The 56,977-nt window shown below is 62.3% G+C and carries 45 protein-coding genes, 1 tRNA gene and 11 pseudogenes (1 of these 57 cut by a window edge); 33 read left to right on the top strand and 24 right to left on the bottom strand.

Annotation, left to right across the window (positions count from 1 at the left end; all coding sequences use genetic code 11):
• From BZ163_RS20940 to BZ163_RS20915, 5 genes and pseudogenes are all read left to right on the top strand, one after another.
• A pseudogene (locus BZ163_RS20940) lies at positions 1-870 on the top strand (OB-fold domain-containing protein); it begins 79 nt to the left of the window's first position.
• A 392-nt stretch (positions 871-1,262) separates the two neighbouring features.
• Positions 1,263-2,247 (top strand): annotated as a pseudogene (locus BZ163_RS20930) (WD40/YVTN/BNR-like repeat-containing protein).
• A 14-nt stretch (positions 2,248-2,261) separates the two neighbouring features.
• Entirely contained in the window at positions 2,262-4,685 is a 2,424-nt protein-coding gene (locus tag BZ163_RS20925) for an RND family transporter (RefSeq protein WP_128872425.1), read from the top strand.
• Positions 4,686-4,839: 154 nt separating this feature from the next.
• The gene (locus BZ163_RS20920) at positions 4,840-6,075 is read left to right on the top strand and encodes a helix-turn-helix transcriptional regulator (protein ID WP_128872424.1); all 1,236 of its coding nucleotides are present in this window, start codon (positions 4,840-4,842) and stop codon (positions 6,073-6,075) included.
• A gap of 181 nt (positions 6,076-6,256) precedes the next feature.
• Positions 6,257-7,024, top strand: a complete 768-nt coding sequence (locus tag BZ163_RS20915) for an SDR family oxidoreductase (protein WP_128872423.1) — start codon at positions 6,257-6,259, stop codon at positions 7,022-7,024.
• 107 nt (positions 7,025-7,131) lie between these two features.
• Here the strand turns inward: BZ163_RS20915 and BZ163_RS35850 are convergent, their stop codons facing one another.
• The 5 genes from BZ163_RS35850 to BZ163_RS20895 all read right to left on the bottom strand — a co-directional run bounded on the left by BZ163_RS35850 (position 7,132) and on the right by BZ163_RS20895 (position 10,778).
• Positions 7,132-7,293 (bottom strand): hypothetical protein, encoded by a 162-nt coding sequence (locus BZ163_RS35850; protein WP_256579081.1) that lies wholly within the window; start codon positions 7,291-7,293, stop codon positions 7,132-7,134.
• Positions 7,294-7,314: 21 nt separating this feature from the next.
• Entirely contained in the window at positions 7,315-8,160 is an 846-nt protein-coding gene (gene dmpG, locus BZ163_RS20910) for a 4-hydroxy-2-oxovalerate aldolase (protein WP_256579080.1), read from the bottom strand.
• Between the two features lie 10 nt (positions 8,161-8,170).
• A complete protein-coding gene (locus BZ163_RS20905) occupies positions 8,171-9,097 on the bottom strand; it encodes an acetaldehyde dehydrogenase (acetylating) (protein WP_128872422.1) in 927 nt (308 codons plus the stop codon).
• Between the two features lie 42 nt (positions 9,098-9,139).
• Entirely contained in the window at positions 9,140-9,931 is a 792-nt protein-coding gene (locus BZ163_RS20900; protein WP_128872421.1) for a fumarylacetoacetate hydrolase family protein, read from the bottom strand.
• Between the two features lie 73 nt (positions 9,932-10,004).
• Complete coding sequence (locus BZ163_RS20895; protein ID WP_128872420.1) at positions 10,005-10,778, bottom strand: glucose 1-dehydrogenase; 774 nt, start codon at positions 10,776-10,778, stop codon at positions 10,005-10,007.
• A gap of 306 nt (positions 10,779-11,084) precedes the next feature.
• Between BZ163_RS20895 and BZ163_RS20890 the strand changes: the two are divergent.
• The 5 genes and pseudogenes from BZ163_RS20890 (at position 11,085) to BZ163_RS20870 (ending at position 18,058) form a co-directional block, all read left to right on the top strand.
• Positions 11,085-12,270 (top strand): annotated as a pseudogene (locus tag BZ163_RS20890) (acyl-CoA dehydrogenase family protein).
• Positions 12,271-12,349: 79 nt separating this feature from the next.
• Positions 12,350-13,373: pseudogene (locus tag BZ163_RS20885) on the top strand (2Fe-2S iron-sulfur cluster-binding protein).
• A gap of 20 nt (positions 13,374-13,393) precedes the next feature.
• Complete coding sequence (locus tag BZ163_RS20880) at positions 13,394-15,010, top strand: FadD3 family acyl-CoA ligase (protein ID WP_128872419.1); 1,617 nt, start codon at positions 13,394-13,396, stop codon at positions 15,008-15,010.
• Positions 15,011-15,105: 95 nt separating this feature from the next.
• Positions 15,106-16,752 carry a DUF1302 domain-containing protein gene (locus tag BZ163_RS20875; RefSeq protein WP_128872418.1) on the top strand — a complete coding sequence of 549 codons (1,647 nt, stop codon included), beginning with the start codon at positions 15,106-15,108 and terminating at the stop codon, positions 16,750-16,752.
• Between the two features lie 73 nt (positions 16,753-16,825).
• The gene (locus tag BZ163_RS20870; RefSeq protein WP_128872417.1) at positions 16,826-18,058 is read left to right on the top strand and encodes an NADH:flavin oxidoreductase; all 1,233 of its coding nucleotides are present in this window, start codon (positions 16,826-16,828) and stop codon (positions 18,056-18,058) included.
• Between the two features lie 143 nt (positions 18,059-18,201).
• Here BZ163_RS20870 and BZ163_RS20865 read toward each other — a convergent pair whose 3' ends face one another.
• Positions 18,202-19,038, bottom strand: coding sequence for an alpha/beta fold hydrolase (locus tag BZ163_RS20865; RefSeq protein WP_128872416.1), 837 nt, complete (start codon positions 19,036-19,038; stop codon positions 18,202-18,204).
• Positions 19,039-19,312: 274 nt separating this feature from the next.
• On the opposite strand from BZ163_RS20865, the gene BZ163_RS20860 reads away from it, so the two are divergent.
• From BZ163_RS20860 to BZ163_RS20850, 3 genes are read left to right on the top strand one after another with little or no spacing between them, the layout of a single operon-like run.
• Positions 19,313-20,047 carry an SDR family NAD(P)-dependent oxidoreductase gene (locus tag BZ163_RS20860; RefSeq protein ID WP_128872415.1) on the top strand — a complete coding sequence of 245 codons (735 nt, stop codon included), beginning with the start codon at positions 19,313-19,315 and terminating at the stop codon, positions 20,045-20,047.
• A 14-nt stretch (positions 20,048-20,061) separates the two neighbouring features.
• The gene (locus BZ163_RS20855; protein WP_128872414.1) at positions 20,062-20,835 is read left to right on the top strand and encodes an SDR family NAD(P)-dependent oxidoreductase; all 774 of its coding nucleotides are present in this window, start codon (positions 20,062-20,064) and stop codon (positions 20,833-20,835) included.
• On the top strand, positions 20,835-21,470 hold the full coding sequence (locus tag BZ163_RS20850) for a nuclear transport factor 2 family protein (RefSeq protein ID WP_128872413.1): 636 nt from the start codon (positions 20,835-20,837) through the stop codon (positions 21,468-21,470). Before BZ163_RS20855 ends, BZ163_RS20850 begins: the two co-directional genes overlap by 1 nt.
• Before the next feature lie 235 nt (positions 21,471-21,705).
• Here the strand turns inward: BZ163_RS20850 and BZ163_RS20845 are convergent.
• A pseudogene (locus BZ163_RS20845) lies at positions 21,706-22,898 on the bottom strand (acyl-CoA dehydrogenase family protein).
• Complete coding sequence (locus tag BZ163_RS20840; protein WP_256579077.1) at positions 22,895-23,671, bottom strand: acyl-CoA dehydrogenase family protein; 777 nt, start codon at positions 23,669-23,671, stop codon at positions 22,895-22,897. The pseudogene BZ163_RS20845 and the gene BZ163_RS20840 overlap by 4 nt, the downstream one beginning before the upstream one ends.
• 600 nt (positions 23,672-24,271) lie before the next feature.
• Here BZ163_RS20840 and BZ163_RS20835 point away from each other — a divergent pair.
• The 16 genes and pseudogenes from BZ163_RS20835 (at position 24,272) to BZ163_RS20760 (ending at position 40,613) form a co-directional block, all read left to right on the top strand.
• Positions 24,272-25,160 (top strand): annotated as a pseudogene (locus BZ163_RS20835) (VOC family protein).
• Positions 25,161-25,172: 12 nt separating this feature from the next.
• Positions 25,173-26,048: a CoA transferase subunit A gene (locus tag BZ163_RS20830; protein ID WP_128872448.1), complete on the top strand. Its 876-nt coding sequence runs from the start codon at positions 25,173-25,175 to the stop codon at positions 26,046-26,048.
• Positions 26,049-26,060: 12 nt separating this feature from the next.
• Positions 26,061-26,858 (top strand): CoA-transferase subunit beta, encoded by a 798-nt coding sequence (locus tag BZ163_RS20825; protein WP_128872412.1) that lies wholly within the window; start codon positions 26,061-26,063, stop codon positions 26,856-26,858.
• Between the two features lie 16 nt (positions 26,859-26,874).
• A pseudogene (locus BZ163_RS20820) lies at positions 26,875-27,782 on the top strand (enoyl-CoA hydratase).
• Positions 27,779-28,890 (top strand): annotated as a pseudogene (locus BZ163_RS20815) (NAD(P)H-dependent flavin oxidoreductase). The pseudogenes BZ163_RS20820 and BZ163_RS20815 overlap by 4 nt, the downstream one beginning before the upstream one ends.
• Complete coding sequence (locus BZ163_RS20810; RefSeq protein ID WP_128872411.1) at positions 28,887-29,639, top strand: enoyl-CoA hydratase family protein; 753 nt, start codon at positions 28,887-28,889, stop codon at positions 29,637-29,639. The pseudogene BZ163_RS20815 and the gene BZ163_RS20810 overlap by 4 nt, the downstream one beginning before the upstream one ends.
• A 9-nt stretch (positions 29,640-29,648) precedes the next feature.
• Entirely contained in the window at positions 29,649-30,812 is a 1,164-nt protein-coding gene (locus tag BZ163_RS20805; protein WP_128872410.1) for an acyl-CoA dehydrogenase family protein, read from the top strand.
• Positions 30,813-30,822: 10 nt separating this feature from the next.
• A complete protein-coding gene (locus BZ163_RS20800; protein ID WP_128872409.1) occupies positions 30,823-31,881 on the top strand; it encodes an acyl-CoA dehydrogenase family protein in 1,059 nt (352 codons plus the stop codon).
• A 3-nt stretch (positions 31,882-31,884) separates the two neighbouring features.
• Positions 31,885-33,035: pseudogene (locus BZ163_RS20795) on the top strand (acetyl-CoA C-acetyltransferase).
• A 62-nt stretch (positions 33,036-33,097) separates the two neighbouring features.
• On the top strand, positions 33,098-33,976 hold the full coding sequence (locus BZ163_RS20790) for an SDR family oxidoreductase (RefSeq protein ID WP_128872408.1): 879 nt from the start codon (positions 33,098-33,100) through the stop codon (positions 33,974-33,976).
• A gap of 108 nt (positions 33,977-34,084) precedes the next feature.
• Complete coding sequence (locus tag BZ163_RS20785; protein WP_128872407.1) at positions 34,085-34,870, top strand: SDR family oxidoreductase; 786 nt, start codon at positions 34,085-34,087, stop codon at positions 34,868-34,870.
• A 10-nt stretch (positions 34,871-34,880) separates the two neighbouring features.
• Positions 34,881-35,351, top strand: a complete 471-nt coding sequence (locus BZ163_RS20780) for a MaoC family dehydratase (protein ID WP_128872406.1) — start codon at positions 34,881-34,883, stop codon at positions 35,349-35,351.
• A 7-nt stretch (positions 35,352-35,358) separates the two neighbouring features.
• The gene (locus tag BZ163_RS20775) at positions 35,359-36,567 is read left to right on the top strand and encodes an acetyl-CoA C-acyltransferase (RefSeq protein WP_128872405.1); all 1,209 of its coding nucleotides are present in this window, start codon (positions 35,359-35,361) and stop codon (positions 36,565-36,567) included.
• Between the two features lie 90 nt (positions 36,568-36,657).
• Positions 36,658-37,865, top strand: a pseudogene (locus BZ163_RS20770) (LuxR C-terminal-related transcriptional regulator).
• A 112-nt stretch (positions 37,866-37,977) separates the two neighbouring features.
• Positions 37,978-39,390 (top strand): DUF1329 domain-containing protein, encoded by a 1,413-nt coding sequence (locus tag BZ163_RS20765; protein WP_128872404.1) that lies wholly within the window; start codon positions 37,978-37,980, stop codon positions 39,388-39,390.
• A 182-nt stretch (positions 39,391-39,572) separates the two neighbouring features.
• Positions 39,573-40,613 carry a Rieske 2Fe-2S domain-containing protein gene (locus BZ163_RS20760; RefSeq protein ID WP_128872403.1) on the top strand — a complete coding sequence of 347 codons (1,041 nt, stop codon included), beginning with the start codon at positions 39,573-39,575 and terminating at the stop codon, positions 40,611-40,613.
• Between the two features lie 379 nt (positions 40,614-40,992).
• Here the strand turns inward: BZ163_RS20760 and BZ163_RS20755 are convergent, their stop codons facing one another.
• The 12 genes from BZ163_RS20755 to BZ163_RS20700 all read right to left on the bottom strand — a co-directional run bounded on the left by BZ163_RS20755 (position 40,993) and on the right by BZ163_RS20700 (position 51,855).
• Positions 40,993-41,859: an SDR family NAD(P)-dependent oxidoreductase gene (locus tag BZ163_RS20755; protein ID WP_128872402.1), complete on the bottom strand. Its 867-nt coding sequence runs from the start codon at positions 41,857-41,859 to the stop codon at positions 40,993-40,995.
• A 38-nt stretch (positions 41,860-41,897) separates the two neighbouring features.
• Positions 41,898-42,431, bottom strand: coding sequence for a nuclear transport factor 2 family protein (locus tag BZ163_RS20750; protein ID WP_128872401.1), 534 nt, complete (start codon positions 42,429-42,431; stop codon positions 41,898-41,900).
• Between the two features lie 248 nt (positions 42,432-42,679).
• Entirely contained in the window at positions 42,680-42,949 is a 270-nt protein-coding gene (locus BZ163_RS20745; RefSeq protein ID WP_256579076.1) for a nuclear transport factor 2 family protein, read from the bottom strand.
• Between the two features lie 87 nt (positions 42,950-43,036).
• The gene (locus BZ163_RS20740) at positions 43,037-43,828 is read right to left on the bottom strand and encodes an SDR family oxidoreductase (protein WP_128872400.1); all 792 of its coding nucleotides are present in this window, start codon (positions 43,826-43,828) and stop codon (positions 43,037-43,039) included.
• 40 nt (positions 43,829-43,868) lie between these two features.
• Positions 43,869-44,336, bottom strand: a complete 468-nt coding sequence (locus BZ163_RS20735) for an SRPBCC domain-containing protein (RefSeq protein ID WP_128872399.1) — start codon at positions 44,334-44,336, stop codon at positions 43,869-43,871.
• Between the two features lie 18 nt (positions 44,337-44,354).
• Positions 44,355-44,810 (bottom strand): nuclear transport factor 2 family protein, encoded by a 456-nt coding sequence (locus BZ163_RS20730; protein WP_128872398.1) that lies wholly within the window; start codon positions 44,808-44,810, stop codon positions 44,355-44,357.
• A gap of 22 nt (positions 44,811-44,832) precedes the next feature.
• On the bottom strand, positions 44,833-45,549 hold the full coding sequence (locus tag BZ163_RS20725; protein ID WP_128872397.1) for an EthD domain-containing protein: 717 nt from the start codon (positions 45,547-45,549) through the stop codon (positions 44,833-44,835).
• Positions 45,550-45,567: 18 nt separating this feature from the next.
• Positions 45,568-46,755 (bottom strand): sulfotransferase, encoded by a 1,188-nt coding sequence (locus BZ163_RS20720; RefSeq protein WP_128872396.1) that lies wholly within the window; start codon positions 46,753-46,755, stop codon positions 45,568-45,570.
• Positions 46,752-47,864, bottom strand: coding sequence for a DUF1214 domain-containing protein (locus BZ163_RS20715; protein ID WP_128872395.1), 1,113 nt, complete (start codon positions 47,862-47,864; stop codon positions 46,752-46,754). Before BZ163_RS20715 ends, BZ163_RS20720 begins: the two co-directional genes overlap by 4 nt.
• Before the next feature lie 165 nt (positions 47,865-48,029).
• Positions 48,030-49,943 carry a sulfate adenylyltransferase subunit CysN gene (gene cysN, locus BZ163_RS20710; protein WP_128872394.1) on the bottom strand — a complete coding sequence of 638 codons (1,914 nt, stop codon included), beginning with the start codon at positions 49,941-49,943 and terminating at the stop codon, positions 48,030-48,032.
• The gene (gene cysD / locus BZ163_RS20705; protein ID WP_128872393.1) at positions 49,943-50,842 is read right to left on the bottom strand and encodes a sulfate adenylyltransferase subunit CysD; all 900 of its coding nucleotides are present in this window, start codon (positions 50,840-50,842) and stop codon (positions 49,943-49,945) included. The genes cysN and cysD overlap by 1 nt, the downstream gene beginning before the upstream one ends.
• Positions 50,843-50,982: 140 nt before the next feature.
• Complete coding sequence (locus BZ163_RS20700; protein WP_128872392.1) at positions 50,983-51,855, bottom strand: winged helix-turn-helix domain-containing protein; 873 nt, start codon at positions 51,853-51,855, stop codon at positions 50,983-50,985.
• Positions 51,856-51,980: 125 nt separating this feature from the next.
• Here BZ163_RS20700 and cysQ point away from each other — a divergent pair, with 125 nt between their 5' ends.
• Positions 51,981-52,748, top strand: coding sequence for a 3'(2'),5'-bisphosphate nucleotidase CysQ (gene cysQ / locus BZ163_RS20695; RefSeq protein ID WP_128872391.1), 768 nt, complete (start codon positions 51,981-51,983; stop codon positions 52,746-52,748).
• A 69-nt stretch (positions 52,749-52,817) separates the two neighbouring features.
• Here the strand turns inward: cysQ and BZ163_RS20690 are convergent, their stop codons facing one another.
• Positions 52,818-53,261, bottom strand: a complete 444-nt coding sequence (locus tag BZ163_RS20690) for a hypothetical protein (protein ID WP_128872390.1) — start codon at positions 53,259-53,261, stop codon at positions 52,818-52,820.
• 366 nt (positions 53,262-53,627) lie between these two features.
• Here BZ163_RS20690 and BZ163_RS20685 point away from each other — a divergent pair, with 366 nt between their 5' ends.
• The gene (locus tag BZ163_RS20685; RefSeq protein WP_128872389.1) at positions 53,628-54,014 is read left to right on the top strand and encodes a hypothetical protein; all 387 of its coding nucleotides are present in this window, start codon (positions 53,628-53,630) and stop codon (positions 54,012-54,014) included.
• 144 nt (positions 54,015-54,158) lie between these two features.
• Here BZ163_RS20685 and BZ163_RS20680 read toward each other — a convergent pair.
• A tRNA-Ser gene (locus BZ163_RS20680) sits at positions 54,159-54,246 on the bottom strand.
• Positions 54,247-54,369: 123 nt separating this feature from the next.
• On the opposite strand from BZ163_RS20680, the gene BZ163_RS20675 reads away from it, so the two are divergent.
• Positions 54,370-55,041 (top strand): Bax inhibitor-1/YccA family protein, encoded by a 672-nt coding sequence (locus tag BZ163_RS20675; protein WP_064677351.1) that lies wholly within the window; start codon positions 54,370-54,372, stop codon positions 55,039-55,041.
• A gap of 330 nt (positions 55,042-55,371) precedes the next feature.
• On the opposite strand, the gene BZ163_RS20670 is transcribed toward BZ163_RS20675, so the two are convergent.
• Complete coding sequence (locus tag BZ163_RS20670) at positions 55,372-55,809, bottom strand: Lrp/AsnC family transcriptional regulator (RefSeq protein ID WP_128872388.1); 438 nt, start codon at positions 55,807-55,809, stop codon at positions 55,372-55,374.
• A 136-nt stretch (positions 55,810-55,945) separates the two neighbouring features.
• On the opposite strand from BZ163_RS20670, the gene BZ163_RS20665 reads away from it, so the two are divergent.
• A complete protein-coding gene (locus BZ163_RS20665; protein ID WP_128872387.1) occupies positions 55,946-56,839 on the top strand; it encodes a DMT family transporter in 894 nt (297 codons plus the stop codon).
• Positions 56,840-56,846: 7 nt separating this feature from the next.
• On the opposite strand, the pseudogene BZ163_RS35840 reads toward BZ163_RS20665, so the two are convergent.
• A pseudogene (locus BZ163_RS35840) lies at positions 56,847-56,977 on the bottom strand (FUSC family protein); the annotation flags it as partial.

The following is a 56,977-nucleotide window of genomic DNA, read 5'->3' as shown; positions in this document are numbered from 1 at the left end:
GATCCAGCAATGCAACGCCTGCGCGCATTGGAACTTCTACCCGCGCCGGCATTGCACGGCCTGCCTGGAGCATGACCTGGCCTGGCGCGAAGTCGACGGCACCGCGACGCTGTACAGCTACACCGTGACGCGCATTGCCACCTTGCCCGACTTCATGGATGAAATGCCGCAGAAACTGGCGGTGGTCGAGTTGGCCCAAGGCGTGCGCATCAATACCAACCTGGTGGGCCTCGATGAAGCCGAAATCCGCATCGGCATGCCATTGCGGCCGGTGTTCGCCGAAGTCGACGCCAAGGGTAACCGCCTGCTGCGTTTTACCGGGGTGGACAAGGATGCGGCGAGCCTTGAATCGCTGCCCGCGCTGGACAGCGAACCGGCGCCTGTTGCGTCACAGCAACCGCCCACCCGGCAGATCGACCTCAACGACGGGCCGGCCTTGCAGGCCCTGGTCAGCGAGCAGTTCAGCGACTGGAGCAATGTGGTGCTGGTCGATCAGGCATTGATCGACGCCTTTGCCCAGTTGTCGGGCGATGATTACTGGATTCATACCGATCCGGAGCGGGCGCGCCTGCAAAGCCCGTTCGGCGGCACCATCGCCATGGCGCGCAGGTCCAGGTGCTGCAGTCGCGGATGAAACTGGCGCTGGGCTTCGAGGTCAGCGGCTACACCACCCAGATCAACTACGGCTCCGATCGCTTGCGCTTCCCGGCGCCAGTGCCGGCCGGTTCGCGGATCCATTCGCGGGCCCGGGTGAAAAAAGTCGAGGTGTCGGCCCGTGGCACCCAGATGACCCTGGAACTCAATATCCATGTCGTGGGCCAGGACCGGCCGTCGGTGATCAACGAACTGGTGATCCTCTACATCGCCTGATCGCCCCACCCCTGTTCGCGGGCAAGCCTCGCTCCTACAGGCGAAGAACGATGACGCGGTGTACCTGACACACCGCGGCGTCTGGTTCGCCTGTAGGAGCCAGGCTTGCCGGCGAAGAACGATAACGCGGTGTGTCAGATAAACCGCAGTGCCTGGTTCGCGGGCAAGCCTCGCTCCTACAAATCTCCGCTTCGCACACACATCCCCGCCCCACGCCATTTGCGCCATTGCATAAGCCATTTGGACGATGTGTCACCCCACGCCTTGCGTCGACTATCCCCTCAGAGGCAAGCCATCTCGATTGCCTCGCATGCCCTGGCGCCTGACAAGAACAAGAGGATCGGCCCTATGACTTGCCCCATGCACACGTGCCTTAGACAGGAGCATTACTCATGCGCTCTGTGATCGGCTACGCGGTTTGCCTGGTGGTCGCCTTGACCATCGGCTACACCTTCTCCCCAAAATCCCCACCGCAAGCGGAACTGTTGACCACACGCCCCGACCGGGTGCAGATCAACGGCCTGCTCAATCTGGGCTCGCGCGTGGTCGCCGTGGGCGAGCGCGGCAGCATTCTGCTCAGTGACGATCAGGGCGTCAGCTGGCAACCAGCCAGCGTCGCCACGCAGCGCAATGCCACCCTGACTGCCGTCGTGGCACTGGACGCCAAGCGTTTGCTCGCCGTCGGGCATGACAGCTGGATCCTGCGTTCGATGAACGCCGGCAGCAGTTGGCAGGAAATACGCTACGACGCCGATCTGGGCGAACCGCTGCTCGGCATCTGGACCGGCGGTGGCGACAACGTCATGGCGTTCGGCAGCTTCGGCAAGTTCTATCAATCCGTCGATGCCGGGCAGACCTGGACGCCGCAGTCCCTGGACATCGACAGCGCGCACCTCAACAGCATGGCCGGTGGCGACGATGGCCGGCGCATGCTGGTGGGGGAGCAGGGCCTGATATTGCGCACGGCCGACGCCGGCCAGCACTGGCAGACCTTGCCGGCGTTCTACAGCGGCTCGCTGTCGGCATCGTGCGCCTGAGCGCGGATAACTGGGTGACCTACGGGATGCGCGGGCATGTGTTCGTCAGCCACGACTTCGGCGACAGCTGGACACAGGTCAACGTGGGTAACCAACTGCCGTTGTACGGCCATGTGCTGCTGCCCGATCACTCGGGGCTGGTGATCGTCGCGCTGGCAGCTCGGTGGTGCGCCTGGATGCACAAGGCGCGCTGGTGGGTGTCGAGCGCCTGGCAGGGCTCGGTACGTTGACCTCGGCGACGATGGTCGGCTCGCGGCTGCTGGTGGGTGGCGAGCGCGGAGTATTGCAGGGTTCAGGTGGCAGCGTTGCTGCCCTAGTGGCCAAACAGGCCACCCGGTAAATGAGAGGCAGGCAATGAATCAAGGTAAACACTGGGTGACGCGTTGCGTTGAAACGAGCGCCGACCATCTGATGGCCTGGCGCAAGGGGCTGCTGTTGCTGTTCGTACTGGTGACGCTGGGCCTGGGCTACAGCGCCACCCACACGCAGCTGGATCCGGGGTTCAACAAACAGATCCCGGTGACGCATCCCTACATGGTCAACTTTCTCAAATTCAGCCGCTACTTCACCGGCGCCAACCGCCTCCTGGTCAGCGTGCGCTGGAAAGGCGAGGGCGACATCTATAACGCCCAGTACCTGGAGACCCTGCGCAAAGTCACCGACGATGTGTTTTTCATTTCCGGGGTCAGTCGCCCCAGCGTGACGTCGCTGTTTACCGCCAATGTGCGCTACATCGAAATTACCGAGGAAGGTTTTTTTGGCGACGTGGTGGTGCCTCCGCGCTTTAGCGGTACCCTCGAGGACCTGGCGCAGGTACGCAGCAACACGGCGGCCTCCGGACAGGTAGGCCGGCTGGTGGCCAATGACTTGAAGTCGGCCATGGTCCGCGCCGACTTGCAGGACACCGACCCCAAGACCGGCCAGCCGGTGTCCTATGTCGACATCGCCAAGCGCCTGGAAGAAATCCGCGCCAAGTACAACAGTCCCGATATCGAGATCAACATTGTCGGCTTCGCCAAACTGGTGGGCGATGTGGTCGAAGGGCTGAACACGGTAATCGGCTTTTTTGTCGTGGCCTTCGTGATCACCGGGTTGCTGCTGTGGCTGTATTCCCGTTCTCTGCGCTTGACCGTGGTGGCGTTGGTGGTGGCGTTGCTGCCGGTGGTCTGGCTGCTGGGCCTGTTGCCGTTGCTGGGGCTGGGCATTGATCCGATGTCGATCCTGGTGCCGTTCCTGATCTTCTCCATCGGCGTGTCCCATGCGGTGCAGATGACCAACGCCTGGAAGCAGGATGTGCTGGCCGGCAGCACTTCCAGGGACGCGGCGCGTTCGGCGTTCTGCAAGATTTTCATTCCCGGTTCCCTGGCCTTGTTGATGAACGCCCTGGGATTTGCGGTGATCATGCTGATCGACATTCCCATCGTCCACGAACTGGGGGTGACGGCCTGCATCGGCGTGATGCTGATGATCATCACCAACAAACTGATGCTGCCCATCATCATTTCCTACCTGCGCCTGGAGCCGGCGCTATTGCGCCGGGCGCAATCGCGTCCTGCGGGCAGGCACCGCCTGTGGTGGCGCCTGTCGGCGCTGGCCGAACCGGGCCCGGCCCTCGGGGTGTTCGCCATCAGTCTGTTGCTGCTGGCGGGCGGGGCCTACAAGGCTCGCGACCTGGCGGTGGGCGATATCGGTGCGGGCGCGCCGGAGCTGCGGGCCGATTCTCGCTATAACCTGGACAACGGCAAGATCATCAGCAGCTATTCCATCGGCCTCGATGTGATGTCGGTGTTCGTCCAGGTCAAGGGCGTCGAAGAAGGCTGCCTGTCGCCCACCGTGATGCGTGCGGTGGAAGCCTTCGATTTCCGCATGCGCACGGTCTCGGGCGTGCAGTCGATCCAGAGCGTGGCGGACATGGGCAAGCGGGTGATCGCCGGCAATAACGAAGGCAATCCGCGCTGGGCGGCGATTCCAGGATCGCCCCGTGGCCTGAGCCAGGGCGCGCGGGCCTATGTGCCCGATGACGGGCTGGTCACCGACGGCTGCCAGCAGATGCAGATCCTGGTGTTCCTTGCCGACCACGAAGGCAGCACGGTCAGTCATACCATCAGTGAAGCCAAGCGGATCATTGCCGAGATCAGCTCGCCGCAAGTCGAATTCCTGCTGGCCGGTGGCAACGTCGGGGTAATGGCGGCTTCCAACGAGGCGGTCAAGCGCGCCGAAATCATCATGCTCGGGGCGCTGTTCGGTTCAGTCGCGCTGTTTTGCTGGATGACCTTCCTGTCGATCCGCGCGGTGCTGTGCATTCTGGTGCCGCTGGCAATTGTCGCGATCCTGTGCAACGCCTTGATGACCATGCTCGGGATCGGCCTGAAGGTCGCCACCTTGCCGGTGATGGCGTTGGGGGTGGGCGTGGGCGTCGACTACGGCATTTATCTGTACGAGCGCATCCAGCATGAAATGCTGCGCGGAGCCAACCTGCGCGAGGCGTTCTACGAGGCCATGTGCCAACGCGGCACGGCGGCGGTATTCACGGCCGTGACCATGTCCATTGGCGTCTGCACCTGGGCCTTCGCGCCGCTGAAGTTCCAGGCGGACATGGGTGTGTTGCTGTCGTTCATGTTCCTGGTCAACGTGCTGGGGGCGATTTTCCTCTTGCCGGCACTGGCGGCCTGGTTCAATCGCGGGCGACCGTTGGTCAGCGAACGGGCACGCCAGCACCCGGCACCAAAAGGCACGTATCAGCTGAAAAAAAGCCCGGCTGCGCGTGATTCTCAATAGCGAAAAAATAAACCTGCCGGAGCTATTGTGGAGTAGGCAGGCGACAGGGAAACTGACGCGCGGGGCCCCTGTTTTCGGGGCCCCCGCAGGCCACTAGCCAAAATATAAAAATAACAAGGGAAGGGCACCGTCCTTACCCGAGCGAGGAAAGACTATGCAAGATGGTGTCCTGACCCCGGAAGTCCTGGCGAGCCTTGGCCTGGATCTCACGCGCTACAACGAGTTGGTGGGCGAGATCTACGACGGCGCCCTCGATCCGAAACTGATGGCCAACGCCCTCAGAAGCTTTCGCAAACTCTACGAGGCCAACTACGTCACGCTGATCCTGCGGGTGCCGGACCAACCCGATACGGGCGTGATGATCCTCGTGGGCGATCTGGAAGGTGCCGGTGACGTCTGCTATATGACTTACCCGCAGACCAATACGCCGTTCGCCAACCAGCCACTGGACAAGGTGTTCACCGTCGATGACATCATGAGCTCCACGGAATGGGAACACAGCGCCTACTTCAAGGCGTTCTGCGGTCCCAACGATGTGTATCACGTGATGTGTGCGGACATCTCCACCCCGGACGGCGGCAAACTGCGCTTTCGCGCCACCCGCCCGAAACACGCCCCCAACTTCTGCGCCAACGAGCGGGCGCTGTGCGCCAGTTTCCTGCCACACCTGCGTCGCGCCTCGCAATTGCATAACCTGCTGGACCGCAGCGAATCGCTGAGCGGATTGTACTCCCAGGCCATCAGCCGGTTATCGGTGGCGACCCTGGTGCTCGACGAGAGCGGCAGCGTCTTGCAGATCAACCCGGTGGCCGAGGAAATTCTTGCCCGTTCCGATGGCCTGAAACTGGTGGGCGGGCGCCTGGAGGCGACCTATCCAAGTGACAACCGTGAACTGCAACGCCTGATTCGCGCTGCGTTCTGCCCGGATGCCCCGAAAAGTGCCGAGGCCATGTCGGTGACGCGGCCTTCAGGTCTGGTCAACCTCGGTGTGGTGGTCGAATCCATTCCGTCCCTGGACTGGGCCGAGGAGAAGGGCCAGCCGACGGCGTTGGTGTACATCCGCGATGCGTCGAGCAAATCCCTGGCCAGCGAAGTGGTGACCAAGCAGCTGTTCAACCTCACCAAGGCCGAAACCGCCCTGGCGATGGAACTGGCCAACGGCCTGTCCCTGGAAGAAGCGGCCGAGGCCCTCAATATCCGGCGTAACACCGCGCGGGCGCACTTGCGTTCGATCTTCTCCAAGACCGGGGTGCGACGCCAGACCGAGCTGGTGCGCATCATGCTCAACAGCGTGGTGGCCTTGGGTAAACCCAAGCTGGTGTTGAAAATGGGTGAGAAAATCAAGATCCCGCCGCTGAAACTGGCCGTGCCTCTCTATCGCCAGGCCTGAACCCGTTTTGCTGTAGGAGCGAGCTTGCTCGCGATGGACTGAAGAGCGCCGCGTTTAACCAGCAAACACGCGTCATCGTTAACGACCATCGCGAGCAAGCTCGCTCCTACTTAGTCCGCACAGACGATGCCGTCGCGTGATAGCCCTGTCGATACTGGGGGACCTATCACGGAGAACAACTATGCCTATTACAGCCATTACCGGGAGTGCCTCGGGAATTGGGGCCGCCGTATCCGCCGCCATGCGCGCCGCCGGGCACCAGGTCATCGGTATCGATCGCAGCAACGCCGAAGTGATCGCGGACCTGTCCACCCCACAGGGTCGTGACGCGGCCATCGCGCAAGTGCTTGAACTCAGCGGCGGGGTGCTCGACGGGCTGATCTGCTGCGCCGGGGTCGGTGTCACGGCACCGACCTGCAGCCTGATCCTGGCGGTCAACTACTTCGGCGTCAGCCAGTTGCTCGACGGCCTGCAAGGGGCGTTGGCCCGGAGCCAGCAACCGGCTGCGCTGGTGATCGGCTCCGTGGCGGCGACGCATTCGGGGCCCGCCGGCCAGCCGATGATTGACGCGATGCTCGCAGGCGATGAGGCCCAGGCGATGGCATTGGCCAACACCCTCGGCCAACCTCACGTCGCCTATGCCGCCTCCAAGTACGCCATCAGTCACCATGCCCGTAACCTCGCTGTGAGCTGGGGCAAGCAGGGCATGCGCTTGAACGTGGTGGCGCCGGGCGCGGTAGAAACCCCGTTGCACCAGGCTTCGCTGGAAGATGCACGGTTTGGCCAGGCGACCCGTGATTTCGTCGCGCCCCTGGGCCGCTCAGGGCGCCCGGACGAGCTCGCCGCAGTGGTGGCCTTCCTGCAATCGCCACAAGCGTCGTTTGTCCATGGCAGCGTGGTGTTCGTCGATGGCGGTATGGACGCCATGGTCCGCGCCTCGCGCTTCTAACCGCGGTACTGAAGAGGCGTGGGGGATTCCACGTTGCAGTGCAACTCTGCAACATGGAATCCCCCGCAAGGGTAGTGCTTGATCCCTGATAGCGGGCCTGTGCTGGCTTACGCCTGCCGCCGCTGGCGGGCGAGAGTCATGGCGGTGTCTTCGATCATGTCTTCCTGGCCGCCGACCATGCCGCGACGGCCCATTTCCACGAGGATTTCCCGGGCCGACACGCCATATTTTTTTCTCGGCGCGCTTGGCGAACAACAGGAACGAGCCATAGACCCCGGCGTAGCCCATGGTCAAGGCATCGCGGTCGCTGCGGATCGGGAAGTCCATGATCGGCACCACCAGGTCCTCGGCCACGTCCTGGATGCCGAACACGCTGACGCCCGTCTCGATGCCCATGCGGTCGCACACCGCGACCAGTACTTCCATCGGCGTGTTGCCGGCACCCGCGCCGAGGCCCGCGCAGGCGCGTCGATACGGTTGGCCCCGGCGGCAATCGCGGCGATGGAGTTGGACACGCCCATCGACAGATTGTGGTGGCCATGAAAGCCGATTTCGGTTTCAGGCTTCAGGGCCGCGCGCATCGCCGCCACGCGGGCGCTCACGTCGTGCGGCAGCAGGTAACCCGCCGAGTCGGTCAGGTAGATGCAGTTGGCGCCGTAGCTTTCCATCAGCAAGCCTTGCTTGACCAGGCCTTCGGGGCTGTTCATGTGGGCCATCATCAGGAAACCGACGGTATCCATGCCCAGACCGCGGGCGTGGGAGATGTGCTGTTCGCTGACATCGGCCTCGGTGCAATGGGTGGCCACGCGAATGGTGCTGACCCCCAGTTCATGGGCCATCGTCAGGTGGTCGACGGTGCCGATGCCGGGCAGCAGCAGGGCCGAGACCTTGGCCTTTTTCATCAGCGGGATCACCGCCGACAGGTACTCCTCGTCGGTGTGGGCCGGGAAGCCATAGTTCACCGAGCTGCCGCCCAGGCCATCGCCGTGAGTGACTTCGATCAGCGGCACGCCGGCCGCGTCGAGGCCGCAGGCGATGTCTTTCATCTGCTGCAGGCTGATCTGGTGGCGTTTGGGGTGCATGCCATCGCGCAGGCACATGTCGTGAACGGTAATGCTTTTGCCGCGAAGATCCATGGTCGGCTCCTTATGCGTGGGCGGTTTGGGCGGTGGCGGTCAGCACGAGTTCGCCTTTGAGGATTTCCTCTGCGAACATCTCGGCGGTGCGTGCCGCGGCGGCGGTCATGATGTCGAGGTTGCCGGCGTACTTGGGCAGGTAGTCGCCCAGGCCTTCGACTTCCATGAAGATCGACACCCGATTGCCGTCGAACACCGGGCCGTTGACCAGCCTGTAGCCGGGCACGTAGCGTTGCACTTGCTTGATCATGGCCTCGATGGCGGCGGTGATCGCCGGCTGGTCGGGTTCGGTGGCGGTCAGGCAATGCACGGTGTCGCGCATCATCAGCGGTGGCTCGGCAGGGTTGATGATGATGATCGCCTTGCCTTTCTTCGCGCCGCCGACCTTTTCCACTGCGCTGGCGGTGGTGCGCGTGAACTCGTCGATGTTCTTCCGGGTGCCGGGGCCGACCGATTTGGAGGCGGCGGTGGCAATGATTTCGGCGTATTCCACCGGTTGCACACTGGACACCGCCGCCACCAGCGGAATGGTGGCCTGGCCACCGCAGGTGACCATGTTGACGTTCATCACGCCCAGTCCCAGTTGGGCCTTGAGGTTGACGGGCGGCACGCAATACGGGCCGATGGCCGCCGGGGTCAGGTCAATCATCAACACGCCCAGGGCATTGAGCTTGCGCGAGTTCTGCGCGTGCACGTAGGCCGAGGTGGCGTCGAAGGCGATCTGGATCTGGTCTTCGAGGACATGGGGCAGCAGGCCGTCGACGCCATCGGCGGTGGTTTTCAGGCCCAGCTCGCGAGCCCGTGCAAGCCCTTCGGAGGTGGCGTCGATGCCCACCATCCACACCGGTTCGAGTACCTCGCTGCGCATCAGTTTGTACAGCAGGTCGGTGCCGATGTTGCCCGGCCCGATCAGCGCGCATTTGATCTTTTTGCTCATGGTCTTTGGCTCCAGGAGGGAAAGGGGGTTATCAAGGGGTGATCAAGGGACGAAGCGCAGACTGGCTTCACCGAGACCGGTCATTGACAGGCTGATACGGTCACCGGCCACCACCGGGACCAGCGGCGCCAGGGCACCGGACAGAATGATTTCGCCCCGGCGGAACGGAATGCCCAGCTCGCCCAGGGTATTGGCCAGCCAGGCCACGGCCGCACAAGGGTGGCCTTGCACCGCCGAGCCCAGGCCCGAGCCTGCCGGCTGGCCGTTTTTCAGCAGTTGCATGTGCTCTGCGGCGAGGTCCAGCGAGCGCGGGTCGATGCGCTGAGTACCGAGGGCGAATACGCCACAGGATGCGTTATCGGCCACGGTGTCCTGGATGCGGATCTGCCAGTCGTCGATCCGCGAATCGACGATCTCGAAGCATGGCGCCACCGATTGGGTGGCGGCCAGCACGTCCTCGGCGCTGATGCCCGGGCCTTGCAAGTCTTCGCCGAGGATAAAGGCGATTTCGCCTTCGGCCCGGGGCTGGATCAAGTTGTAGCGGGCCAGGCTGACATCGCTGCCATCCTCGACCTGCATGGCATTGGTGAGGAAGCCGAAGTCCGGTTGGTGAACATCGAGCATTTCCTGAACGGCACGGCTGGTGACCCCGATTTTTTTGCCGATCACCCGCTCGCCAAGCTCTTCGCGGCGTAGCAGGAATTGCAGGGAAATCCGGTACGCCTGCTCCAGCGTGATGTGCGGGTAGCGTCGGGTCAGGGGCGCCAGTGTCTGGCGGCTGCGCAGGGCGTTGAACAGTTCGTCACCGAGCGCGTTGATCAAATGGGCGTCCATGGGAGGGCTCCAGATGGCAGGGAAGAAAAAAAGCCCGCCCCGACATCAACAGGGACGGACCCAAAGGAGTGGTTCAGCCGGGCCAGACCGACGAGTCGGCGCCGCCATCGACATCAATGATCTTGCCGGTCACCCAGGCCGAAGCGGGGCTGGCCAGGTACAGCGCGGCGGCGGCGATGTCTTGCGGGGTGCCCAGGCATTTGAGCGGGGTGTTGGCTTCCATGACTTCGCGCATGGCGGCGGGCATCACGCCATTCAGCGCTTCGGTCAGGGTGGGGCCGGGGGCGACGGCGTTGACCCGGATCTGCGGCGCGAAGTCCTGGGCCAGCAAGCGGGTCAGATGGCTGAGGGCGGCCTTGGCCGTGCCGTAGGCGCTGAAATGGCGCTGGGCATAGCGCGCCGCCACCGAACTGATATTAATGATGTTGCCGCCACCGGCTTCGCGCATCAGCGGCACGCACAGCTGGCAGAAGGCGTAGCTGGTGGCGACGTTGAAGTTCAGCACCTCGGCGAACTGCTCAGGGGTCATGGCCAGCGGATCGTTGGGCCCGCCGCCGCCGACGTTGTTCACCAGATGGGTGATACGGCCCATTTGCTCAACGCTGTGGCGCACCAGTGCTTGGCGTTGCTCGGCATCGTTGACGTCGCAGGCGAACGCCAGGGCGCGTCGGCCTAGACCGCGAATTTCTTCGGCCACGGCCTCTACTTCATCCAGCGAACGTGCCGAGCACACGACATCGGCGCCGGCTTCGGCATACGCCAGGGCAATCGCCCGACCAATGCCGCGGCCGCTACCGGTGACGATGGCGACGCTGCCGTGCATCTGGAAACGCTGCAAAATACTCATGGGCCCTTGCTCCGTGGGGTCGATTGTTGATGGATTTAATATCGCCGCAACGGCCGCCGCCAGCATCGTCTCAACGGACTAGCGCCGCGGGGGGCCGCGTTCTTCGCCTGTAGGAGCCAGGCTTGCCGGCGAACCAGACGCTGCGGTGTATCTATCAAACCGCGTTATCGTTCTTCGCCGGCAAGCCTGGCTCCTACGGGAACCGGGCACCCCCCTAGTCCGCTTTGACGATGAATGATTGCTCGCTCGATCCGATGATCCATCACAACTCGCGCAGTGGCGCAGTGAGATCGGGAGAATTGAGTGATGCACAGCATGCGAGAAAAGACCCAGGACGAACGTGATCTGCTGGAACGTGCACGCAGCCTGGTGCCGGCACTCAAGGCGCGCACGGCGCAGGCCGACAAGGATCAGAAGGTACCGGTGGAGACCATCGCCGAGTTGCAATCCGCCGGCTTGCTGCGGGCCCTGCAGCCACGGGCGTTCGGTGGCTATGAAGTGGACCCGCGGACCTTTTTCGAAATCCAGACCATCCTCGCCGAGGGCTGCATGTCCACGGCCTGGATCTATGGCGTGATGGGGGTTCACCCCTGGCAGCTGGCACGTTATCCAATCGAAGCGCAGCGTGAAGTCTGGGCGGATGACCACAGCACGTTGATCTGCTCGACTTATATGCCGGCGGCCAAGGTCACGGTAGTGGAAGGCGGCTACCGGATCAGCGGGCGCTGGGGTTTCTCCAGCGGCAGCGAGCACTGCCAATGGGTGCTGTTGGGCGGCATCCTGCCACCCGATGGCGAACTGGCCGCCGAGCACGGCACCTTCCTGCTGCCACAACGCGACTATCTGATCGAGCACAATTGGGACGTGCTGGGCCTGCGCGGCACCGGCAGTCATGACATCGTGGTCGAGGATGTGTTCGTCCCGGCCCATCGCGTGCAACGCACCAATAACTGGACCCTTGAAGCGACGCCCGGGCGCCTGGTCAACACCAACCCGATCTACGCGATCCCCTTCGCCCAGGTGTTCTCGCGCGCTGTCTCGACCTCGGCCATCGGTGCCCTGCAAGGCGCGATCAACGAGTTCCGCGACAACGCCGCCAAACACATCGGCAAGCACGGCGCCCGTACCGCTGACGATCCGGTGGCGCAAACCGCTGTTGCCGAGGCGATGATCACCGTCGACAGCCTGCGCCTGGTGCTGGAGCGCAACTACGAGCACCTGATGAGCCTGGCCGTGCCGTGAATACCCGGACACCGAGACCCGCCTGTTGTATCGCTACCAGTCGGCCTATGTGACCAACATCTGCGCCGAGCGGGCCAACGATCTGCTGCGCAGCATGGCCGCCTCGGGTTTGTACAACACCAACCCGGTGGCGCGGCTGTTCCGCGACCTGCATCAGGCACGTGGGCACATCGCCAACAACTACATGGCCTACGGACGCAGCTACGGCGCGGTGATGCTGGGCCTGCCCAACCCGGACCCGTACGTCTGAGGCCATGGTGCCCGTTTCGATACCCCTGGGTTTACACCTGCCCGTGATACACGGGCAGGTGGTCATGAGTACCTGAGCTATGAACAATTATCTTGCCCTGCGCGTGGCGCGAGTGATCGAGGAAACCGCTGATGCGCGTTCCCTGGTGTTCGACGTGCCGGAGCATTTGAGCGAACACTTTCGTTATCAACCCGGCCAGTTCCTGACCTTGCGGGTGCCCTTCGAGGACGGCTGGTTGCCGCGCTGTTATTCGTTGTCGAGCACGCCGTTGCTCGGCGAACCCCTGCGAGTGACGGTCAAGCGCGTGCGTGACGGCCGGGCCTCGAACTGGCTCTGCGGCGAGTTGCAGGCCGGTCAAACCCTGGAGGTGCTGCCGCCCGCCGGGGTGTTTGTGCCGCGCAGTCTGGACGATGACCTGCTGCTGTTCGGCGGGGGCAGCGGCGTAACGCCGGTGCTTTCAATCCTGCGCTCGGCGCTGTTGGCCGGCCACGGCAGGATTCTGTTGATCTACGCCAACCGCGATGAAGCCTCGGTGATTTTTCGCGACGAACTCAAGGCCCTGGCCAGCGCGCACCCGCAACGTCTGCAGATTGTCCACTGGCTCGATTCGGTGCAGGGCATTCCGACCGTCGAGCAATTGGCGGAGCTGGCGCGTCCGTTCACAGACGCCCAGGCCTTTATCTGTGGCCCGGGACCGTTCATGGATGCAGCGGTCAGTGCGCTGAAAAGCCTGGGCCTGCCTGGCGGGCGGGTCCATGTCGAACGCTTTGTCTCGTTGCCCGGCGAAGGCGAACTGCCCCTGGTGGTCAGCAGTGAAGCGGCGATGGCGGCGCAGCAAGTCGGTGCGCCTGGATGGCGAGGACCACAGCCTGGCTTGCGACAGCGGCGAAACCGTGCTGGCCGCGATGGAGCGTGCCGGCCTCAAGCCCCCCAGCGCCTGCCGGGTGGGAGGCTGCGCCTCGTGCATGTGCACGCTGGACAGTGGCGAGATCGAGCTGCTGCACAACGATGCGCTGGACAGCGATGAGCTGGCCGAAGGCTGGATCCTGGCCTGCCAGGCCGTGCCGACCAGCGCCCACTTGCGTATCCGATTTCCCGAATGATGCAGATCACCGAGCCTACGATGAACCAGAGCCTGAAGTTTTCCCTGCCGCTGAGCGAAGTGCCCACCAACATTGCCCGGTTGGTGTTCCAGAGTGCCGAACGTTTTGCCGGTCGCACGGCCATCGAAGACAACGGGCAGTGCACCGATTACGCCGAGCTGCCGGAACGGGTCATGGGCTTTGCCCGGGGCTTGATGGCGCTGGGCATTCAGGCCGGCGACCGGGTCGGTGTGTGGGCGCCAAACAGCGGTGACTGGATCCTCGCGGCATTGGGCATTCAATGCGCCGGCGCGGTGCTGGTGCCGATCAATACGCGCATGAAGGGCCTGGAGGCCGCCGATGTGCTGGAACGCAGCGGCTGCCGGCTGTTGTTTGTCCAGCAGCGTTTTCTCGACGTCGACTACCCGGCGCTGCTCGCGCCCCATCGGCCGGTCGGCCTCGAACACCTGGTGATCATCGAGGGCGATACTCCTGAGCGGTCTTCGGACCTGACCCTTGAACAGTTCCTGGGCGGTGCCGCGAGCGTCGACGCCGAGGGTGCCAAACGCCGTGCATTGGCGGTGGACCCCGAGGCCATGTGCGACCTGTTGTTCACCTCCGGCACCACCGGCAAACCCAAGGGCGTGATGAGCGGCCATGGGCAAAACCTGCGGGCCTTCAGCGAATACGTCAAGGTCATCGGCCTGGTGCCGGGCGACCGCTACCTGATCGTCAATCCGTTCTTCCACGCCTTTGGCTACAAAGCCGGTTGGCTGACGTGCCTGATCGGCGGGGCGACCATCCTGCCCCACGCGGTGTTCGACGCAGAACAAGTCTTCCAGCGCATTGCCCGGGAGCGTATCAGCGTCTTGCCTGGCGCGCCGACCCTGTACCTGTCGCTGCTGGCTCACCCGCGACTCAAGCAGACCGACCTGTCGAGCCTGCGCATTGCGGTCACCGGTTCGGCCAGCATTCCACCGAGCCTGATCGAGCGCATGCGCAACGAGTTGGGATTTGCCGTGGTCACTACCGCCTACGGCCTGACCGAGTGCGGCGGGCTGGCGACGATCTGCGATCCCCGGGACTCGGCGCAGGTGATCGCCGGCACCAGCGGACGGCCGATTGCCGGGACCGAAGTGAGCATTCGCGACCCGGACAACCAGGCACTGGACGCCGGGCTTACCGGTGAGATCTGCCTGCGTGGCTTCCACATCATGCAGGGCTATTTCCAGAACCCCGAAGCGACCCGCGAAGCGATCGACGCCGAAGGCTGGCTGCACACCGGCGATGTCGGGCGCCTGGACGAGGCGGGCAACCTGATCATCACCGACCGCCTGAAGGACATGTTCATCGTTGGCGGTTTCAACTGCTACCCGGCGGAAATCGAAGCGGCGCTGATCAGGCATCCGGCAATTGCCCAGGTGGCGGTGATCGGCATCGCCGATGAACGCATGGGCGAGGTCGGATGTGCCTGCGTGGTGCTGCGCGAAGGTGAAGCACTTGACCAGGCGCAACTGATCGCCTGGAGCCGTGAGCAGATGGCCAATTACAAGGTGCCGCGCCAGGTGCGCTTCTTCAGCGCCTTGCCACTCAATCCGTCGAGCAAGGTGGCGAAAAACGAATTGCGGGCAGTGGTGGCCAGCACCGCTCAGGCATAAGGCGCCCCCGTCTCATCAAACGGACGATGTACGCGACACGGGCTTTTTTCATGCTGTGGCGACACCAGAAAAAACAACAACAAAAGGAGAGGAGCATGTTTACGCGAAACACTGTCGCGCACCATTCGGGGAACCTGATCGGGAGCCGCTGCCTGTTGGCAACGGCGATCACCATCGCCAGTGCCACAGCCGGCGCCGCACCCACTATCGAACTGGGGGAAAACACCACCCTGGATTCGTCGCTGACGGTCAACTACACCGCTTCCATGCGTACCGCCAAGCAGGCCAATCAATACCTCAACGACCCGAACAACGACGACGGCACGCGCAACTTCAAGCGTGGCTCGTTGATCAACAACCGCCTGAGCCTGTTCGGCGAATTGCAGCTCAAGCACGACAACCTCGGTGCGGTGTTGCGCGGCAGTCAGTTCTACGATGATGTCTACAACCAGAAAAACGCCAATGACTCGCCGCTGACGGTGAACAAGACCGGCCACAACGATGGCTTCAGCGACGAAACCCGCAGGCTCAGTGGCAGCATGGCGCGGCTGCTCGACGCGTATGTGTATGGCAATTTCGATGTCGGCGAGACTCAGTACCTGTCGCTCAAGGCCGGGCGGCACCTGGTGGCCTGGGGCGAGAGCCTGTTCTGGCCCAACATCAGCCAGGGCCAGGCCCCGGTGGACGCCACCAAGTTCAACGTGCCGGGTACCGAGGCCAAGGACTCGTACCTGCCGGTAGGGCAGGTGTCCGGTTCGTGGTCGGTGAATGAAAACCTGGCGCTGGTGGGCTACTACCAGTACGAGTGGGAAAAGACCCAGCTCAATCCGGTGGGCGACTACTTCGGCAGCGATACCTTTGGTCCCGGCGCCGAGTTCTTTCGCCTGGGCAGCGGTGCGGTCGACCGCCTGCCCAATGGTCTGGCGGTCGGTTATGCCGGTGAAAAAGACGCCAGCGACAGCGGCCAATGGGGCCTGGGCGTGCGCTACCGGATCACCGAAAACACCGAAGTGGGGCTGTTCCATTACCGCTATAACGAGCGCATCGGCTCGATGTTCTTCGACTTCACCGGCACCACCCAATACTCCTCGCTCAAGGGCATCGGCCATGACGGCACCGCGCCGTCCTATCGCCTGGGTTACTTCGAAGACGTCAAGCTGACGGGCATCAGTTTCACCTCCAAGGTTGGCGACTCGGTGCAGTACGCCGGTGACCTGAGCTACCGCGATGGCGCGTCGGTCTACCTGAACAACGGCGCGCCCACCACCGGGCAGATCTGGCAAGGCAACCTCAACGCCATGTACATCCTGGGCCCAAGCCTGCTCGCCCATCAGACCACCTTCATGGGCGAAGTGGTGCATCAACGCATCGACGGGGTGGACAGCCTGACGATCACTGGCGGCGGGGTCGGCGTGGACGGCACCTTCGACACGTTCGAGTCGAAGACCCAGACCCGCGGTTCGACCCTGCTGGGCATTGGCGCCTACATGGATTACCCGTCCATTGCCACGGGCCTGGACCTGAGCACCAAAGTGGTCTGGACGCAGAACGTCGATGGCAGCGCCTATCAAGGCCTGGGCCGTGACGAGAAGCGCCTGACCGTGGGTGGCGATTTCAAGTACCTGGGCAACTTCCAGATCGGCATGACTTATGTCGCCTACCTGAGCTCGCCGGATGCCGCCCAGGGCCGACTGCTGGCTGACCGCGATTACCTGTCGCTCAACGCCAAGTACACCTTCTGATGATCATGGCTGCGTCGCGAGATGGCGACGCAGCCTTCATTTGTAGCCTGATAACAACAAAGAGAGGCCTGTCATGAACCCTCGTCCGACCCCGTCACCGTTCAGCCCTATAACGATTGGCCCACTGACCCTGAAAAACCGGTTTATCAAGTCCGCCACCAACGAGGGCATGAGTGCCCAGGGCGTGCCTTCCAAACAATTGGTCAAGCTGCACTCGGCCCTGGTCGCCGGGGGCACTGCCATGACCACCGTGGCGTATTGCGCGGTAAGCGATGATGGCCGTACCTTGCCCAACCAGTTGACACTCACCCAATCCAGCTTGCCGCACTTCAAGGCCCTGACCGACGGTGTGCACCAGTCCGGTGGCCTGGCCAGCGCGCAGATCACCCACGGCGGCTGCTTTACCTTCATCCGCGAACGCTCGACCAAACGTCCGCTGTCAGCCAGCGGCGGTTTCAACAAGATCGGCCTGATGAGTGGCATGTTCCTTAAACAGGCGATGAACGAAGACGACATGCAACTGGTGGTGCGCGACTTCGCGCAAGGTGCACGCCTGGCGCGCCAGGCAGGTTTCGATGCCGTGGAAATCCACATGGGTCACGGCTACCTGCTCAGCCAGTTCATTTCGCCGATGTACAACAAGCGCCGCGACCAGTACGGCGGCAGCCTGGAAAACCGCCTGCGTTTTCCGCGCCGGGTGCTGCGTGCGGTCCTGGATGCCGTCGGCAAGGACATGGCGGTGATTTGCAAATACAGCGTCACTGAAGGCGTGCGCGCCGGTAACAGTGCCGAAGACGGGGCGCAGATCGCCCGCATGCTGGAAGAGGAGGGTGCGCACCTGCTGGTACTCAGCGCCGGGATGAACGCCGAGTCGATCACCACCATGTTCGGCTCTTCCTTCCCCAAGGAAAACCGGGTGCAGCAGAAGAACAAGGTGATTGCCCTGGCGATGGCCATTCAGCGCCGTAAAGAGCCCACCGTGGAATTTCGCGAGCTGTATTTGCTGGAACATGCGCGCAAGGTGCGTGCCGCGGTGAAAATGCCCCTGGCTTATCTGGGCGGCGCCAAGAGCCTGGCGAGCATCGAAAAAATCATGGCCGAGGGTTTTGACCTGGTCGCCATGGGCCGGGTGTTGCTGGCCGAGAATGACTACGTCAACAAGCTCGAAAGCGGTGCCAGCCGCGACTCGATCTGCACCGCCTGCAACCGCTGCGTGGCGATGATGTACACCCCCGGCGGCACCTCCTGCGTACTGGGCCAGCCCGGCGACGCCGTGTTGAACAGCCAGAAGGCGGCAGATCGCTAAACCACCCTGACCACCCCCCCTGTAGGAGCGAGCTTGCTCGCGAAGGTCGTTAACGATAACGCGTGTTTGCTGGATGAACGCGTTGTCTTTGAGTCCTTCGCGAGCAAGCTCGCTCCTACAAGGGGAGCAACGGTATTGGGGGATCAACCGTTCTGCAGGAAGTCGATGCAGCTGCGGTTGAACAGCTCGCGGTGTTCTACCTGGACCCAATGTCCGCAACGGTTGAGCACGATGAACCGGGCGTTGGGCGCGCCGTCGATGATGCGTTGGGCGCCGCTGATCGGGTTGAACAGATCGTTGGTGCCCCAGAAGCCGAGGATCGGGCACTGGATCTCGCCCAGGCGTGTTTCCATGTTCGGCACCATCATCGTGCTGAACAGGTTCTTCGGCTGGGTCACCGCCACCGCCACGCGTTCCTGCAGCAGGCTTTCGGGCAGGATCGAATCATCGAACAACTGCAGGCGCATCATGCTGCGCATCTCGTCCATGCCGATGGGACCGGCGTTGAACAGGCTGACCATGCGCACGATGCCGTCCATCTTGAAGTAGGTTTCCCGCTCCTCGACGCCGCCCGGTGCCAACAGGATCAGGCTCTGGGGCAATTGCGGCAGACGCAGGGCCAGGCCCAGGGCAATCGCGCCACCCAGCGAGTTACCGAGCAGGGTGCAGCGCTGTACGCCGATGGCTTGCAGAAACGCCGCTACGCAGTCGACGAAGAAATCCAGGTTGTACTGGGCGTCCTCGGGTTTGTCCGAACGGCCGAAACCCGGCAGATCGAGCACGATGTTGCGGTAGCCGGCGGCGGCGAATTGCGGGTAGTTGCCCTTGAAGTTGCTGAAACCACTGGCGCCCGGTCCGCTGCCGTGCAGCCACAGCACCACGGGGCCCGCGCCTTCATCCAGATAGTGCAGGCGCAAACCGTTGTTGGGCAGCGTTGCGTAATGGCCGACGGGCAGGGGCAGGTCTACGGGTTGGTTCATGGGGTTCTCCATTTTCTGCGGATTCATAAAGCACAGCCGCGTCAGGCGCGACAGCGAATTGAATGCAGCGAGTTGAAGGGAAACGCTGCACCTGACGGGGTGTGCACCCATGAATGCTGGGGCCGCGAAGGATTGCCGGCATCGTCCATTCAGACCACGCGGCGATAGTCCCATCGGACGATGTGGGCCAAGGCACTTGCCGCTAATCATGCAGGTGACGGCTCCACTGCAAGGGCAGCGGGCTGCAGCGTATTTGCACATTCGGAGATTGCTGATGAAGTTACTCAATAAAGTCGCCTTTGTAACCGGCGCAGGGCAAGGCATGGGCCAGGCCATCGTCCGTGGTTTTATCGCCGAAGGCGCCAAGGTGGTGGCTGTCGACCTGAATCAGGCTGCCCTGGCCGAGAGCCTGGCGGACCTGGGTGACAAGGTACTGGCACTGGCCTGCAACGTCGGTGACGGCGCCTCCGTGGCCGATGCCATGGGCCAGGCCGAGCAGCACTTCGGCGGCCTCGACATCCTGGTCAACAACGCAGGCGTGGGCGCGCTGGACAGCTTCCTCGAAACCCCGGACGAGAGTTGGGCGCGGGTGATCGGTGTGAACCTGGGCGGCACCTTCCTGTGCTGCCGCGAAGGCGCCAAGCTGATGGTCAAGGGCGGGCGCAAAGGGGCGATCATCAACCTCTCCAGCACTGCCGCGCTGACCGGCGACGGTCCTAGCCATTACTGCGCATCGAAAGCCGGGGTGATGGGCCTGACCCGCTCGATCGCCCGTGAACTGGCGGCCAGAGGCATACGCGTGAACACCCTGGTGCCGGGACCGACCAACACGCCGATGATGGCTGGCATCCCTGACGACTACATGCAAGCGCTGCTGAAAAACGTACCGTTGGGGCGCATGTGCGAGACCGACGAGATCGCGCGTGTCGCGGTGTTCCTTGCCAGCGAAGACGCCAGCTTCATGACTGGCCAGAACATCGCGGTTAACGGCGGCATGGCCTTTATCTGATTGGAGAGTCACTGATGAGCAAGCGTTTACATGGAAAAATCGCCTTTGTGACCGGCGCCGGTTCGGGCATCGGTGAAGCCACCGCGCTGCGGTTCGCCGAGGAGGGCGCCACCGTCGTGCTCTGCGGGCGACGCGTGGAGCCGTTGCAAGGGGTGCAGGAAAAAATCATTGGATTGGGCGGGCGCGCTGAAATTGCCGTGGCCGACGTCAGCGATCAGCAGGCCTACGTCAGTGCATTGGAAGCCACCGCGCAACGACACGGTCGCCTGGACATTCTGGTCAACAATGCGATGGCCTACACCTGGGGCAGCATCGACACCATGTCCACCGCCGACTGGCACGCCAACTTCGCCACTACCGTCGATGGCACCTTCTTTGGCACTCGCACCGCGATGCGTCTGATGAAAGAGCAAGGCGGCGGTTCGATCGTCAACATTGCCTCGATCTGCGGCCTGTTCGGCACGGCGTGGATGGCCGGTTACTCGGCGGCCAAGGCCGCGGTGATCAACTTCAGTCGGGCGGCGGCCAGCGAAGGCGCGCCCAACAACATTCGGTGCAACGTGATCATCCCTGGCGTGGTCGATACCCCAGCCACCGCCGGCATGCTCGGCGACGCCAAGGCCCGCACCAACACCGAGAAAGTCATCCCGATGAAACGGGTCGGCCTGCCGGTGGAGCTGGCCAACGCCATTCTGTTCCTGGCCAGCGACGAGGCTTCCTATGTCACCGGCGCCAGCCTGGCGGTGGACGGCGGTCGCGGCTCGGACCTGTACGTGGTGTTCGACTGATGAACCAGGACACGAACGCATTGCTCGAGCGCATCGATCGACTGGAGTCGCTGGACGCGATTCGCCAACTGGCCGGCAAGTACGCGTTGGCCCTGGACATGCGCGACATGGATGCCATGGCCAACTGTTTCGCCCCGGACGTGCGTGTGGGGCGCGACAAGACGGGCCGTGCACACCTCAAGGCATGGCTGGACGAAACCATGCGCAAGCAGTTTCACGGCACTTCCCATCACCTGGGGCAGCACATCATCGAGTTCAGCGATCCGGATCACGCCACGGGCGTGGTCTATTCCAAGAACGAGCATGAGACCGGTCCGGAGTGGGTGATCATGCAGATGCTGTATTGGGACGACTACGAGCGGATCGACGGACGTTGGTGCTTCCGTCGTCGCTTGCCGTGCTATTGGTACGCCACCGACCTTAACAAACCACCGATTGGCGGCCTGAAAATGCGCTGGCCGGGGCGCGAGCCCTATGCCGGCACGTTCCACGAGCTGTTCCCTTCCTGGGACGCATTCTGGGCGCAACGGCCGGACAAGGACGCGTTACCGGAAATTGCCGAACCGGCACCGCTGGAGGGCTTTCTTGCAACCTTGCGGCGCGGGGCGGGTGATCCCAAGATTCGCGTTCGCTGAAGGGCGGTTCTTTTATCAGACCGCCTTCGCTGGCAAGCCAGCTCCTACATTGGATCTTTGCCGATCACAGGATTTGTGTACACCCCGATCACCTGTAGGAGCCGGCTTGCCGGCGAAGGCGGCGTGTCAGTCGACATTATTGCCGGGTGTCAGACCGCTTTCGCTGGCAAGCCAGCTCCTACAGTTGGCCAGTGTTGCGGCCAGTATCGGGTTCACTGAAGTCGCGGTTGCCGCTTCATTCCCGCACCCGCGCTTCACGTGGCATCCCCAAGGCACGCTCGGCAATGATATTGCGCTGGATCTCGTTACTGCCGCCATAAATCGTATCGGCGCGGGTAAACAGAAACAGCGATTGAAGACGACTCAGCTGATAAGACTGGCCATCGAGGATTTCGGCATCGTCGCCCAACACATCCATTGCCAGCTTCCCGAGGTCTGAGTGCCAGGTTGACCAGGCCAGTTTGTAGATCATGGCTTCGCGGCGCAGGCTGCCATCTTGTGGACCCGAGAGCATGCGCAAGGAGTTGTAGCGCAACACCTTGAGCCCGGCCCATGCCTGGGCGATGCGCTGGCGCAGCAGTGGGTCGCGTGAAGCGCCATTGGCGCGGGCAATGCGAATGATCTCGTCGAGCTCATTGTTAAACTGCATTTGCTGGCCCAGCGTCGAGGCACCGCGCTCGAAGCCGAGCAGGGCCATGGCGATTTTCCAGCCGTCGCCCGGTTGGCCGATCAGGTTATCGGCGTGGGTCACCGCCTGATCGAAAAACACTTCGTTGAACTCGCTGGTACCGGTCAGTTGCTGGATGGGATGCACACGGATCTGCGTCTGGGCCATCGGTACCAGCAGGAACGACAAACCGTGATGCCCTTGACTGCCGGGTTCGGTGCGCGCCAAGACAAAACACCAGTCGGCTTCGTGGGCCAGCGAGGTCCAGACCTTCTGGCCGCTGATCAGCCAGTGTTCGCCCGTGGCGTCGAGCCTGGCCCGGGTTTGTACGTTCGCCAGGTCGGAACCGGCACCGGGTTCAGAGTAGCCCTGGCACCAGAACTCGCTGCCACCGAGGATGCCCGGCAACAGGCGCTGTTGCTGGGCCGCCGTGCCGAAGGTGGCGAGGGTCGGGCCGACCAGCCCTTCGCCGATGTGGCCCATGCGTCCGGGCCCGCCGCGCGCGCATACTCCTCATGGAAGATCACCTGCTGGCAGAGGCTCAGGCCGCGTCCGCCATGCTCCTTCGACCATCCGAGACCAATCCAGGCACCCGCGGCGAGTTCACGTTCCCAGGCTTTGCGTTCTTCGGGAAAGCTGTGCTCGTCACCGGGACCGCCGCGAAAGCGCAACGGCGCAAACTCGCCACTCAGGTGTTCTGCCAACCATTGGGCGACCTCGCGACGGAAAGCCTCGTCGGCATTGCTGAAACCGATTTTCATGCGTCTTCTCCGAACAGGTGTGCCGCCAGGCGTTCGCGATGCAGTGCGGGGCTGCCCAGCAATTGCTCGCTGGCGCGAGCGCGCTTGAAGTACAGGTGCGGGTCGTATTCCCAGGTAAAACCCACGCCGCCATGCATCTGGATCGACTCGGCGGCGCAGTTGAAAAACGCTTCGCTGGCATGGATTTTCGCCGTGGCGGTGGCCATCACCAATTCGCTGGCCACAGCTTTGTCACCGGCGGGGTCGAGGTGCTCCTGGGCCACGCAGGCGGCGTAATAGATCGCAGAGCGGGCGCACTCGACCTGCACCATCATGTCGGCGCAGCGGTGCTTGATCGCCTGGAAGCTGGCGATGGTGCGGCTGAACTGCCGGCGTTCGGCGATGTAAGCAAGGGTCAGGTCGAGGACTTGCTGTGCGCCTCCCACCTGTTCGGCAGCCAGGCCCACGGCGGCGATCTGCAGGCTCTCGCGCAGTACCGGCCAGCCCTGGTCGGGGGCGCAGAGCAATTGTGCGTCGCTGACGAATACATTCTGCAGTTCGACCCGTGCCAGGCGCCGGGTCTGGTCCAGGGTGGGCAGGGCGGTGCGCTCCACGCCCGGTGTAGCGGCGTCGACGGCGAACAGGCTGATCCCCGATTCCCCCTCGCTGCCAGGCGTACGCGCGGCGACGATCAACAGGTCCGCTTGCGCCCCGTCGATGACCTGGGCGTAACAACCGCTGAGGTTAAACCCCCCCCGTACACGCCCGGGCGACGGTTTGCACGCTGTGCGCATCCCATCCGGGGCCACTGGCGAACGCCAGGGTCGCGCGGGTTTCGCCACCGGCAATCGCGCTGAGCCAGCGCTCTTGCAGCGCCGGGTTGTGTCCCGACAGCAGGGCCGGGGTGGCCAGGCAGGTGGTGGCGAAAAGCGGCGAGCCCAGCAGAAAACGACCACTCTGTTCCAGCAGGATCGCCAGCTCGACAAACCCCCAGGCCCATACCCCCGAAACGCTCGGGGACCATCAGGGCCCGGCCAGCACAGCTCCAGGCCGATGCGTTGCCAGACGTCGGGATCGTAGCCGTCCGCGCGAACCATGGTTGCGCGCACGGCTTGGGAGTCACTTGCGTGGCGAGAAAGCGCTGGGCGAGCTGTCGCGAATCATCAAGTGTTCCTGGGTAAAGGCGAACTCCATGGGGGTTGTCTCTGCTAGGCGGATAGATGAGCGAGTCTAGGGCGCCGTCGGTTTGCCCCGAATCATCGAAACGGACTAGAACCCTACGGCCGCCGACCCTGAAACCGTTGTCCTGCTTAGTCTCAATGGACGATGAAGCAGGCCCCGACGCTTTGCACAATGCTCGCCATGCACCGAATCAGCCAACGAGGAACCCAGGCATGATCGACATTCGCGGTTTGAGCTATTTCGTCTCCCAGATCGAAAACCTCAGTCACTGGCAACGGTATGCCGAGGACGTGCTGGGCATGCAGGTACGTCCGGCGCCGGGCGGTGGCCTGTACGTAAAAATGGACGAACGTCGTCCGCATGCTGATCGTCGAAGGCAGCGAGGCGCGGTACCTGGCTTCCGGCTGGGAGCTGGCCGGCGAATCGGCGTTCCAGGCCGCACTTGAGCATCTGACTGCCGCCGGTATCGAATGGCAGCCAGGCTCTGGCGCCGAGATCGAGCAGCGCGGCGTTCAGGCGCTGGTCAAACTCACCGACCCGTCGGGCAACAACCATGAATTGAGCTGGGGCCATCGCTCCGATTGCCTGCCATTTGTTTCGCCTCAGGGCGTGCCGCGTTTTATCACCGGTGACATGGGCCTGGGCCACACCGTGCTGCCGGCACCGAACTTCGATGCCACGCTGGCGTTCGCCAAGGACGTGCTGGGTTTCGAGCTCTCGGACATTTACAACTTCCGGCCCGACCCGTCGGCCCCGGCGATCCGTATTCACTTCCTGCATTGCCACAACACCCGCCATCACAGCCTGGCACTGGCCGAATACCCGTCGCCGTCAGGTTGCGTGCACGTGATGGTCGAGGTGGATTCGATGACCGAGGTGGGGCGCGCCCATGACCGTTTGCTGGCCCATGACGTGAGCCTGTCGGCAACCCTCGGCCAGCACCTCAACGACCGCATGACCAGCTTCTACATGAAGACGCCATCCGGTTTCGATCTGGAATACGGCTTTGGCGGATTGCAAGTCGACTGGGCCGAACATTCGGCATTCGAGTTCACCCGCGTGAGCATTTGGGGGCACGACTTTTCGGTCGGCCAACAGTAAGGAATTGTGATGATGAATAAACAACTGACAGCGGCCGATGCGGTCGCTCAATTACGCGATGGGATGACCATCGGTTTCGGCGGCTGGGGACCACGGCGCAAGCCGATGGCGATTGTGCGCGAGATCCTGCGCTCGCCAGTCAAGGACCTGACCGTCGTCGCCTACGGCGGTCCGGAAGTGGGCATGCTGTGCGCAGCCGGCAAGGTCAAGAAGCTGGTGTTCGGCTTCGCCACCCTCGACGCCATTCCGCTGGAACCCTACTACCGCAAGGCTCGCGAAGCGGGCGAGCTGGAGTTGATGGAACTGGACGAAGGCATGTTCCAGTGGGGCCTGCGCGCCGCTGGCATGCGCTTGCCGTTCCTGCCGACCCGTTGCGGCCTGGCCACCGATGTGACGCGCCTGAACCCGCAACTCAAGACTGTCCAGTCGCCCTACGCCGATGGCGAAGTACTGGTGGCGATGCCGGCACTCAATCTCGACGTTGCGTTTGTGCATGTCAACGTCGCCGACCGCCTGGGCAACTGCCTGGTGACCGGGCCGGACCCGTATTTCGATCACCTGTTCGCCCGTGCCGCCGAGCAGTGCTTTGTCTCGTGCGAACGCCTGGAAGAGCGTCTGGAACTGAGCGCCGAGATGGCCCGTTTCAACACCTTCGAGCGTTACCTGGTGAAAGGCGTGGTGCATGCGCCCCTCGGTGCGCACCCGACGCTCTGCGCCCCCGACTACGGCTGGGACATGAAGCACCTCAAGGGTTATGTCGCCAGCAGCCAGGCGGAAAACGGCTGGCAGGACTATGTGCAGACCTACATCGCCGGTGGCGAGCAGGCCTATCAGGCACAGAACGGCGGTGCCGACTCCATGGGCGCCTTGCCCCTTCCCGTGTTCTGAGGATTAGCCACTATGTCTGCAACCTGTGATTTTACCCTCGCGGAACTGATGGTCGTCGCCGCATCCGAAGCCTGGCGCGGCAATGGCGAAGTGATTGCCTCGGGCCTTGGCGTGATTCCGCGCCTGGGTGCCAGCCTGGCCAAACTGACCCACAGCCCTGAACTGTTGATGACCGACAGCGAAGCGTTCCTGGTCGAAGAGCCGATCCCGTTGGGCCCGCGTGGCGACTACGTGCCGCGTTACTCCGGTTACATGTCATTCGAGCGGGTGTTCGAATGCGTGTGGGGCGGACGCCGCCACGCAATGATCGGCCCGACCCAGATTGACCGCTGGGGCCAGACCAACCTGTCTTGCGTCGGTGACTATCAAAAGCCCAGGACCGCGATTCTTGGCGTGCGCGGCTTGCCGGGCAACAGCATCAACCACCTCAACTCGTTCTTCGTGCCCAGCCATAACAGCCGGGTGTTCGTCAGCGGTGAAGTGGATATGGTCTCCGGTGTCGGCTTCAAGGCCGATCGCTGGCCCGAAGGTGCGCGTCGCGACTTGATGGACATCCATTGCGTGGTCAGCGACCTGTGCGTCCTCGATTTCAATGGCCCGGAGCGTGCGGTGCAGGTGCGCTCGTTGCACCCCGGCGTGAGTTTCGAGCAGGTCCAGGACAACACCGGCTTCCCGTTGCTCAAGTCGGCGCAGTTGCACGAGACCGTGCACCCCACCAGCGAGCAGTTGGCCCTGATCCGCCGACTCGACCCCCACGATTACCGCGCCACGGCGATCAAGGGCAACCCGCCCGGCATCCGTACGGCCTGAGGCGAGGACAGTGAACATGCACAGCAGCGAGAGTGAATTCGTCGTCCGCGAGGACAAAGCCGTCTACGAAACAGACACACCGGTGCTGTACAGCGTGGCCGAGGGGATCGCCACGCTGACGCTGAACCGGCCGACCTTCAACAACGCGCAAAACTCGCAAATGACCTACGCGCTGGACGCCGCCTTTCGCGAGGCGGTGAACGACGACAACGTCAAGGTCATCGTCCTGCGCGGCAACGGCAAACATTTCTCGGCAGGCCATGATATCGGCACGCCTGGACGCGATATCGACAAGCCGTTCGAGCGTGCACACCTGTGGTGGGACCACACCAACAAGCCCGGTGGCGAGCAGCTGTATGCCCGCGAGCAGGAGGTGTACCTGGGCATGTGCCGGCGCTGGCGTGAACTGCCCAAGCCGACCATCGCCATGGTCCAGGGCGCATGCGTCGCGGGCGGGCTGATGCTGGCCTGGGTCTGCGATCTGATCGTCGCAGTGATGACGCGTTCTTCCAGGATCCGGTGGTGCGCATGGGCATTCCGGGGGTGGAGTATTTTGCCCATCCCTATGAAATGAACCCGCGTATCGCCAAGGAATTCCTCTTCACCGGTGACCGCATGAGCGCCACCCGAGCCTGGCAAGTGGGCATGGTCAACCGCATGGTGCCCCGCGATGAACTGGAGCAGGCCACCTATGCCCTGGCCGCCGGCATCGCCCGTCAGCCGCGCATGGGCCTGGCCCTGACCAAACAGGCGATCAACCACGTCGAGGACCTGCAAGGCAAGCGCACGGCGATGGATGCGGTGTTCGCCTGGCACCAGTTTGCGCATGCCCATAACGAGCTGTTGTCTGGCGACAAACTGGGCGGCTTCGATGCCAAGGGCATGGCCCGGGCCAACAAGCAGGCAGAGGACAAGAGCCAATGAACCGCTGGCTGGATACGCCACTGACCGAGGCCCTCGGTTGCCGCTACCCGATAGTGCAAACCGCCATGGGTTGGGTTGCCGATGCAACTGGTGATCGCCACCACCCAGGCCGGGGGCTTCGGTTTCCTGGCCGGGGCGACCATCGCGGCCGATGAGCTGGAAGGCGAAATCCGCAAGGTGATCGACGCCACCGGTGGCAGCAACTTCGGGCTCAATTTTCATATGTTCCAGGACAACGCCGCGCAGTGCGTCGACCTGGCGATCCAGTACCGCCTGCGCGCCGTGAGCTACGGGCGCGGCCCGGACAAACAGACCATTGCGCGTTTCAAGGCGGCCAAGGTGTTGTGCATTCCCACCGTGGGCGCACTCAAACATGCATTGAAGGCTGTGGAACTGGGCGCCGACCTGATCGCCATCCAGGGCGGCGAGGGCGGCGGTCATACCGGCGGCGTACCCAGTTCCATTCTGTTGCCTCAGGTACTGGCCGCGGTCAAGGTGCCGGTGATCGCCGCCGGCGGTTATGCCACCGGTCGTGGCCTGGCTTCGGTGCTGGCCGCCGGGGGCGCTGGCATCGCCATGGGCACGCGGTTCCTCATGACCCGCGAATCGCCGACACCGGTCGCGACCCTGGAGCGTTACCTGAAGGTCAACGACCCGCAACAGGTGCGCGTGACCACGGCGGTGGATGGCATGCGCCACCGCATGATCGAAAACCGTTTTATCAATCATCTGGAGAAGGCCGGTCCGTTCGGCCGCCTGCGCATTGCCCTGGGCAGTGCCTGGCAGTGGAAGCAGCAGACCGGCATGAGCCTGGGGCACATGGCCTCGGTCTTTATCCGTGCGTTGCGTGAAGACCCCTCGCAGCTGTCGCAAGTGGTGATGGCCGCCAACCAGCCGGTGCTGTTGCAAGCGCTCGATGGTCGATGGCGCCCCGGACGAGGGCATCTTGCCCAGCGGCCAGGTGGCGGCGGCCATCGGCGAATTGCTCAGTTGCCGTGAAGTCATTGAAGGCATCGCCAGCGAGGCCCAGCAATGTCTGGACGCGCTCCTGGCCCGCAGCCAGACCCACCCTTCGACCCATCCCGCCAGTATTGGAGAACCCCTGTGAACCAGGCATTTACGACACAACTCAATCAGGGGATCGCTGAACTGGTGATCGCCAAACCTCCGGTCAATGCCCTCGACAGCCAGGAATGGCAGGCGCTGGCGCGACAGATCGAAGCCCTCGGGGCCAATCCCGAGGTGCGGGTGATCGTGATCCGCGCCGAAGGCCGCGGCTTTTGCGCCGGTGTCGACATCAAGGAGCTGGACAAGTATCCAGAGCGGATCGTCGAGGTCAACGCCGGTAACTACGCCACGTTCAAGGCCGTGCACCGCAACCCGGTGCCGGTGATTGTCGCGGTGCATGGTTTTGTCCTGGGCGGCGGCATCGGCATCACCGGGGCGGCGGACATCGTCATCGCCTCCGAATGCGCGACCTTCGCCCTGCCGGAAGTCGACCGTGGCGCCATGGGCGGCGGTGCGCATTTGCAACGGCTGTTCCCGGTGCAAAAAGTCCGTTACCTGTTCTTTACCGGCGACAGCATCGGCGCCCCCGAAGCCCTGCAATACGGCTTTATCGAGCGGATCGTCAGCAAGGACCAACTGCGCGAAACCGCGCTGGGCATCGCGGCGAAAATCGCCGAGAAGAGCCCGGGCATGATCCGCATCGCCAAGGAAGCCTTGAACGGCATCGAAGACGGCAACCTGGAAGACAAATACCGCTGGGAGCAGGGCTTCACCATGCAGGCCTACAGCAGCCCGGACTCCGCGGAAACGCGCCGGGCCTTCGTCGAAAAACGCGACGCGAAGTTCTGAGAGAACGCCATGGAACTGACTTATACCCCCAAGCAAAACGCCTTCCGCGCCGAAGTACGCGCCTGGCTGGCGGCCAACCTTCCACGCGAACCGCTGGCCAGCTACGACACCCGGGAAGGCTTTGAGCAGCACCGCGCCTGGGAAGCGAAGCTGTTCGAGAGCCGCTGGTCGATGGTGATGTGGCCCGCCGAACTGGGCGGTCGCGGTTGCGATCTGATCGAGTGGCTGATCTTCGAAGAGGAGTATTACGGTGCCGGGGCGCCGATGCGCGTCAACCAGAACGGCCAGTTGTTGCTGGGGCCGACCCTGATGGAGTTTGGCACCCCGGAACAGAAGCAGCGCTTCCTGCCACGCATGGCCGCCAGCCTCGACATGTGGGCGCAAGGCTGGTCGGAACCGAATGCCGGTTCGGACATGGCAGCGATCACCAGCAAGGCCACGCTCGACGGCGATCATTACGTGATCAACGGCCAGAAAACCTGGTCGACCCGAGCGACCTTCGCCGACTGGCTATTTGGCCTGTTCCGCAGCGAACCGGGCTCCTCGCGCCACCACGGCCTGTCGTTCGTGATGGTGCCACTGAATGCGCCGGGCGTGAGCATCCGTCCGATCAAGGCACTCAATGGCAAGGACGCCTTTGCCGAAGTGTTTTTCGACGACGTGCGCGTGCCGGTGGCCAACCGCATCGGTGCCGAAGGGCAGGGCTGGCATGTGGCAATGGCCACCGCCGGTTTTGAACGCGGGTTGCTGCTGCGTTCACCGGCGCGTTTCCAGTACACCGCCCGCAAGTTGGTGGAACTGTACAAGGCCAACCGCGACAGCGCCGACCGCGATCCGGGTCTGCGTGACGCGGTGCTGGAGACCTGGATGGGCGCCGAGGCCTACGCCCTGTCGGCCTACCACACGGTCGGGCGCCTCAGCCGGGGTGAGCAGATCGGTGCCGAGTCGAGCATCAACAAGATCATCTGGTCGGAGCTCGACCTGAAAATGCACGAAACCGCCATGCGCATTCTGGGCGCCGGCGCCGAGCTGCTGCCGGATGCCGATACCGATACCGATGCTGCTGGCTGGCTGGAGGGTTTCCTGTTCGCCCAGGCCGGACCGATCTACGCCGGGACCAACGAAATCCAGCGCAATATCATTGCCGAGCGGATGCTCGGCTTGCCGAAATAAGGAACGGGCCATGGACTTCACTTTTACCGATGACCAGCTGACGTTTCGCGAAGCCATCAGTCGTTTCCTGATGACTGAAGCCGCCCCGGAGATGCTCCGGGAAATCTGGGAAACCGATGTCGGTCGCTCACCGGACCTGCGTCACAAGATCGCCGCCCAGGGCCTGACCGCCTTGTCGGTCCCCGAAGCCGAGGGTGGCCTGGGCATGGACGATGTGGCCTGGGCGCTGATGACCCAGGAGCTGGGGTACTACGCGATTCCCGATTCCCTGGCTGACACCGCCTATGTCGCCACCGGCTTGCTCGCCGGCCTGGCGACTGATCACCCGGCACGCAGCAGCTTGTTGCCACGGATCGCCGAAGGCACATTGCGCCTTGCCATCAACCACCCCGTCAACGTGCTGGTCGGCGATGCGCAACTGGCAGAAGTGTTGATTCTCATCGATGGCGATGACATTCACGTGGTGCCGCGTTCGCAGGTGGATGTGCAACCCCGGACGAGCATCGATGCGTCGCGGCGCCTGGGTCGGGTGACCTGGAACCCGACACCGGCCACCTGTGTGGCCAGCGGCGCGGCGGGCCGTGCCTTGCAAGCGCAACTGCTCGACCGTGGCGCCTTGTCGGTGGCCGGGCAATTGCTCGGGCTGGCGCAACGCATGCTCGATTTGTCGGTGGACTACGTCGCTCAGCGCAAGCAGTTTGGCAAGCCCATCGGCAGCTTCCAGGCGGTCAAGCATCATTTGGCCGATGTCGCCCGGCAGATCGAACAGGCCAAACCCGTGCTGTACCGCGCCGCCCACGGCCTGGCGCAAGGCGACAGCAACGCCAGCGTCTGGGTTTCCCAGGCCCGCCTGGCCTGCTGCGAGGCAAGCTGGATCGCCGCGCGCAAGGGCATTCAGGTGCACGGCGCAATGGGTTACACCTGGGAAGTCGATCTGCAGATGTTCATGAAACGTGCCTGGGCGCTCGATGCGTCCTGGGGTGATCGGGGCTTTCATAAAACCCGTGTCAGCGACTACCTGTTCGCCGACGGTGCCCGCCTGGGCCCGGGCCATACTTTCGAGGAGTGAGTCATGCCAGAGGCCTATATTGTTGATGCACTGCGCAGCCCGACCGGCAAGCGCAAAGGCGCCTTGAGCGAGGTCCATGCCATAGACCTGGGGGCTCATGTGCTCAGGGCATTGGTGGAACGCAACGCGATTCCGGGTGAAGACTATGACGACGTGATATTCGGTTGCGTCGACACCATTGGCTCCCAGGCCGGTGATATTGCCCGTACCAGTTGGCTCGCCGCCGGGTTGCCGCTGAATGTGCCCGGCACCACGATCGATCGCCAGTGTGGGTCGTCGCAACAGGCGCTGCATTTTGCGGCGCAGGCGGTGATGAGCGGCACCCAGGATGTGATCGCCGTGGGCGGGGTGCAAACCATGACCCGGATTCCGATTTCCTCGGCCATGCTCGCCGGACAACCCTTGGGTTTTACCGATCCGTTTTCCGGTAGCGAAGGCTGGCGCGCACGTTTCGGTAATCAGCCGGTCAACCAGTTCTATGCCGCCCAGCGCATCGCCGATCATTGGGGCATCACGCGTGAGCAGATGGAAGCGTTTGCCCTGCAAAGCCATAGCCGCGCCCTGGCCGCCATCGAGAGCGGGCGTTTCGCTCGGGAAATCGTCGCTTGCAACGGCCTGTTCGCGGATGAAACCCCGCGCTTGACCAGCCTGGCAAAAATGGCCGAGCTGCAGCCGGTGGACCCGCAATACCCCTCGATCACTGCCGCTGTTTCGAGCCAGACCTGCGATGCTCGGCGGCGTTGCTGGTGGTGTCCGAGGCGGCGCTCAAGCGCTACGACTTGACGCCACGGGCCCGCATCCATCACCTGACGGTGTTGGGCGATGATCCGATCTGGCACCTGACCGCGCCAATCGCCGCGACACGCCGGGCCCTGGCAAAAACCGGCCTGCGCATGAGCGATATCGACCGGGTAGAGATCAACGAAGCGTTTGCCTCGGTGGTCATGGCCTGGACCAAGGAACTGGACTACGACCCGGCGCGCACCAACGTCAACGGTGGCGCCATTGCCCTTGGCCACCCGCTCGGCGCCACGGGCGCCCGGCTGATGACCACGCTGTTGAACGAGCTGGAATGCACCGGCGGCCGTTATGGCCTGCAAACGATGTGCGAAGGCGGCGGCCAGGCCAACGTCACGATCATCGAACGCCTCTAGGTTTTTTCCATCCGTGCCGCCGTCCGCTGGGCGTGCGGTCACGCAGTCATAAGGAGTCAAGCATGGCTATTTGTTCAGGCCGCACCGTGATCATCACCGGGGCCGGCGGCGGACTCGGTCGCGCCTACGCGCTGGCGTTCGCGGCGGCGGGCGCCAACGTGGTGATCAACGATATTCGCGCCGACGCGGCGCAGGATGTAGCGGGCGAGATCCGCGCCAACGGTGGCCAGGCCATCGCCAACAGTGACGACATCACCACCCTGGCCACCGCCGAGCGCATCGTCGAAGCGGCAGTGGCGGCGTTCGGTGAGGTGCACGTGCTGGTCAACAATGCCGGCGTCCTGCGCGACCGCATGTTCATCAGTCTCAGCGAAGAGGACTGGGACATGGTCATGCGCGTTCACCTCAAGGGCCATTATTGCCTGGCGAACCTGTTGGGGCGACGCTGGCGCGATCTGGCCAAGGCCGGCACTCCGGTCGATGCACGCATCATCAACACCAGTTCCGGCGCGGGCCTGCAAGGCTCGGTGGGGCAGTCCAACTATTCGGCGGCCAAGGGCGGGATTGCCGCGTTGACCCTGGTGCAGGCCGCTGAGCTGGCGCGCTACGGCATCACCGCCAACGCGTTGGCCCCGGCTGCGCGCACCTCGATGACCGAAAGCGCCATGCCCGATGTGGTCAAGAAGCCTGAGGACGGCAGTTTCGACGCCTGGGCGCCGGACAACGTCGCGCCGTTGGTGGTGTGGTTGGGCAGCGCCGAATCGGCCCACGTCAGCGGCCAGATTTTCGAGAGCCAGGGTGGCCGCATTTCCCTTGGGGACGGCTGGCGCACCGGGGTCACCCGCGACAAAGGCGCGTTGTGGCGTGTCGAAGAAATCGGCGCCGCCGTGGCTGAGATTCTCGCCGAAGCGCCTGCGGCGCAGCGAGTCTGGGGCAGCTGACCGCGCAAAACCGGCCGCCGGAGGCGGTCATACCCCGTTTTGACGATGTGCCGGCCAGGGCGTGGCTTTATACCTGACAGCGAACTGATACCTTCGGAGGTAAACGCTGTGAAACAAGCTCCCCCTTATGTCCCGGGCCATCAATTACTGGCTGGAAAATCCGTGCTGATTACCGCTGCCGCAGGTGCCGGTATCGGTTACTCGGCCGCCCGGCGCAGCGCCGAGGAGGGTTGCCGGGCACTGATGATTTCGGACGTGCACCCGCGCCGCCTCGAAGAAGCCGTGGAGCGTCTCAAGGCCGAAACCGGCCTGCAGGCCATTTACGGCCAGCTGTGCAATGTCACGGTCGAAGCCGAGGTCCAGGCCTTGGTGGCGAGCGCGGAAGAGTTGCTGGGCGGTGTCGATGTGTTGATCAACAACGCCGGCCTCGGTGGCCAGAAACTCGTGGTCGAGATGAGTGACGAAGAATGGCTGCGAGTGCTGGATGTGACCCTGACCGGGACGTTCCGCATGACCCGCGCGATGCTGCCACACATGCAGCGCCGTGGCGCCGGAGCCATCGTCAACAATGCTTCGGTCCTGGGTTGGCGCGCACAGAAGGAACAGGCCCATTACGCCGCGGCCAAGGCCGGGGTGATGGCCCTGACCCGTTGCAGTGCGCTGGAAGCTGCCGAGTTCGGCGAGCGCATCAACGCGGTTTCACCGTCGATCGCCCTGCATGATTTTCTCAAGAAGGCCTCCAGTGAAGAGCTGCTCGCCAGCCTCGCCGGGCGCGAGGCATTCGGCCGTGCCGCCGAAGTCTGGGAAGTCGCCAACGTGATGATGTTCCTGGCCAGCGACTACGCCTCCTACATGGTTGGCGAAGTATTGTCCGTCAGTTCCCAACAAGCCTGAGGAGTGGGCCATGAGTCATGTTTTCAGCAGTGCCCAGGCGTTGCTCGAGGCCGAGGGCCTGGACCTGGGTTACACCGAGTGGCTGACCATCAGCCAGCAGCGCATTGACCTGTTTGCCGAAGCCACGGGTGATCACCAGTGGATTCATGTCGACCCGGTGCGCGCCGCCAGCGGGCCGTTTGGCGTCTGTATCGCCCACGGCTACCTGACCCAGTCGCTCGTCAACCTGTTCCTGCCGCAATTGCTCACCATCGACAACATGGCGATGGGGGTCAATTACGGCAGCGACCGCGTGCGTTTCCCGGCGCCGGTCAAGGTGGGATCGCGAGTGCGCGGCAGCGCCAGCATCGTGCGCGCCGAGCAGCTGGCAGACGCCGTGCAACTGGTGGTGCGCGTGACCGTGGAAGTCGAGGGCCAGGCGCGGCCTGGCTGTGTGATCGACACCATCAGCCGTTACACCTTCAACCCTATTACCGAGTGAGCCTGTCATGGACCTGAATGAAGTTGTCATCGTTGCCACTGCGCGGACCGCGCTCGCCAAGTCGTTCCGCGGCTCGTTCAACGATACCGAAGCCCCGGTACTGGGCGGACATGTGGTGCGTGCGGTGGTCGAGCGCGCCGGCATCGAACCGGGTGAAGTAGAAGATGTGATCATGGGCGCGGCGGTGCAGCAGGGCACCCAGGCCTACAACATCGGCCGCCTCTGCGCGTATATCGGCGGCTTGCCGGACACCGTGCCGGGCATGGCCCTGGACCGCATGTGCGCCTCGGGCCTGATGAGCATCGGCGTCGCCGCCAAGGGCATCATGACCGGCGAAATGACCATCGCCATTGGCGGCGGCGTGGAGTCGCTGTCACTGACCCAGACCAAGCACAAGAACAGCTATCGCGCCCAGTCCGAAGCCGTGCTGGACATCATGCCCAGCGCCTATATCCCGATGCTGGAAACCGCGGAAATTGTCTCGCGCCGTTATGGCATCAGCCGCGCGGCCCAGGACGAGTATTCCCTGCAGAGCCAGCTGCGCACCGCCGCCGCCCAACGTGACGGCTTGTTCGACGATGAAATCGTCGGCTTGAGCGTCGATAAGTTGTGCTTCGATGCCGCTGGCCAGCCCAGCGGCCATCAGCGTGTGCTGGTCGAGCGTGACGAATGCAATCGGCCGAACACGCGCCTGGAAGACCTGGCTTCGCTGAAACCGGTGTGGAAGGACGGTAAATGGATCGAGCAGGGTGAATTCATTACCGCCGGCAACGCTTCGCAGTTTTCCGATGGCGCCTCGGCCAGCCTGCTGATGAGCCGCGTCGAAGCCAAGCGTCGGGGGCTGACTCCGTTGGGCATCTACCGAGGCATTGCCGTGGGCGGCTGCGCGCCGGAGGAAATGGGCATCGGCCCGGTAGTGGCCGTGCCGAAACTGCTCAAGCGCTTTGGCCTGAGCGTGGCGGATATCGGCCTGTGGGAGATTAACGAAGCCTTTGCCTGCCAGGTCCTGCATTGCCGCGATGCACTGCAAATCCCGGCGGAACGTCTGAACGTCAACGGCGGTGCGATTGCCATCGGCCATCCGTTCGGCATGTCCGGCGCACGCATGGTCGGTCACGCACTGCTGGAGGGTCGCCGTCGCGGCGCCCGTTATGTGGTAATCGCCATGTGCATTGGCGGCGGCATGGGGGCGGCCGGTTTGTTCGAACTGCCGTAGGGCTGGCCGGGGTGCGTTGAGCGTCTATAACACCCATTACGATCAATTGATGCGGGCCATGCAGTCCGGGCCCGCTGCTGGGGAGTGGTTATGCAAAGTCGCGTGCCGAATGCGCAGGTCCTTGCGCAAATGGGGCTGGAGCTGCCGAGTACGAAGGCCTCATCGGCAACATGTACGACTCGGCCATGGATATTCGTTGCATGGGTGATTCGTTGCGCCAGCTCCGGAAGCTGTTCAAGGCCAATTTCGTGACCTTGATTCTGCGTGTGCAGGATGAGCCGCTGCTGTCGCCGATGATGGTCGCCGGGGACATCGAACTGGGGGAGGGCGGCATCAACCATTACGCCTATTACGCCAAGTCCACGCTGTTCGACGGTCTGCCCACCGACACGGTGTTCACCATCGATGAGTTGATGACGGATGAGGAATGGGTCAGCTCTTCTTTTTACCTGTTGTTTTGCCAGCCCCATGACTGCCACCAGATGCTCGGCGCCGACATCCGCATGCCGGACGGCAGCACGGTGCGCTTGCGGATCAACCGGCCACGGGGCCAGGCGCGTTTTTCCCAGGTGGAGCGGGACATGTGCGCCATGCTCTTGCCGCATTTGCGCCGCGCCCTGCACATGCATTCGCTACTGGATCGCAGTGAGTCGCTGGGCAGTTTGTACTCGCAAACGATCAGCCGCATGGCGGTGGCGACTATCGTGCTCGATGAAAACGGCACCGTGGTGCAACTGAACCCGGTGGCCCGGGAGATTATCGCCAGCCAGGACGGCCTTAAAGTCGTCGGCGGACGGTTGGAGGCGACTTACCCGAGTGACAATCGCGAACTGTCGCGGCTGGTGCGCAATGCCTTTCAACGGGTGAAGCAGGGCCACGCCGGATTACAGATAGCCGAGGCCACGTCGATTTCCCGTCCTTCCGGTAAAGTCAGCCTGGGGGTGGTGGTGGAGTTGATTCCGACGCAGGAGTTGGTCGAGGGCAAGGGAAAACCGACCGTGGTGGTCTATGTCCGCGACGCTGTCAGCAAGTCGCTGGTGAGCAATGTGGTGACGTCGCAGCTGTACAACCTGACCCCCGCGGAAACCTTGCTGGCGCTGGAACTGGCTAACGGCCTGTCGCTGGAGGAGGCCTCGGAGGCGCTGAACATCCGCCGCAATACCGCTCGTGCGCACCTGCGTTCGATCTTTTCCAAGACGGGGGTGCGGCGCCAGACCGAGCTTGTGCGGATCATGCTCAACAGTGTCGTGGCATTGGCCGGGCCACAGCTGCCAGGATTAGCGAAGGATGCGCTTTAGTCTGTCGTTCACAGGCACCGTGGGCAAACGCGTTAGTCCGTGCGGACGATGCTGGCGTTTCCTTGGGCTGCCGATACTGGGTGACCGCTATCGGTAACCAAGGAGAATAAAAATGACCGGCAGTAACCTGGCCTCCAGTTGTCTTGTCTCGCGGGCTGCCAACGCCACTCCCACCTGGGTGCTGGGGTTGTTATTGGGATGCAGTGCAATCGGTACGGCGAACGCCGCACCGGAAGATGTGGAACGCCTGGGCAAGGATTTGACTTGCGTCGGTGCCGACAAGAGCGCCAATGCCGATGGCAGCATTCCGGCGTTCAGTGGCAAATGGCTGGGCGTACCGCCGCATGTAGACTTCAAAGGCACCGGCAACCATCCGGTGGATCCGTATCCGCAAGAAAAACCGCTGTTCGTGATTACGGCGGCCAACCTGGCGCAATACAGCGATTACCTGTCCGACGGGCAGAAAGCCTTGTTCAAGCTCTACCCGGCTACGTACAAGATGCCGATCTACCCCTCGCACCGCGATTTCCGTTTCGACGACGCGGTTTGCCAAGCCACCCGCGAGAACGCCAGCATCGCGCGCCTGGTGGATGACGGTGAAGGGGTGGTGGGCAAAACCGGCGGCACAGCCTTTCCGGTACCCCGCAGCGGCCTGGAACTGCTGAAGAACGCCTCGGCCTTTACCTTGCGCGCCTGGACCGAGGAATACACCTCTGACAACGCCTACGTACTCAAGGACGGCAACATCAACTGGGGCCGCGTGCATTCGCGCAACCTGGCGCCGTCGCTGGAACCGGGCAAAAAAGGCGAGACCGCGGGTAACTCGGCCTTCTACCTCAACGAAACCCTGCTGCCACAACGGGACAAGGGCGAGATCAATACCGGCACCGAGTTCTGGAACGACAAGACCGAGCCTCGCCAGGCCTGGCGTTACGATCCGGGCACCCGCCGTGTGCGGCAGTCGCCGGGTTATGGCTTCGACATGTCGTTTCCCGGCAGCGGCGGATCGATCACCGTGGACGAGGTGCGTCTGTTCAACGGCTCGGGCCAGCGTTATGACTGGAAGATCGTCGGCAAGCGCGAGATGTTCATTCCCTACAACACCTATCGCCTGCATGCGGCCAACCTCAAGTACGCCAACCTGCTGACCCCTGGCCATATCAACCCGGATGCCATGCGCTTTGAGCGCCATCGGGTGTGGGAGCTGGAAGGCACCCTCAAGCCGGGTTACCGCCACCTGTACGGCAAACGCAAGTTGTACATCGACGAAGACACCTGGTTCCCGATGCTCGCCGATAACTACGACAACCGTGGCGAGCTGTGGCGGACCTCGATGCTGAACTTTTTCTACGCCTATGAAAGCCAGCGGCCACAAGCGGGCGTGGGGTTGTACTACGACCTGAATGCCGGCAGTTACCTGGCGTTCAACCTGATCAACGAACAGCGCGACGGCTATAAGTTGAACAAGCCGGGCTTCAGCCCGCGGGATTTCGGCCCGGAAGCTGCCCGTCGGTTTGGCCAATAGCCGACGCAGATTTTGGAAGGTAGAGGCTGACAGGTGAACCCTTTGAGAGCGGATCTCGTTTGATCTAGTCCAAGTGAGGGATGAATCCCTTGTCGGGGCGCTCAATGATATCGGCTATGGGTTCACCCTGTTTTTTTTTGGGGGTATTACTCCCCAAAGTTTCCAATCGAGGAACAATAACAATGACGAAACTCGCTGAAATCAGCATCGAAAACGCCCAGCGTACTCACCGTTACGCCCGTGGCTGGCACTGTCTGGGCGTGGCGGAAAATTACCGCGATGGCCAGTTGCACACATTGAATATCTTTGGCACCCGCCTGGTGGCGTTTGCCGACAGCAAGGGTGCTATCAGCATCCTCGATGCCTATTGCCCGCACATGGGGGCCGACCTGTCCCAGGGCACCATCGAAAACGACACGGTGGTGTGTCCGTTCCACCACTGGAAATATGACACCAGCGGTAAATGCGTCGAGATTCCCTACTGCAAGCGCATTCCACCGAAGGCCAAGACCCGCAGCTGGTTGACCTGTGAGGAAAACAACCTGCTGTTCGTCTGGAACAACCCGGAAGGACGTCCGCCGAAAGAGGGCGTGATCATCCCGCACCTGGCCGAGATGGACGACCCGGACTGGATTCACGACTGGAACATCGACAGCATGCTGATCGAAACCAACCCACGGGAGTTGGTCGATAACCTGGTGGACGCCATGCATTTCGGCCCCGTGCACGGCACGCCGACCAAGTATTTCGCCAACGTCTTCGAAGGGCACATCGGCCACCAGATCTTCCACGGTGATTCCGAGCGCCTGGGTGGCGATCTGATCGCACCGTCGGCCTACTACGGCCCGGCGACCCACTTCACTCACATCAGCTCGATGTTCGGCGATGTGCGCATACATGCTATTTTGCTCAACAGCCATGTGCCGGTGACGGCCAACAGCTTCGACCTGCGTTTCGGCTGCATGGTCAAGCGTGTGCCCGGCTGGAGCGAAGAGCAGAACATTGAAGTGGCCAAAGCGTACGTCCTGGGTAATCGCACCTCGTTCTATCAGGACGTGGATATCTGGAAGCATAAAATCCGTATCGACAACCCGGTGCTGGCGGAAAACGACGGCCCGGTCTACCAACTGCGCGAGTGGTACCAACAGTTCTTTACCGATGAAGACAAAGTGCCCGCGAGCATGGCTGAACGCCGTGAGTTCATCACGGTCGATGAGCGTTGAAGGGTAACGCTCCCTGAGTTATTGCAATGACATAGGTCCGACTTAACGGTCACGAGAGCACTGACAATGAAAACAAAAAGTCTTCTTGCCTATCACGTTTGCTTGTTGCTTCTGTTCCTCCTGGTGGGGACCGTGCTGGTCTCCCCACCAGCGCAATCGCCCAGTTTCAAAGCCTGCAAGCAATACGCAGGCTGTGTCGCCATCAGCCAGAGCGTGCCGAACTGGCTGAATTTCCGCTAAGGTTGGAGCGTCACACCACAAGGCTGAAGCGGCCTTGTGGTGTGCGTGTGTGCGGTCGTTGGGCGTGGGTGGGTGCGCGATGGTCTTTTGGTGGGCGCGCATTGCGCGCCTTCTGTTTTTTTGCCTATCGGCAGTGTGGTTACTCGATTATCGCCGGATGCGCCTGCACTGGACCACCCAGACGGTCGCGATAGGAGGGAGGTTGCTGGCCTTCCAGATCGACAATGCCGTAGGTCAGCGCCACTTCTGCGCCGATCAGCACCTGTCCGGATTGCGTCATCCGGTTCGGGTCGCAATACAGCGCGTGTATGACCTTGCCGGTGAACTCCGGGCTTTCCATGACGAACGAAAATTCTTCGTAACGCTCCGGGTCGTCTGCCAACGCGCGTATCGTGCGCTCCGTGCGCAACGGTCCCATCCAGATGGACACCACCGAGACGTCGTAAGGACGAAGGTCCACGGCCATGTCTTTGGCGAACTTGTCGACACCGGCCTTCTGCGCGCCATAGGCAGCGCCATGCATGTAGCAGTTCGAGCCAAATGAGGAGGTGAACGCGATCAGCCCGCCACGCCGCTTCGCCATCAGCGCAGCCGCGTACCAGCTCGCCACATAGGCGGAGCGTAAGCCGACGTCGAGGATGTTGACGAGATCGAGCGGCTTTTCCCAGAACGGCCCAGGCTCAATCAGTTGGTCGTGTAGAAAAGTCGCATTATTGACCAGGATGTCGAGCCGCCCGCTTTCGCGTTCGACCTGTTCGAAGAGGCGTCGAACCTGCTCGTCATCGGCGTGATCACACGCGACGGCGATACCTTTGCCGCCCAGCGCGTCGATCTCACGCGCGGTCGCGTGGATCGTGCCTGGCAGCGACGCGTCGCCCTCATTCTGCGAGCGGCCGGTCACGTAAACCGTCGCACCCGCCGCGCCAAGCGCGAGCGCAATACCTTTGCCGGCACCGCGCGACGCGCCCGTCACGACGGCGACCCATGTGCTTTGATCGTTACTCATTTGCGGATCCTCCTTTCTGTTGAGTGATGGACCTCGGCTCAAGACTTGACGTCAAGTGCAGTCGCCATAGTCTGCGCGCCACTCGCCTGAACGCCGGCGAAGCGTACGCCGGGCACAGTCTCTTCGTAGCTCGCCACCAGCGTGGACGTCACAACGCAGCGCGTGGCGGAGATTTTCCAATGGCCGTCGATCTTGCGGTACTCGTCTTCGTAGTGCGCGCCGAGCTGCGTGATAACGCACGAGCACGTGTTGATCATCTGGTAATGCAGGCCCCAGGTGCCCCGGGCCTGCGTTTCATCGAGCACGTCGATCTGCGGGTTGACGCCGTGGTGCATCTCGACAATGTGCGGATGGCAGCCGAGTTGCTCGAAAATCACAGCGAGCTGATCGCGGTTTTCAAACACTCCGATCTCGCCGTAGTCGATGCGTACCAGGCCTGACGCGAAGCAATCACGCATGCCCTGCGGATCCTTCAGGTCGCAACACGCCAGATAACGCGCTTTCAGCCGGCGAATCGCCTCGACGTCTTCCAGTTTGCGCAGACGTGTTTCCAGTTGATCAATGGGAGCCATGCCATCTCCTTGAGTCCGGATGCGTTCCGGTCCGTGAGTCTGGACAGCATGGTACAAGCGCGAACGCGCCGAGGAATAATCCGAACAGACGATGTTGCTTGCGAGCCTTTATGGCGATGATTATCAATGGATAACGTATTTCAGACTTCCTTCACTTTCAGCGCATGCCATAGAGCCTGCGCTGGCGGTGTCGATGTGGCGGCCATGGCCGCCCAGTGCACAATCGTACTTTTTCAAGCTGGATTTGTTCACTCGGCAGCAAAGGGTACGCGCGAGACAAACTGTTTACCTTGAGCTGCAAATCGCAGTCCGAAACGGCGGTTGGTGAAGTTGCTGCGGTAGAACTCGATGGCCTGCTCCACTCCATCGAGTTCGAACTGGTAGGTCGGGCTGTCGAAGCTGATCTTCACATCGGGTGCGAAGAGGGTGCGCAGCAGTTCGAGATTACAGGTGTCGATACCACGAAAATAGCGGGCCTTGAGCTGCTTGATTTGCTCGATGGCAACGAGGTCCAGCATGTCGGTAGTCTCCAGGGGCAGGGCGATGGCCGCACGGGCCACCTGTTAATAGCTGAGTGAGGCGACAGTGCTGTCGCCTTGAAGTATTTAGCAGGGCAGAAAATGACCGCCGTTGACATCCAGTTGCGCGCCGGTAATGACCTTGGCGTAATCGCTGGCCAGGTACAGGGCGGCCATGGCGCAGTCGTTGTCTTCGGGGATTTTGCGCAACGCAATCTGCTGGGCGACCTGGTCGACCAGCGACTCCATCGGGACGCCCAGGCGCTGGGCTTCGCTCTCGAAGTAACCGATCACCGGCGCGCCCCACATCCAGCCCATGAAGGCGGAGTTGACGCGGATGCCGAACGGGCCGAGGTCCTGGGCCAGATACTGCACGGCGGTTTTCAACGCGCCCTTGGAGACGGCATAGCCGGATTCCAGTTGGTTGGGGGTGCGGGTGGCCATGGTGTTGATCATGACGATGCTGCCCGACTGCTGTTTCTTCATCTGCGGCAGCACGGCCTGGGTCATGTGCATGGTGCCAAACAGGTTGACGTCCATCGCCTTGCGCCAGTCGTCCATTGACGACTCGGAGGAACTGCCCCAGGCGCCATGGGCGTAGGCGGAGTTGATCAATACGTCGATCTGGCCGAAGTGCTCGATCGTCAGGTCGGCGAGCGTCTGGCACTGTTCGGCCTGGGCGATGTCGGTGGGGACTTTCAGGACGGGCGTGCTGTAGCCGGCGTCGCGGATGGCCTGTTCAGCCAGGTCCAGTTTGGCGGGGGTGCGGGTGGCCAACACCACGGCCTTCGCCTGATACTCCGCGGCTCGCACGGCCAGCTTGATGCCCAGGCCAGGGCCGATACCGGAAATGATGACGACTTTATCTTTCAGCAACATGGCAATTACCTTCTTGTTTTTATGATGGGAAATGGGCCGCTCAGATGCCGCTGCCGTGCAGTTCTTCGGCGCGGCGTTTCAGGTCCAGGGCCACCTGGTCGAAGGCGTTTTTTACCCAGGCACCGTGTTCCAGCATGATGGTGTCCTGGTTCAGGCCCAGGAAAATATCGGTTGTGAAATAGCTGCAACGGTTGGCATCGATGGCCGTGATGTATTGGTCACGGCGGGCGGCGTCCATGTTTTCCGGGACAGGACGCTGCTCCCAGGACAACAGCTGCTCGGGGTCGCAGGCCACGAGGTATTCGAAGACCGGAACGGTTTCGCCGGTAGCGGGGTTCCGTACCTGCATATGCACCTCGTCGCCGACCTGCAGGCCGCACTGAATGCTCGGACAGAAGGTGTTCCACTGGTGGTAATTGTCCAGGTCAATCAGCACTTCCCAGACCACGCGGGCGGGGGCGTTAATTTCCACCGTGTGGGAGGTCACTATGTTTTCGGCTCTGGCCATGACTGTCTCCTGTTGTGTTCAGTTGATGGGTCTGGAGGTGATTTGCAGGTGTTCGCTCAACGGCTGGATAGTCTCGAGCAAGGTTTCGTAGCCCGTCTCGGCGATCATCCAGCGCTCGCCGCGCTTGATGTAGCGATCCTGGTAGATCGCGCTGCCGTGCATGTGGGTGTTGTCCTCGAGGTTGATGAACACGTAGCTCAGGTACCAGAGGGCCGAAGCCTTGTGGCCATCGACTTCGATTTCCGGGGTGTGACCGTTGTGGGTGGCCAGGCGGGTCTTGGTGAACGAGGTGCGGTAGAAGTCCAGCGCATCGCCCAGGCCATTGACCTGGAACTCGTAGGCAGGGCTCTTGAACGACAGGGTGACGTCTTCGGTGAGCATGCCCTGCAGCATCTCGATGTTGCAGGTGTCGATGGCACGAAAGTAGCGCGCCTTGAGCTGCTTGATCAGCTCGATTGCTTCTAGGTCCAACATGGGAAGCCTCCTTGTGGGCTACTCAGGCACTGAGCTGGTACTCGCTGGTGAGGATGCAGTCGAGCTTCTGGAAGTCGATGAACTTGCTGGTCGATTCGTACATGGCCTGCTGGCGCTGCGCGCATTTGTCCGGGTCGCCCAGGGCCGCGAAGAATCCTTGCGGATTGCCGATGGCCTCGGGCGGGAAGTTTTCTTCGACGATCCCGTGCAGCACCGGCGCACCGAAGGTGAGCGCGCGTACCACGGTGTTCTGTCGGTAGCCGAAGATCGACTGCAGAGGGTAGGCATTCGGCCCGTGGCCGTTGCGCCAGGTGTCGTACCAATGCTCGTAGCTCATCCGGTCTGGCTTGTGCAGCAGCGCCACCTGATTCATGCCGGGTGTGCGCTCGCCAACCGGTACCCGGTAGTGGGCTACACGCGACTTGCGCTCCTCGGGGTAGGGCTCGGACTCCAGCACCAGATAAGCTTCCAGGCGACTGGTCAACGGCGTCACAAGTGCCTTGATGGACGGCCATTGCGCGGCACTGTCCAGCCACAGCGAGAGCAAGCCGTCCAGCGGGACGGCGCTATTGGTAATGCGCTGTGCAGACGCGGCGGCCACGCCCTCATCAACCACCATGACGCGCAGGGTGCGCGCGCCGACGCTAAGCAGATTGGCGCTCAGGTCGAGCAACGCCTGGCGCCATTGCTCGACGCTTTGCTGTGGCGGTTTCCACAGGGTCAACATGAGTTTTTCCATGAATCCTCCAGCCTGCGGTTAGTGGTTGGCACTCAAGTGACGGGCGCGATATTCCTTGTAGTCCTCAGTCATCTGCGCCTCGTTCAAACCGAAGCGCTCCAGGCTGTAGTCGTGGCTGGCACGTTTTTCCCGGCTGTTTTGCGCCAGCCATGCCTGCGCGTCGGCGCGGGCCTTGTCGGTAAACGGCAGATCGGCAAAGGCGTAGACCCTTTCCAGCACGTCCATCGGCTGGCTCACGGTGTCGGCGAAGTGGATGTCGAGAAAGCGCTCGGCAGCGTGCTGGTCGCGGACCTGCATGGTGTGACGGATGCCACGCGCCATGCGGTGGTTCCACTGTTCGCCGGCGGCTTTCGGATCAGGGGTGTCGCTGTACATTTGCCACAGGGTGTGGGCCATGCTCGCCATTGACGGGATGGTCTGGGCCGGCTCGCGGTGGGTCAGAATCACCTGCGCCTTCGGGAAAACATCCAGCAGCAGATGCAGGGTGTGCAGGTGTTGGGGGGCTTTGAGCAGCCAGCGCTGGCCCGCAGGTTCTCCCCGTTGGCCTTTCTGCCATTGCAGGAACTGCAGCATTTTTTTCAGCTGGGTATAGACCGGCCGCTGATCTTGCTGATCCAGCCAGCGGGTATAGCTGGGCACGTTGACGTAGGCGTCCATGGCGCACATGAACGAGTGTTCCATGAGCATGAACTCTTCGTCGCAGAGCATGGCATCCAGCGGGTGGATGGCGAGGATCTGCGGGATGACCTGCGCCATCAGCTCGACCTCGGCCTTGGCCTGGGCGATGCGTTTGGCCGGCACGGCCAGGGTTTCGCCTGCCAGCGGTGCCGGGAAGCGGGTCTCCCACCAGGCCGCCGAGTGGAAGCGCGGGTCAACCGCCAGCGTGCGTTGCAGCATGGTGGTGCCGGTGCGTGGCAGGCCTACGATGACGAGCGGATCGTCGATATGTATCTGGGTGATTTGCGGATAGCGGACAAGGTAGTCCTCGATCACCAGGCGATTGACCAGTTGTCCCACCAGCCTTTCCTGCAGCAAGTACTGGCCGGTCTGCGACAACCCGGCTTCGGCGGCCAAGGCAACCAGCAGCGCCTCCAGAGACTCGCGATAGTTGTCGTCGCCAAAATTGCTCAGGCCGTCGGTGCGCGCGATGGCGCTGGCCAGCAGGCTGTCGACGGTCAACTCTTCAATCAGGGTATGCGCGTTCATAGGGCCTCCGCGATGGCAGTCACTTTTACGACTTGGGTGGTGGGGTGGCATTGCTCCTGGGCACCGACCCAGCGCAGGCACATCGTGCCTTGGCGTACGCCGGCGGTTTGCAGCCAGTTACTCAGCCCGGGATCCAGCTCGCTGAGGACCAGGGTCACGCCGCCGTTGTCGTCGTATTGGGCCTGGTGTTTGTTGAAGCAGATCTGGTGGTGGCGGTAGTCCAGCGACTCCATCCAGTAGTTGTTGATCTGCAGGTTCCAGAAGTCGCACTCCGGCACTTTGTCGATGTGGATGACCAAGGCTTCGTCTTCAGCCAGCGCCCAGTGCGAGTGGTAGTAGAAAATGTTCGGGTCGCCGCCCACTGACTGACACAGGGCCTGGTTGGCCGGTGGCAGTTGATTGCTGTGAGGCAGGTAGCTCTGGCTCCAGTCGGCGAACAGCCTGGCGGTGTTCTCCACGAAACTGGAGACCCGCGCCAGGCCTTGCTGGAAGGTCGCCGGATCAAGGGCCTGTGGCTTGGAATCGGTACCCATGCGCTCAATGCCCAGCTTGGCCGGCGCTTCAATCCGCCGGTCGAGAAACGTCTGGCGCACGATCAGGGCGTTGGTGGCGTCTTCCATTTTCAGCCAGTTGCCCGGTTTCGGCTCGCGGCTGAGGATGATTTCGAAGTTGCCCTGGGCATCGACTTCCAATTGGCTGGCATCGATGAAGCCGGTCTGGATCAGCGTACCGTCGGTTTCATAACCGCCTTTCTGGGTGCCGAAACTCAGGTAGGCGACGCTGCCGCGCTGACCTTTGATGCGATAGTCCAGCGTGCCGTCCAGGCGCGAGTACTCGTAGAGATTGTCCGGGTTGTCGGCACCGATCTTCGCGGTCTCGTGGGAGGTTTTGAAGAAGCTGGGAAAGGCCGGATCGGCAAACTCGATGTGCATTTCCAGGCCAATGCGCAGCAACCGCGTGAGGTAGCGGAAACCTTCGGCGCGGGTGGCCGCATCGGCCGGCGCTTCGGGGCGCAGAATCTGCTCGCCGCAGCGTTTGAGGTGATCGCAAAACGTGGACCAGGTCTGGCCACTCAACAGGTGTTGTTCGTCAATCGAGCTGATTGTCATTGTTCGACGCTCTTGATTAGTCGAACCCGGATCGTGAACCTCTGCGCACAGACGCCCGAACCGGATTCATCGGCCCACAACAGGGCCACTGTGTTATTCGCCTGGCGTCGTCCTTTCGGGCTATTCGAGGCGATCGTTAAACGCCCGGCGAACCGGGCGACGGGGCTAGAACTCTTTACCGATGATGCCGCGCTCGGTCAGCACCGCGATGATGCGATCCACTGCTTTCTCCGGCGTCAGCTCGCCGGTCTTGATATGGATGTCCGGCTTGTTCGGCACCTCGTAAGGTGAGTCGATGCCGGTGAAGTTCTTCAACTCGCCACGGCGGACTTTCTTGTACAGGCCCTTGGGATCACGCTCCTCGGCCACGGCCAGCGGCGTGTCGACGAAGATCTCGATGAACTCGCCTTCCTGCAGCAGCCCGCGCGCCATCTCGCGCTCGGAACGGAACGGCGAGATGAAGGCCGTCAATACAATCAGCCCGGCATCCACGAACAACTTGGACACCTCGGCCACCCGGCGGATGTTTTCCACCCGGTCGGCATCGGTGAAGCCCAGGTCGCGGTTCAGGCCGTGGCGCACGTTGTCGCCGTCGAGCAAGTAGGTGTGCCGGCCGCGGGCGTACAGGCGGGTTTCCAGCAGGTTGGCGATGGCCGACTTGCCGGCGCCGGACAAACCGGTGAACCACAGCAGCACGGGCTGCTGGCCCATCTGTTCGGCGCGCGCTTGCTTGCTCACATCCACGTGCTGCATATGAATATTCTGCGAACGGCGCAGGGAATACTCGATCAGGCCCGCGCCAACGGTGGCGTTCGACAGACGGTCGATGAGGATGAAGCTGCCGGTTTCACGGTTGTCCTTGTAGGCATCGAAGGCGATCGGCTGGCTGGTAAAGAGGTTGCACACGCCAATCTCGTTCAGCGCCAACTCTTTGGCCGCCAAGTGCTCCATGGTGTTGACGTTGACCTTGTACTTGGGCATCGACAAGGTCACCGGCAGGGTTTTGCCGCCGATTTTCATCAGGTAGGGGCGACCGGCGAGCATGGCCTGCTCGTGCATCCAGATCAGGCTGACCTGGAACTGGTCGGCCACGCTGGTCGGGTCTTCTGCGGTGGACAGCACATCGCCGCGACTGCAATCGACTTCTTCGGTCAGGGTCAGGGTGATCGACTGTCCGGCCACGGCTTGTTGCAAGTCACCGTCGAGGGTGACGATGCGCGAGATTCGGCTCTCTTGTCCGCCCGGCAACACGCGTACCCGGTCACCAGGACGAATCACGCCGCTGGCGATGGTGCCGGTGAAGCCACGGAAATCCAGGTTGGGGCGGTTGACCCACTGCACCGGCATACGGAACGACAGTTTCTGCTGGTGCGCCTCGTCGATCTCGACGGTTTCCAGGTAACCCATCAGCGTGGTACCGCGGTACCAAGGCATGTGTTCGCTTTGCTCGGTGATGTTCTCGCCCCGTAGCGCGGACATCGGGATGGCGGTGAAATCCTGTAGACCGATCTGCTTGGCGAAGGCGCGGTAGTCGTCGACGATGGCGTTATAGACTTTCTCCGAATAGTCCATCAGGTCCATCTTGTTGACCGCCAGGACCACCTTGCGAATGCCGAGCAGCGAGGCCAGATAGCTGTGACGCCTGGATTGAGTCAGGACGCCGCGTCGTGCATCGATCATCACCACGGCCACGTCGGCCGTGGAGGCACCGGTCACCATGTTGCGGGTGTACTGCTCATGCCCCGGGGTGTCGGCAACGATGAACTTGCGCCGGTCAGTGGAGAAAAAACGGTAGGCCACGTCGATGGTGATGCCTTGTTCGCGCTCGGCGGCCAGGCCGTCCACCAACAGGGCGAAGTCCAGTTCGCCACCCTGGGTGCCGACTTTTTTCGAGTCGGCCTCCAGTGCTTCCATCTGGTCTTCGAAGAGCATTTTCGAATCGTAGAGCAGGCGCCCGATCAGGGTGCTCTTGCCATCGTCCACACTGCCGCAGGTCAGGAAGCGCAGCAGGCTCTTGTGCTCGTGGGCCTTGAGGTATTGCTCGATATCCTCGGCAATCAGGTCAGATACGTGTGCCATTAGAAATACCCCTCTTGTTTTTTCTTCTCCATCGATGCGGCCGAGTCGTGGTCGATCATTCGTCCCTGACGCTCGGATGTGCGGGTCAGCAGCATTTCCTGAATGATCTTGGGCAGCGTATCGGCATCGGATTCGACGGCACCGGTGAGGGGGTAGCAACCGAGGGTGCGGAAGCGCACGTTGCGAATCATCGGCACTTCACCCGGGTTGAGCGGCATGCGCTCGTCATCGACCATGATCAGCATCCCGTCGCGCTCGACCACCGGGCGCGGCGCGGCGAAGTACAGCGGTACGATCGGGATGTTTTCCAGGTGGATGTACTGCCAGATGTCCAGCTCGGTCCAGTTGGAGAGGGGGAACACGCGGATCGACTCACCCTTGTGTTTACGGGTGTTGTACAGGTGCCAGAGCTCCGGGCGCTGGTTCTTCGGGTCCCAGCGGTGCTGGTCGGAGCGGAAGGAGAAAATCCGTTCCTTGGCCCGGGATTTTTCTTCGTCGCGGCGTGCGCCGCCGAAAGCCGCGTCGAAGCCGTAGTGATCCAGCGCCTGCTTCAGACCTTCGGTCTTCATGATGTCGGTGTGGATTTGCGACCCGTGCTTGAACGGGCTGATCCCCATTTCAATGCCTTCGGGGTTGGTGTGGGTCAGCAGGTCCACGTTCAGTTTGGCCACCATCTGATCGCGGAAGCGATACATCTCCTGGAACTTCCAGGTGGTGTCGACATGCAGCAAGGGGAAGGGCGGCTTGGCCGGGTAGAAGGCCTTCATGGCGAGGTGCAGCATGACCGCGCTGTCCTTGCCGATGGAGTAAAGCATGACCGGGTTGTCGGATTCGGCGACAACCTCGCGCATGGCCTGGATGCTTTCGGCTTCCAGTCGTTGCAGGTGGGTAAGCGTCATAGATCGTCCTTTCGCTTTTTGTTGTTGTCGCTTATCAACGTACAACTGCCGCGGTTCGGACTTATGCGCGACTTGATGTTTTAACATCAGGCGCAACATCTGCAGCATGGGGTTGGGGGGCAGGGTGGGCGCGACACCGGTCATGTTGTCGAGCGCATCGTCATGGCTGCTGCGCGCAGCTTGCTGGCCGATGTGGGTCGCCAGCTCGCGGGCGCCGCTGAGCATTTCGCTGGCTTGCGGCAGGTGAAACAAAAGCAGCCGGTCGGCGTGCTCGCCGGCCCAGGTGATGAAGGCGGCCGCGCGTTGCCAGTGCATGCCCGAGAGCAGCGCGAACACCTTGCGTTCGGCGCAGCGATGCAGGCGGTCGAAGAATTCCACCAGATGAGGCGCGCGCAGCCCGTCTTCGTAAGGCAGCCAGAGGACCTTGCCGCGATTGCTGACAGCGCGCAGTACGCCATAACTGAGTTTGCCCTGGTCGTTGGGTGCACCGTAATCGTGATCCAGAGGATCTCGCCGTTCTGTGCGCGAGCCTGGTCAAGGATGTGTTCGTAGGTGCTGCGGTACCAGCGCTGCACGGCCGGCGAAGCCTTGGCGACACGTTTGGCCGGGCGCTCGGCATTGAGCTGCCAGCGTTGCAAATAATGGGCGGCGGTGCGCTCCGGCAAGTCGATGCCATGCAGACGCTTGACCAGTGCCTGCATGGCCTCCAGCTGCCAGAGCAGGAACGGTAACTGGTGCCGTTCCGGCAGTGTGCTGACCAGCAGTTGGTAGATGTGTCGTTCCTGCTCGGCAGAGAGGCTGCGGCCTTCGCCTTGCTTGCGCCCGCGGTCGCGCACGGGCACGGCATTCCAGCCGCCGGCTTGCCAGGCCTTGTAGGCGGCGATGATGGTCGGGGAAGAGAGTCCTGTGTCCTGGCTGATGGTTTTGAGCGTGCTACCGGCGATGCGCAACTGCACGGCGCGTAGGCGGAGTGTGTTGATCTGAGGAACGGATAGCTGATTGCCGTGGGGCACAGGAACTCCTGTTAAACATCCATTTGCTGATTGGCGCTGTTGCGGATGTCTGTACTGTTCCCCGATCCGGAAAACGGCGCATAGGCCGTATGGACCATACGAAGAACAAAAACAGGAGAAACCCCATGAACGAGTCAATGGCTGTTCTGCTCGAAGATGTCATCGGTATTGCCCGCGCGGCGGGCGAGTTGGTGATGGAGGTGTACCGCTCGGATTTCGAGGTGCGCGGGAAAGTCGACACCTCCCCGGTGACCGAAGCTGACGAGCGCGCCGAGACCCTGATTCTGCAGGCCTTGGCGGCGCGCACACCGCAGATTCCGGTGATTTCCGAAGAAGCCGCCGCCGCTGGCCAGGTGCCCGAGGTGGGCCGGCGTTTCTGGCTGGTGGACCCGCTGGATGGCACCAAGGAGTTCATCAATCGCAACGGCGAGTTCACCGTCAATATCGCCCTGATCGATAACGGCGAACCGGTGCTGGGGGTGGTCCTGGCGCCCGCGCTGGAGCGCCTGTTCGCCGGTGCCCGGGATTGCGGAGCCTTTATCGAACAGGCCGGACAGCGCCAGGCCATCCATTGTCGGGCGGTGACGGAGGAGGGAATGGACGTGGTTGCCAGCCGCTCCCATGGGGATGCCGAGGCGCTGGACGAATTCCTCGACGGGCGCAAGGTGCGCTCCCTGATAAGTGCCGGCTCATCGCTGAAGATTTGCCTGGTGGCGGCCGGCGAAGCGGACCTTTATCCGCGCCTGGGACGCACCATGGAGTGGGATATCGCCGCGGGGCATGCGGTGCTGGTCGCCGCCGGCGGACAGGTCTGCACCCTGGCCGGCGATGCGTTGCGCTATGGCAAGCCCGGCCTGGACAATCCGCATTTCTACGCGCGTGGACTGCAGTGATCGAGGCGTCACCGTGCCCTGGCTGAAGTTGCACAGGCCACGGTACCGAACTGCTTGCTCGATTCGCCCCTAGCCCGCGTTGATGTTGCCGCAGAAAAGAGGGTGGCTGCCGTCTGCCGGGTTGGTGCGAACGAGCAACACATAGTCACCCTGGGTCAGTTCGCTCAGCGCCACCGGTGCCTGGGCCCAATGCTTGGTTCGTGGGGCGAGCGATGGATAGTCGACGCTGTTGGCCTGACGGGTCCTGTACGCAGGCTGTGCACTGAGCTGCTGGCAGGAGCCAGCGTAGATGGCGGTGTCGAGGCGGCTGGAGACGGCCATGTCGTGGGGGACACCACCGACGGTGAGCCAGATGCTGGTTTGGTTGCCCACCGGGCTGAGGGTGGCTCGAGCGATATGCTCGGCGTTTTGCGGGGTAGCATTGAGGGGGACATCGACAATCTCGGTTCTGCTCGCGCAACTTGAAATTGCCCCTGCCGCCACTACCAACGCCAGCCAAGATGTTCTGTTCATCACAGATTTCCTGAGTTGAGGTACGTTGATTTCATCCCCCCTGTGAAGTCTAGTTGCCTGCGGCGGGCGCGGGATCGAGCTGATGGGTGGTTGCGGTCGGTCGTCTCAAATCATGCCCCTGGACTTTTACTGTCGAGGCGAGTGGTCGGGTCTGTTTAGAAAGTAGAAGGGGAGAAACAAAAAGCCCGGCTCATTGGCCGGGCTCTCTGTACACGTGGCCAAATCCCTTTGGCTGATCACAGTGTGCTTGGCAGGTGTGACGATGGCGTGACAGGTTGCCGAATGTCGTGATGCAGGTTTCTGGTGATGTTCAGTCAATCCGCCTAGGCTCAAATATCCCACAGTCACCATAAGAAGAGGCGTCGCATGAACTTGAAGACGTTGAGCCACACGCTGATAGTGCTCGCGCTGGCGGGCTGCGCTTCTTCGGGCGGCACACCCGTGAAGCCGGTCCCGCCTTCAGCCGCTTCCCTGGATGACGCTCAGATAAGAAGCGCCTTGGTCGGCAATAAACTGACCAACATAAAAAAACCGGCGTCAATGAGCTTCAAAGCGGATGGAACGGAGTTCTTCAGTGGCGCTGATGGGTACTCTGCGACAGAGCACTGGACAGTCAAGGATGGCGTTCTTTGCATCGCTGCCAAAGGCTACGCTACCGAGTGTCAGCGGGTGAAAATTGACAACAGGGACGTCTGGTTCGTCGATCCAGGCAGTGGAGAGGTGAAGTCCCAGTACATCCTGACTCCCCTGTGATGCTGGAGTTATGGTTAGCTGGAAACGCAAAGCCCGGGGCTGAGCCGGGGTGGGTGTCATCAGTGAGCTGGCCAGTAATCGCCAGTTCGGCCAAACCCCAGAAACGACAAAGCCCTGAAAAATCAGGGCTTTGTCGTATAAAGATGGCGGAGGCGATGGGATTCGAACTCATGGACCTGTTACAGTCGACGGTTTTCAAGACCGTTGCCTTAAACCACTCGGCCACACCTCCGTTTGCGTTGCGGGCGCCATAATACCTGAATGAAACACACTGTCAAACTCTCTTCGTAGCTTGTTACAGAGCGTCTGTTATGATCTTTGCGACTGAACGTTTCAAACCAACAGGAGTGTCGCCATGCGCGAACAGGATTACGCAGTTAATAACAGCGTGCAGGCTGAGCAGCTAGAGGTTAGCCGCGTCCTGCGCAACACTTACGGCTTACTCGCCCTCACCCTCGCATTCAGCGGCGTGATGGCGTATGTCGCCCAGCAGATGCGTGTCGGCTACCCGAACATTTTCGTGGTGCTGATCGGTTTCTACGGCCTTTTCTTCCTGACCAACAAGCTCCGTGATTCCGCCTGGGGCCTGGTGTCGGCATTTGCCCTGACCGGTTTCATGGGTTTCCTGCTCGGCCCGATCCTCAACCGTTACCTGGGCATGCAGGGCGGCGCCGAAGTCGTGAGCTCGGCCTTCGCGATGACCGCGCTGGTGTTCGGCGGCCTGTCGGCCTATGTGCTGATCTCCCGCAAGGACATGAGTTTCCTCAGTGGCTTCATCACTGCGGGTTTCTTCGTGTTGCTGGGTGCGGTGGTTGCCAGCTTCTTCTTCCAGATCAGCGGCCTGCAACTGGCGATCAGCGCAGGTTTCGTGCTGTTCTCCTCGGTCTGCATTCTGTTCCAGACCAGCGCCATCATCCATGGCGGCGAGCGTAACTACATCATGGCGACCATCAGCCTGTATGTATCGATCTACAACCTGTTCATCAGCTTGTTGCAGATCTTCGGCATCATGAGCCGCGATGACTGATCGTCGGCGTTGAGTAAAAAACCCGCTTCGGCGGGTTTTTTTATTGGCTTTTGTAGAGCGTCGTGGGGGATCAGGGCTTGCAGTGTTGTCGTTGATTTGTCGTTTTAAGGTGTTCGTGAAGAAAGTGTCCGGTGAGGTTCAAGACGGTATCTACAGGGGGATTGAGTAGGGTCGGAAGAGATGGGGCGGCTGTCAGGGCGCCTTCGCTGGCAAGCCAGCTCCTACAGTTGGATTGTGTGCGGATCAGGGAGCCAGGTCGGCTGGTAGGCCGCCTCGCTTTGGGCTTTTGCGGAGCACGCCCCCTCACGCCCCGGCCGTCTGGCTGCGTACTCATGCCATCGGTGGCAACCGCCGCTTGACCGGCGTCTTCTTGACAATAGCCGTGTTGGTTTCAGCATGGCTATTAAGCCGGTCAAGCAATGTGTCCAGTTGCTCCATCGACCGCACATGCAACCGGGCAATGAAGCAATCGTCCCCAGTAACCTTGTCACATTCGGTGAACTCGGGGATCGCCTGGATCTGCCGCTCCACCTCCTGCAACTGACCCGGCAGCGGGCGGATACGGACGATGGCCTGCAGTTGATAGCCGAAGCATCTGGGATCGATCTCTACCGTGTATCCCTTGAGTACACCTCGTTCTTCGAGGCGGCGCAGGCGTTCGGCAACACTGGGCGAAGACAGCCCGCTGATGTTCGCCAGGGCCTTGAGCGAGCGCCGCGAGTCCTCCATCAAGGCGGTGATCAGCACCTGGTCGATGTCATCGGTCATGGCGAAATCCTCGATTAGGCAATTAATCGGAACCGCCTTGATAAAAAAGGCAGAAACCGAGTTTAGCCTGATTTTTGCGCTGGAGAAGCCCCCGGGCGGATTGGCATACTTTGGGCTCACACACAGGAGTCTGATGATGGACAAGACAATACGTCGCGGCTCATTTGAAATGACCGCCGCCATGCTGATTTCCGGGACCATCGGCTGGTTCGTGCTGGTGTCCGGGCAACCGGTGCTGGACGTGGTGTTCTGGCGCTGCGTGTTCGGCGCCGGGACCTTGTTGCTGATTTGCGCGGCATTCGGCTTCCTGCGCCCCGGCATCCTGACCCGCACCACCTTCTTGCTGGCCGTGCTCAGCGGCGTGGCGATTGTCGGCAACTGGGTCTTGCTGTTCGCGTCTTACTCCCGCGCCTCGATTGCCATCGGTACCGCGGTGTACAACGTTCAGCCGTTCATGCTGGTGGGGTTGGCGGCGTTATTCCTCAACGAGAAAATCACCCTGCAGAAACTGTTCTGGCTGGGCATCTCGTTTCTCGGGATGTTGGCCATTGTCAGCGCCCATGGCGACCAGAATGAAAGCGGCAATGATTACCTGGTTGGCATCGCCCTGGCGCTGGGCGCTGCATTCCTTTATGCGATTGCCGCGCTGATCATCAAGCGCCTGACCGGTACGCCGCCGCACCTGATCGCGCTGATCCAGGTCAGCACCGGCGTGCTGCTGCTCGCGCCGTTTGCGCACTTCTCGGCGCTGCCGCAAGCACCGAGCGCCTGGGCCAGCCTGGTGACCCTGGGCATCGTCCACACCGGCGTGATGTATGTGCTGCTGTACGGCGCGATTCAGAAGCTGCCGACGGCACTGACCGGTGCGTTGTCGTTCATCTACCCGATTGCGGCGATCTTCGTCGACTGGTTTGCCTTTGGCCATCGCCTGGAGCCCCTGCAATGGCTGGGTGTCGCCGCGATTCTCCTGGCGGCTGCCGGCATGCAGCAGGGCTGGACCCTGAAATGGCGGCGCACGGTCACGCCCTGAACCGGCGTCAGATGTTCCAGCGCGGCGCGGTCTTGGCCAGGCGCTGGCGCATCTGGCCGATGTTGGCGGCCAGCTGGGCGGTTCAGCAACCGGTAGCCGTCCAGGGCGTTATAGACCGGGGCATCCAGGCTGGCATCG

It is taken from the genome of Pseudomonas sp. VI4.1, from assembly GCF_002029345.1.
Classification (GTDB): domain Bacteria; phylum Pseudomonadota; class Gammaproteobacteria; order Pseudomonadales; family Pseudomonadaceae; genus Aquipseudomonas.
This window is presented reverse-complemented; position numbering and strand designations above follow the sequence as displayed.

What these genes read in the sequence shown, in the direction of transcription:
- BZ163_RS20905 (WP_128872422.1), bottom strand. Translation starts at nt 9,097, where the DNA reads ATGAGCAAAAAGATCAAATGCGCGCTGATCGGGCCGGGCAACATCGGC.
- BZ163_RS20875 (WP_128872418.1), top strand. Translation starts at nt 15,106, where the DNA reads ATGTTTACGCGAAACACTGTCGCGCACCATTCGGGGAACCTGATCGGG.
- BZ163_RS20740 (WP_128872400.1), bottom strand. Translation starts at nt 43,828, where the DNA reads ATGTTGCTGAAAGATAAAGTCGTCATCATTTCCGGTATCGGCCCTGGC.
- BZ163_RS20745 (WP_256579076.1), bottom strand. Translation starts at nt 42,949, where the DNA reads ATGCTGGACCTCGTTGCCATCGAGCAAATCAAGCAGCTCAAGGCCCGC.
- BZ163_RS20855 (WP_128872414.1), top strand. Translation starts at nt 20,062, where the DNA reads ATGAGCAAGCGTTTACATGGAAAAATCGCCTTTGTGACCGGCGCCGGT.
- BZ163_RS20665 (WP_128872387.1), top strand. Translation starts at nt 55,946, where the DNA reads ATGGACAAGACAATACGTCGCGGCTCATTTGAAATGACCGCCGCCATG.
- BZ163_RS20760 (WP_128872403.1), top strand. Translation starts at nt 39,573, where the DNA reads ATGACGAAACTCGCTGAAATCAGCATCGAAAACGCCCAGCGTACTCAC.
- BZ163_RS20670 (WP_128872388.1), bottom strand. Translation starts at nt 55,809, where the DNA reads ATGACCGATGACATCGACCAGGTGCTGATCACCGCCTTGATGGAGGAC.
- BZ163_RS20775 (WP_128872405.1), top strand. Translation starts at nt 35,359, where the DNA reads ATGGACCTGAATGAAGTTGTCATCGTTGCCACTGCGCGGACCGCGCTC.
- BZ163_RS20870 (WP_128872417.1), top strand. Translation starts at nt 16,826, where the DNA reads ATGAACCCTCGTCCGACCCCGTCACCGTTCAGCCCTATAACGATTGGC.
- BZ163_RS20800 (WP_128872409.1), top strand. Translation starts at nt 30,823, where the DNA reads ATGGACTTCACTTTTACCGATGACCAGCTGACGTTTCGCGAAGCCATC.
- BZ163_RS20850 (WP_128872413.1), top strand. Translation starts at nt 20,835, where the DNA reads ATGAACCAGGACACGAACGCATTGCTCGAGCGCATCGATCGACTGGAG.
- BZ163_RS20735 (WP_128872399.1), bottom strand. Translation starts at nt 44,336, where the DNA reads ATGGCCAGAGCCGAAAACATAGTGACCTCCCACACGGTGGAAATTAAC.
- BZ163_RS20840 (WP_256579077.1), bottom strand. Translation starts at nt 23,671, where the DNA reads ATGCGCACAGCGTGCAAACCGTCGCCCGGGCGTGTACGGGGGGGGTTT.
- BZ163_RS20865 (WP_128872416.1), bottom strand. Translation starts at nt 19,038, where the DNA reads ATGAACCAACCCGTAGACCTGCCCCTGCCCGTCGGCCATTACGCAACG.
- cysQ (WP_128872391.1), top strand. Translation starts at nt 51,981, where the DNA reads ATGAACGAGTCAATGGCTGTTCTGCTCGAAGATGTCATCGGTATTGCC.
- BZ163_RS20765 (WP_128872404.1), top strand. Translation starts at nt 37,978, where the DNA reads ATGACCGGCAGTAACCTGGCCTCCAGTTGTCTTGTCTCGCGGGCTGCC.
- BZ163_RS20715 (WP_128872395.1), bottom strand. Translation starts at nt 47,864, where the DNA reads ATGACAATCAGCTCGATTGACGAACAACACCTGTTGAGTGGCCAGACC.
- cysD (WP_128872393.1), bottom strand. Translation starts at nt 50,842, where the DNA reads ATGACGCTTACCCACCTGCAACGACTGGAAGCCGAAAGCATCCAGGCC.
- BZ163_RS20750 (WP_128872401.1), bottom strand. Translation starts at nt 42,431, where the DNA reads ATGGCTCCCATTGATCAACTGGAAACACGTCTGCGCAAACTGGAAGAC.
- BZ163_RS20720 (WP_128872396.1), bottom strand. Translation starts at nt 46,755, where the DNA reads ATGAACGCGCATACCCTGATTGAAGAGTTGACCGTCGACAGCCTGCTG.
- BZ163_RS35850 (WP_256579081.1), bottom strand. Translation starts at nt 7,293, where the DNA reads ATGGCTCGTTCCTGTTGTTCGCCAAGCGCGCCGAGAAAAAAATATGGC.
- BZ163_RS20920 (WP_128872424.1), top strand. Translation starts at nt 4,840, where the DNA reads ATGCAAGATGGTGTCCTGACCCCGGAAGTCCTGGCGAGCCTTGGCCTG.
- BZ163_RS20730 (WP_128872398.1), bottom strand. Translation starts at nt 44,810, where the DNA reads ATGTTGGACCTAGAAGCAATCGAGCTGATCAAGCAGCTCAAGGCGCGC.
- BZ163_RS20725 (WP_128872397.1), bottom strand. Translation starts at nt 45,549, where the DNA reads ATGGAAAAACTCATGTTGACCCTGTGGAAACCGCCACAGCAAAGCGTC.
- dmpG (WP_256579080.1), bottom strand. Translation starts at nt 8,160, where the DNA reads ATGGATCTTCGCGGCAAAAGCATTACCGTTCACGACATGTGCCTGCGC.
- BZ163_RS20825 (WP_128872412.1), top strand. Translation starts at nt 26,061, where the DNA reads ATGTCTGCAACCTGTGATTTTACCCTCGCGGAACTGATGGTCGTCGCC.
- BZ163_RS20915 (WP_128872423.1), top strand. Translation starts at nt 6,257, where the DNA reads ATGCCTATTACAGCCATTACCGGGAGTGCCTCGGGAATTGGGGCCGCC.
- BZ163_RS20690 (WP_128872390.1), bottom strand. Translation starts at nt 53,261, where the DNA reads ATGAACAGAACATCTTGGCTGGCGTTGGTAGTGGCGGCAGGGGCAATT.
- BZ163_RS20900 (WP_128872421.1), bottom strand. Translation starts at nt 9,931, where the DNA reads ATGGACGCCCATTTGATCAACGCGCTCGGTGACGAACTGTTCAACGCC.
- BZ163_RS20780 (WP_128872406.1), top strand. Translation starts at nt 34,881, where the DNA reads ATGAGTCATGTTTTCAGCAGTGCCCAGGCGTTGCTCGAGGCCGAGGGC.
- BZ163_RS20790 (WP_128872408.1), top strand. Translation starts at nt 33,098, where the DNA reads ATGGCTATTTGTTCAGGCCGCACCGTGATCATCACCGGGGCCGGCGGC.
- BZ163_RS20880 (WP_128872419.1), top strand. Translation starts at nt 13,394, where the DNA reads ATGAACCAGAGCCTGAAGTTTTCCCTGCCGCTGAGCGAAGTGCCCACC.
- BZ163_RS20895 (WP_128872420.1), bottom strand. Translation starts at nt 10,778, where the DNA reads ATGAGTATTTTGCAGCGTTTCCAGATGCACGGCAGCGTCGCCATCGTC.
- BZ163_RS20685 (WP_128872389.1), top strand. Translation starts at nt 53,628, where the DNA reads ATGAACTTGAAGACGTTGAGCCACACGCTGATAGTGCTCGCGCTGGCG.
- cysN (WP_128872394.1), bottom strand. Translation starts at nt 49,943, where the DNA reads ATGGCACACGTATCTGACCTGATTGCCGAGGATATCGAGCAATACCTC.
- BZ163_RS20675 (WP_064677351.1), top strand. Translation starts at nt 54,370, where the DNA reads ATGCGCGAACAGGATTACGCAGTTAATAACAGCGTGCAGGCTGAGCAG.
- BZ163_RS20805 (WP_128872410.1), top strand. Translation starts at nt 29,649, where the DNA reads ATGGAACTGACTTATACCCCCAAGCAAAACGCCTTCCGCGCCGAAGTA.
- BZ163_RS20755 (WP_128872402.1), bottom strand. Translation starts at nt 41,859, where the DNA reads ATGAGTAACGATCAAAGCACATGGGTCGCCGTCGTGACGGGCGCGTCG.
- BZ163_RS20925 (WP_128872425.1), top strand. Translation starts at nt 2,262, where the DNA reads ATGAATCAAGGTAAACACTGGGTGACGCGTTGCGTTGAAACGAGCGCC.
- BZ163_RS20860 (WP_128872415.1), top strand. Translation starts at nt 19,313, where the DNA reads ATGAAGTTACTCAATAAAGTCGCCTTTGTAACCGGCGCAGGGCAAGGC.
- BZ163_RS20830 (WP_128872448.1), top strand. Translation starts at nt 25,173, where the DNA reads ATGAATAAACAACTGACAGCGGCCGATGCGGTCGCTCAATTACGCGAT.